Annotated in this window: 41 protein-coding genes and 2 pseudogenes; 28 read left to right on the top strand and 15 right to left on the bottom strand. The window is 71.8% G+C overall.

The window, feature by feature from the left end:
- The coding region (locus ACWDZ4_RS29495) for a methyltransferase domain-containing protein (protein ID WP_451511441.1) at window positions 1–966 on the bottom strand (966 nt) is incomplete at its 3' end.
- 347 nt (window positions 967–1,313) lie between these two features.
- Between ACWDZ4_RS29495 and ACWDZ4_RS29490 the strand changes: the two genes are divergently transcribed.
- Window positions 1,314–1,742 carry an STAS domain-containing protein gene (locus ACWDZ4_RS29490; RefSeq protein WP_451511440.1) on the top strand — a complete coding sequence of 143 codons (429 nt, stop codon included), beginning with the start codon at window positions 1,314–1,316 and terminating at the stop codon, window positions 1,740–1,742.
- A 213-nt stretch (window positions 1,743–1,955) separates the two neighbouring features.
- On the opposite strand, the gene ACWDZ4_RS29485 is transcribed toward ACWDZ4_RS29490, so the two are convergent.
- The gene (locus ACWDZ4_RS29485; RefSeq protein ID WP_451511439.1) at window positions 1,956–3,050 is read right to left on the bottom strand and encodes a hypothetical protein; all 1,095 of its coding nucleotides are present in this window, start codon (window positions 3,048–3,050) and stop codon (window positions 1,956–1,958) included.
- A 362-nt stretch (window positions 3,051–3,412) separates the two neighbouring features.
- Here ACWDZ4_RS29485 and ACWDZ4_RS29480 point away from each other — a divergent pair, with 362 nt between their 5' ends.
- The 6 genes from ACWDZ4_RS29480 to ACWDZ4_RS29455 all read left to right on the top strand — a co-directional run bounded on the left by ACWDZ4_RS29480 (window position 3,413) and on the right by ACWDZ4_RS29455 (window position 9,702).
- The gene (locus tag ACWDZ4_RS29480; protein WP_451511438.1) at window positions 3,413–4,318 is read left to right on the top strand and encodes an ABC transporter substrate-binding protein; all 906 of its coding nucleotides are present in this window, start codon (window positions 3,413–3,415) and stop codon (window positions 4,316–4,318) included.
- A 2-nt stretch (window positions 4,319–4,320) separates the two neighbouring features.
- Window positions 4,321–5,280 carry an amino acid ABC transporter permease gene (locus ACWDZ4_RS29475; RefSeq protein ID WP_451511437.1) on the top strand — a complete coding sequence of 320 codons (960 nt, stop codon included), beginning with the start codon at window positions 4,321–4,323 and terminating at the stop codon, window positions 5,278–5,280.
- 8 nt (window positions 5,281–5,288) lie between these two features.
- Window positions 5,289–6,041 carry an amino acid ABC transporter ATP-binding protein gene (locus tag ACWDZ4_RS29470; RefSeq protein ID WP_451511446.1) on the top strand — a complete coding sequence of 251 codons (753 nt, stop codon included), beginning with the start codon at window positions 5,289–5,291 and terminating at the stop codon, window positions 6,039–6,041.
- Window positions 6,038–7,237 (top strand): M20 family metallopeptidase, encoded by a 1,200-nt coding sequence (locus ACWDZ4_RS29465; RefSeq protein ID WP_451511436.1) that lies wholly within the window; start codon window positions 6,038–6,040, stop codon window positions 7,235–7,237. The genes ACWDZ4_RS29470 and ACWDZ4_RS29465 overlap by 4 nt, the downstream gene beginning before the upstream one ends.
- A gap of 167 nt (window positions 7,238–7,404) precedes the next feature.
- Window positions 7,405–8,694 carry a cyanophycinase gene (locus ACWDZ4_RS29460; protein WP_451511435.1) on the top strand — a complete coding sequence of 430 codons (1,290 nt, stop codon included), beginning with the start codon at window positions 7,405–7,407 and terminating at the stop codon, window positions 8,692–8,694.
- Between the two features lie 135 nt (window positions 8,695–8,829).
- A complete protein-coding gene (locus ACWDZ4_RS29455) occupies window positions 8,830–9,702 on the top strand; it encodes a MurR/RpiR family transcriptional regulator (RefSeq protein WP_451511434.1) in 873 nt (290 codons plus the stop codon).
- A gap of 95 nt (window positions 9,703–9,797) precedes the next feature.
- On the opposite strand, the gene ACWDZ4_RS29450 is transcribed toward ACWDZ4_RS29455, so the two are convergent.
- From ACWDZ4_RS29450 to ACWDZ4_RS29440, 3 genes and pseudogenes are all read right to left on the bottom strand, one after another.
- Window positions 9,798–10,151, bottom strand: a complete 354-nt coding sequence (locus ACWDZ4_RS29450; protein ID WP_451511447.1) for a hypothetical protein — start codon at window positions 10,149–10,151, stop codon at window positions 9,798–9,800.
- A 38-nt stretch (window positions 10,152–10,189) separates the two neighbouring features.
- Window positions 10,190–10,399, bottom strand: a pseudogene (locus tag ACWDZ4_RS29445) (aspartate racemase/maleate isomerase family protein); the annotation flags it as partial.
- Between the two features lie 180 nt (window positions 10,400–10,579).
- Window positions 10,580–10,921 (bottom strand): transposase, encoded by a 342-nt coding sequence (locus ACWDZ4_RS29440; RefSeq protein ID WP_451511433.1) that lies wholly within the window; start codon window positions 10,919–10,921, stop codon window positions 10,580–10,582.
- A gap of 850 nt (window positions 10,922–11,771) precedes the next feature.
- Here ACWDZ4_RS29440 and ACWDZ4_RS29435 point away from each other — a divergent pair.
- The 6 genes from ACWDZ4_RS29435 to ACWDZ4_RS29410 all read left to right on the top strand — a co-directional run bounded on the left by ACWDZ4_RS29435 (window position 11,772) and on the right by ACWDZ4_RS29410 (window position 16,216).
- Window positions 11,772–12,179: a YciI family protein gene (locus ACWDZ4_RS29435; RefSeq protein ID WP_451511432.1), complete on the top strand. Its 408-nt coding sequence runs from the start codon at window positions 11,772–11,774 to the stop codon at window positions 12,177–12,179.
- 8 nt (window positions 12,180–12,187) lie between these two features.
- Complete coding sequence (locus ACWDZ4_RS29430; RefSeq protein WP_451511445.1) at window positions 12,188–13,411, top strand: RNA polymerase sigma factor; 1,224 nt, start codon at window positions 12,188–12,190, stop codon at window positions 13,409–13,411.
- Between the two features lie 272 nt (window positions 13,412–13,683).
- Window positions 13,684–14,178 (top strand): FAD binding domain-containing protein, encoded by a 495-nt coding sequence (locus ACWDZ4_RS29425; RefSeq protein WP_451511431.1) that lies wholly within the window; start codon window positions 13,684–13,686, stop codon window positions 14,176–14,178.
- Complete coding sequence (locus ACWDZ4_RS29420) at window positions 14,175–14,645, top strand: hypothetical protein (protein ID WP_451511430.1); 471 nt, start codon at window positions 14,175–14,177, stop codon at window positions 14,643–14,645. Before ACWDZ4_RS29425 ends, ACWDZ4_RS29420 begins: the two co-directional genes overlap by 4 nt.
- Window positions 14,646–14,789: 144 nt before the next feature.
- A complete protein-coding gene (locus ACWDZ4_RS29415; protein WP_451511429.1) occupies window positions 14,790–15,293 on the top strand; it encodes a nucleoside deaminase in 504 nt (167 codons plus the stop codon).
- Between the two features lie 470 nt (window positions 15,294–15,763).
- Window positions 15,764–16,216, top strand: coding sequence for a protein kilB (locus ACWDZ4_RS29410; protein ID WP_451511428.1), 453 nt, complete (start codon window positions 15,764–15,766; stop codon window positions 16,214–16,216).
- Window positions 16,217–16,743: 527 nt separating this feature from the next.
- Here ACWDZ4_RS29410 and ACWDZ4_RS29405 read toward each other — a convergent pair.
- Together ACWDZ4_RS29405 and ACWDZ4_RS29400 are read right to left on the bottom strand one after the other, a co-directional pair.
- Window positions 16,744–17,928, bottom strand: coding sequence for a spore photoproduct lyase family protein (locus ACWDZ4_RS29405; protein ID WP_451511427.1), 1,185 nt, complete (start codon window positions 17,926–17,928; stop codon window positions 16,744–16,746).
- 104 nt (window positions 17,929–18,032) lie between these two features.
- Complete coding sequence (locus tag ACWDZ4_RS29400) at window positions 18,033–18,923, bottom strand: SDR family oxidoreductase (protein ID WP_451511426.1); 891 nt, start codon at window positions 18,921–18,923, stop codon at window positions 18,033–18,035.
- 237 nt (window positions 18,924–19,160) lie between these two features.
- Here ACWDZ4_RS29400 and ACWDZ4_RS29395 point away from each other — a divergent pair, with 237 nt between their 5' ends.
- The 7 genes from ACWDZ4_RS29395 (at window position 19,161) to ACWDZ4_RS29365 (ending at window position 28,396) form a co-directional block, all read left to right on the top strand.
- The gene (locus tag ACWDZ4_RS29395) at window positions 19,161–21,143 is read left to right on the top strand and encodes a hypothetical protein (RefSeq protein ID WP_451511425.1); all 1,983 of its coding nucleotides are present in this window, start codon (window positions 19,161–19,163) and stop codon (window positions 21,141–21,143) included.
- A 361-nt stretch (window positions 21,144–21,504) separates the two neighbouring features.
- Entirely contained in the window at window positions 21,505–22,329 is an 825-nt protein-coding gene (locus ACWDZ4_RS29390) for an SAM-dependent methyltransferase (protein ID WP_451511424.1), read from the top strand.
- 70 nt (window positions 22,330–22,399) lie between these two features.
- Window positions 22,400–23,386 (top strand): MerR family transcriptional regulator, encoded by a 987-nt coding sequence (locus tag ACWDZ4_RS29385; protein ID WP_451511423.1) that lies wholly within the window; start codon window positions 22,400–22,402, stop codon window positions 23,384–23,386.
- Between the two features lie 198 nt (window positions 23,387–23,584).
- On the top strand, window positions 23,585–24,847 hold the full coding sequence (locus tag ACWDZ4_RS29380) for a polyprenyl synthetase family protein (RefSeq protein WP_451511422.1): 1,263 nt from the start codon (window positions 23,585–23,587) through the stop codon (window positions 24,845–24,847).
- Window positions 24,847–26,379, top strand: a complete 1,533-nt coding sequence (locus tag ACWDZ4_RS29375) for a phytoene desaturase (protein WP_451511421.1) — start codon at window positions 24,847–24,849, stop codon at window positions 26,377–26,379. Before ACWDZ4_RS29380 ends, ACWDZ4_RS29375 begins: the two co-directional genes overlap by 1 nt.
- The gene (locus ACWDZ4_RS29370; protein ID WP_451511420.1) at window positions 26,376–27,371 is read left to right on the top strand and encodes a phytoene/squalene synthase family protein; all 996 of its coding nucleotides are present in this window, start codon (window positions 26,376–26,378) and stop codon (window positions 27,369–27,371) included. Before ACWDZ4_RS29375 ends, ACWDZ4_RS29370 begins: the two co-directional genes overlap by 4 nt.
- Complete coding sequence (locus tag ACWDZ4_RS29365; protein WP_451511419.1) at window positions 27,368–28,396, top strand: DUF5914 domain-containing protein; 1,029 nt, start codon at window positions 27,368–27,370, stop codon at window positions 28,394–28,396. The genes ACWDZ4_RS29370 and ACWDZ4_RS29365 overlap by 4 nt, the downstream gene beginning before the upstream one ends.
- Window positions 28,397–28,423: 27 nt before the next feature.
- On the opposite strand, the gene ACWDZ4_RS29360 is transcribed toward ACWDZ4_RS29365, so the two are convergent.
- The 4 genes from ACWDZ4_RS29360 to ACWDZ4_RS29345 form a co-directional block, all read right to left on the bottom strand.
- The gene (locus tag ACWDZ4_RS29360; RefSeq protein WP_451511418.1) at window positions 28,424–29,974 is read right to left on the bottom strand and encodes an FAD-dependent oxidoreductase; all 1,551 of its coding nucleotides are present in this window, start codon (window positions 29,972–29,974) and stop codon (window positions 28,424–28,426) included.
- Window positions 29,971–30,729 (bottom strand): class I SAM-dependent methyltransferase, encoded by a 759-nt coding sequence (locus ACWDZ4_RS29355; protein WP_451511417.1) that lies wholly within the window; start codon window positions 30,727–30,729, stop codon window positions 29,971–29,973. The genes ACWDZ4_RS29360 and ACWDZ4_RS29355 overlap by 4 nt, the downstream gene beginning before the upstream one ends.
- Window positions 30,730–30,781: 52 nt before the next feature.
- The gene (locus tag ACWDZ4_RS29350; RefSeq protein ID WP_451511416.1) at window positions 30,782–31,981 is read right to left on the bottom strand and encodes a lycopene cyclase family protein; all 1,200 of its coding nucleotides are present in this window, start codon (window positions 31,979–31,981) and stop codon (window positions 30,782–30,784) included.
- A gap of 91 nt (window positions 31,982–32,072) precedes the next feature.
- Window positions 32,073–32,717 carry an RNA polymerase sigma factor gene (locus tag ACWDZ4_RS29345; RefSeq protein WP_451511415.1) on the bottom strand — a complete coding sequence of 215 codons (645 nt, stop codon included), beginning with the start codon at window positions 32,715–32,717 and terminating at the stop codon, window positions 32,073–32,075.
- Between the two features lie 249 nt (window positions 32,718–32,966).
- Here ACWDZ4_RS29345 and ACWDZ4_RS29340 point away from each other — a divergent pair.
- Window positions 32,967–33,487: pseudogene (locus ACWDZ4_RS29340) on the top strand (substrate-binding domain-containing protein); the annotation flags it as partial.
- Window positions 33,488–33,640: 153 nt separating this feature from the next.
- On the opposite strand, the gene ACWDZ4_RS29335 reads toward ACWDZ4_RS29340, so the two are convergent.
- Window positions 33,641–34,714, bottom strand: a complete 1,074-nt coding sequence (locus ACWDZ4_RS29335) for a glycerophosphodiester phosphodiesterase (RefSeq protein ID WP_451511414.1) — start codon at window positions 34,712–34,714, stop codon at window positions 33,641–33,643.
- 262 nt (window positions 34,715–34,976) lie between these two features.
- Complete coding sequence (locus tag ACWDZ4_RS29330; RefSeq protein ID WP_451511444.1) at window positions 34,977–37,559, bottom strand: PA14 domain-containing protein; 2,583 nt, start codon at window positions 37,557–37,559, stop codon at window positions 34,977–34,979.
- Window positions 37,560–38,602: 1,043 nt separating this feature from the next.
- On the opposite strand from ACWDZ4_RS29330, the gene ACWDZ4_RS29325 reads away from it, so the two are divergent.
- A complete protein-coding gene (locus ACWDZ4_RS29325) occupies window positions 38,603–39,472 on the top strand; it encodes a carbohydrate-binding protein (protein WP_451511443.1) in 870 nt (289 codons plus the stop codon).
- On the opposite strand, the gene ACWDZ4_RS29320 is transcribed toward ACWDZ4_RS29325, so the two are convergent.
- A complete protein-coding gene (locus ACWDZ4_RS29320; protein ID WP_451511413.1) occupies window positions 39,459–41,054 on the bottom strand; it encodes a glycoside hydrolase family 53 protein in 1,596 nt (531 codons plus the stop codon). The genes ACWDZ4_RS29325 and ACWDZ4_RS29320 overlap by 14 nt on opposite strands.
- 86 nt (window positions 41,055–41,140) lie before the next feature.
- Window positions 41,141–43,162, bottom strand: coding sequence for a beta-galactosidase (locus ACWDZ4_RS29315; protein WP_451511412.1), 2,022 nt, complete (start codon window positions 43,160–43,162; stop codon window positions 41,141–41,143).
- Window positions 43,163–43,363: 201 nt separating this feature from the next.
- Between ACWDZ4_RS29315 and ACWDZ4_RS29310 the strand changes: the two genes are divergently transcribed.
- The 6 genes from ACWDZ4_RS29310 (at window position 43,364) to ACWDZ4_RS29285 (ending at window position 50,423) form a co-directional block, all read left to right on the top strand.
- Complete coding sequence (locus ACWDZ4_RS29310; protein ID WP_451511411.1) at window positions 43,364–44,686, top strand: ABC transporter substrate-binding protein; 1,323 nt, start codon at window positions 43,364–43,366, stop codon at window positions 44,684–44,686.
- A 191-nt stretch (window positions 44,687–44,877) separates the two neighbouring features.
- Window positions 44,878–45,723, top strand: coding sequence for a carbohydrate ABC transporter permease (locus tag ACWDZ4_RS29305; protein ID WP_451511442.1), 846 nt, complete (start codon window positions 44,878–44,880; stop codon window positions 45,721–45,723).
- Complete coding sequence (locus ACWDZ4_RS29300) at window positions 45,720–46,634, top strand: carbohydrate ABC transporter permease (RefSeq protein ID WP_451511410.1); 915 nt, start codon at window positions 45,720–45,722, stop codon at window positions 46,632–46,634. The genes ACWDZ4_RS29305 and ACWDZ4_RS29300 overlap by 4 nt, the downstream gene beginning before the upstream one ends.
- Complete coding sequence (locus tag ACWDZ4_RS29295; protein ID WP_451511409.1) at window positions 46,631–47,671, top strand: LacI family DNA-binding transcriptional regulator; 1,041 nt, start codon at window positions 46,631–46,633, stop codon at window positions 47,669–47,671. Before ACWDZ4_RS29300 ends, ACWDZ4_RS29295 begins: the two co-directional genes overlap by 4 nt.
- Window positions 47,672–47,828: 157 nt before the next feature.
- Window positions 47,829–49,082, top strand: a complete 1,254-nt coding sequence (locus tag ACWDZ4_RS29290; protein ID WP_451511408.1) for an MFS transporter — start codon at window positions 47,829–47,831, stop codon at window positions 49,080–49,082.
- Between the two features lie 264 nt (window positions 49,083–49,346).
- Window positions 49,347–50,423, top strand: a complete 1,077-nt coding sequence (locus ACWDZ4_RS29285; RefSeq protein ID WP_451511407.1) for a rhamnogalacturonan acetylesterase — start codon at window positions 49,347–49,349, stop codon at window positions 50,421–50,423.
- Window positions 50,424–50,530 lie beyond the last annotated feature (107 nt).

The following is a 50,530-nucleotide window of genomic DNA, read 5'->3' as shown; positions in this document are numbered from 1 at the left end:
CACTCCGCACCCGTCGGCAGCCGGGTCCAGCACTGGCTGCCGGTGCTGGACGGTACCGAACGCCTCGGCGTGATCCGCGTCGAAACCGATGCCGTACCGGACAAGGGGTGGATGGTGATGCGCGGGCAGAGGGCGGCGCGGTAGTTGCGCTGCCAGTGCTGGACCTGTTCGACCATCTCCTTCGCGGCCAGGTGGCCGTGGGGACCGTAGCCGTGGACCACGAACTCGTACAGGCCGTTTCCCTCGTCTCCGTCGGAGAGACGCTCGGTGGCCAGCCGCGCGGGGGAGGTACCGCGGACGATCGCGGCGCCGGGCCAGTGCTCGGGCGGCGGGTTCAGGACCCCGGACCGGCATGCGGCAGAAGCCGGGCAGGGCACCGGCCAGGTAGAGGGCGAGGGCGTCGAAGGGTTCCTGGCCACCGACGGTGACGTGGGTGTGCGCCACGGTCGGCTCGCGGACGAGGGCGGGGGCGAGCTGGTCGACGGGCAGCGGGGTGCCGTCCTCCCAGGAGAGGTGGACGCCGGTGCCGGCGACGGTGCGCCGGTTCGGGTTCCAGGCGCCGTCGCCCTGCATGGCGACGAAGCCGCAGACGATGAGCGGATCGTCGCTGTGCAGTGCCCCGTCGCTCTCGGTGAAGCCGATGGCCCAGTGGTACCCGTGCAGACGGAGCGGCGCGACGAGGCGTCCGCCCTCGGCGAGAGCGTCGATCCAGGGCAGGTCCCAGGTGTCGACGGTGACCAGGATGGCATCGAAGCCGCCATCCGGCACGGTGCCGGCGGGCAGGTGCTCGGCGTCCGCGGTAATCATCTGGACGTGGTCGTATTCGGTCTGGGCCAGGAAACGGGTGGCGCGGTCGGTGACGACCGGGTCGGTGTCCAGGGTGGTCACGCTGTCGGCCGGGCCGACGAGTTCGGCCATGAGGGCGGCGTTGTAACCACCGGAGCCGAGAAGCCGACGAGTCCGCACAATCTCGAAGGGGAAGTTGCGGGAATCCGAGGGACATCCGGGCAAATATCGCCTCAGGCCTGTGGGTTCGCAGCTGGATCACGAGCGTATCGGCGCGTCGGACACCTGCCAGAACTCCTCGGGCAGCCGGGCAAACCCGGCTCGCTCGGGTGGCGAATCGGTTTTCTGCTCCATACCCGGGTCCAACGACCCAGCGCCGCTGGTATGGCGGCGCGTGACCGTTCCGTCATGAACCGAGACCGTGACTGACCGGGTTGATGCCAGAGCCTCAGCGAGCCTCACACCCCTCCAGGGGAACGCCGCGCCATGATGGGAGCCTCCGAGGGCCCAGGCGCCCTGGGCGAAAGGTGAACGCACTGATCACCATGGACGTCCAGTACTGCGGCAGTTCGGTCCTGGCCGGTGTCAGCGGGGAACTCGACGACGACGCGGGCGCGGTGTTCCAGCGGGCGCTGGACGACGTCACCGGTGACGAGCGGGACCTCATCGTCGATCTGCACGGCGTGACATCCATGGACACCGGCGGCCTGCTCCACCTCCCGGCCCTGCACCGCGGCGCGGAGTGCCTGGGCCTGCGCGTCCTGGTCGTCGGCTGGCATCCCCAGCCCCAACGGCTCCTGGCCGACGTCGCCGGCATCCCCGGTCCCGGCTCGGCCACCGGGAAGCGGTGCGCGCTGGCGGGCTTCCGCCGGCTGATCGAGGACCGGGCGGAGAGTGCAGTCCAGCCTTCGTCCCAGATGACGTTCATGCCGTTGGTGTCACGGTGGGCCTGGTAGACGGTGTCGGCGGTGGTCAGGACTTTGATCCAGGAGTCGTTGCCCTGGTTTTGGACGGAGATGCTGCAGGCCCCGGACTGGCCCGGCCTGCGAGCGCGATGCCGTTGACCAGCGCGGCGCTGAAGGACTCTGTGTTGTTCGGGTTCAGACTGTCGATGTCGTTGCACGGGCCCGTGGCGCCGGTCGCACTCGTCGCTCCGGTGGCGCCCGGTGTCAGCAATTGGTGACGGGCGTTCCGTTGTACAGGTTGCTGTCGGCGACCCCGTTGGTGACGCTCTTGAGGTAGTAGCCGCAGGTGGGGCGGTTCCTGAAGTCGAAGGTCTGGCCGGAGGCCAGGCGCCAGATCTTGTAGTTGGAGAAGGTCAGGGGTAGCCCTGAGGCGGCCTTCTCGGGCTGGTGGTCACCCAGGACGATGTAGGCGTCGGATCCGGAGAGGGTGGCGAGGCCGTTCTTGTCGATGAAGAGGGAGCCGCCCTCCTCTACTCCTACGCCCCAGGCCTTGCTGCCGGTGGTGAGGCCGTCCTTGATGGCGCGGGCGATGAAGGCCATGGTGCGGCCCATGCGGTCGCGGGTGACGAAGTGGGAGTCGTTGATGGTGCCCGCGTAGTTCGGCCAGTTGAACATGCCGGTGGTGAAGGTCGCGTAGGAGTCGTACGGGTCGGCGAGAGCCTCCGCGGAGGTGATGCTGCCCTGGCAGGCGTCGTAGACGACGGCGCTGTTGATGTGGTGGCCGGCGCTGCCGCCGCCGGAGCCGCCGCCCTTGGTCACGACGGACTGCACGGATGCCCGCAGGGAGGTGTTCTTCCAGGCTGCGTACTTGCACTGGTCCCCGCCGGCGAAGTAGACGAACTCGGCGTTGCGTATGTCGGTGTTGACCTGTGCATTGTTGCCGTCGCTTGCCTTGGTGAGCGTCCACGTCGTGCAGGAGTTGACACTGCCCAGGCTCATGATGGCGTCGCACTCGGGGGTTCTGCTGCCGGAGCCCGGCGCGGAGGCGGCCAGGGCGACCACGTCGAGTGAGCCGGTTCCGCCGCGGATGGCGTCGACGGCCTTCTTCATGGTGGCCGCGATGACGCCGCCGGAGCCGTTCATGGTGAAGGCCGGCCCGGACCAGCTGGTGCGGCTGACGTCCGAGGAGCTGCCGAGGCGGATGCGGCTGGCTGCTGCGTCGGCCTGTTCGGCCTGGACGAACCCGCCGGCGATGACCGCCAAGGCGGCCGTGAGGCACGCGGCGATGCGATATGCGGGTCGGCGCTTCGCCGGGGAGGCGACGTTGAGCGCAGGGGTGTGGTGCAGGAAGGGACTCATGAGTCCTCCGTGTTGCAGAGAGGTCCCGCGCCGAAGACAGCGGGGCAGGCACTGAGACTGCAGGAACGGAAAGTACAGGCCAAGTTCGAGTAGCGGAAGATGTAACGCATGAGTTGTATGCCAGTAGGGCCAGCCTGAGCAGCTGGCAGCTGGAGGGCCTGCGATGTACCGCGTGGAGAGGAAACGAACCTCGTTACCTATATGAAACGCGCGTTACATCTAGCCAACTAACTGTGGTCCATGTAATTTCCTCGAATGTCAGACAGCGGCAACCGAAGTCGTCGCTGGCAGATCTTCCGAGAGGGCTACTTGTGATGCCAACCCCGTCTTTCCGCCGCATGTCCACGGCTTCGGTCCTGTCCATGGCGGTTCTCGTGACGGTCTCGGCCTGCGGCGACAACGCCTCTGACAGTGCTGCCAAACCGCCAGCGTCCACCACCATCGCGGGCGTAGTGATCACCAAGGACGCGGCGCTGCATGACACCCTGCCGCAGGAAGTCAAGAAGTCGGGCACGGTGCGGGTCGCGACGGATGTGCCGTACGCGCCCTTCGAGATGTTCGTGGCCGAGGGCAAACCGGAGCTGACCGGCCTCGACTACGACCTGGGCCAGGCCCTGGGCGCCAAGCTCGGCGTGAGGTTCGCCTTCACACCCCAGAAGTTCGACGGGATCGTGCCCGCGATCCAGGCGGGGAAATTCGAGGCGGCGATGTCGGCGATGACCGACAACAAGGAGAGGCAGGCGGTGGTCGACTTCGTCGACTACTCCGTCTCCGGCTCCGGGATCATGGTCGTCAAGGGCAACCCCGAGAAGATCACGAACCTGGACGACCTGTGCGGTAAGAAGGCTGCGGTCCAGGCCGCGACGAATCAGCTGGACCTCCTCAAGGAGCAGCAGGCCAAGTGCAAGGCCGCGGGCAAGGGGGAGATCGGCATCCAGACCTTCCCCAAGGACTCCGACGCGCAGCTCGCCCTGCGTTCGGACAAGGTCGTCGCCCAGGTGCAGACGAAGCCTGCCGCCGGGTGGACCGCCAAGACCGCCGACGGGGGCCATGCCTTCGAGGTCGTCGATGACCCGGCGGCGGAGGGAGGTTACGGCGCCTCGCCCAACGGAATCGCGGTGTCCAAGAAGCTGCCCCAGCTCACGGACGCGATCCAGAAGGCCTTGCAGGCCCTGATCGACGACGGGACCGTCGCCAAGATCTTCGACAAGTACGGCGTTGCCTCGATCGCCCTCAAGGAGGCCACCAAGAACGCGGCGGTGGACTAGAAATGACCACCACAGCTCCTGCGGACATCGACCGTCCGGCGCCCGAGCAGCTCACGATCGTGCCGCTGCGCCACTACGGGCGTTGGATCGCCGCCGTCGCGGCGGTCACCGCCCTGGTGGGCGTGGCGGGCTCGCTGGCGAAGAACGGCAATCTGCACTGGGAGATCATTGGCCACTTCCTCTTCGCCGATCTGATCTTCGACGGGCTCGTCACCACCCTCTGGCTCACCGTCGCGGCGATGGCCCTCGGGCTCGTACTCGGCACCCTGATCGCGGTGATGCGCCTGTCCACCAACCCGGTGCTGTACGGGATGTCCTCACTGTTCGTCTGGTTCTTCCGCGGCACCCCGCTGCTCGTGCAGATCATCTTCTGGGGATACGCCGCGGCCCTCTACGAGGACGTGCTGATCGGAATCCCGTTCACCGACATCACCTTCATCCAGGTGGAGACCAACTCCCTGCTCACCCCGGCCGTCGCCGCGCTCCTCGCCCTTGGACTCAACGAAGCCGCCTACGCCTCCGAGATCGTCCGTGCGGGCATCCAGTCCGTCGACATCGGCCAAACTGAGGCGGCCCACTCCCTCGGGATGCGGCCCGCCCTCACGATGCGGCGGATCGTACTGCCCCAGGCCATGAAGGTGATCATTCCGCCGATGGGCAACGAGACGATCAACATGCTGAAGATGACCGCCCTGGTGTCGATCATCTCGGCCCACGACCTCATGTCCAACATCCAGGACGTGTACGCGCAGAACTACCAGGTCATCCCGATGCTCGTGGTCGCCAGTATCTGGTACCTGGCGCTCGTCACGCTGCTCAGCATCCCGCAGTCCTGGCTGGAGCGCCGCTACGGCCGAGGCAGCGGGCACGGAGGCCGCATCTCGCCCCTGCGGAGGATGTTCACCGGAGCCGTGACACGGCCGGCTCACCGACCGACGAACGCCAAGGAGGCGGTCCTGTGAACCTCCCCATGGTGCACGCCCAGGGCGTGCGCAAGCACTTCGGGAAGCTCGAAGTCCTCAAGGGCATCGACCTGACCGTCGAACGCGGCCAGGTGTGCTGCCTGCTGGGCCCCTCCGGCTCGGGCAAATCCACCTTTCTGCGCTGCATCAACCACCTGGAGAAGATCGATGGCGGCACCCTCGCGGTTGAGGGAGACCTCGTCGGTTACCGCCGCCACGGCTCCAAACTGCACGAACTGCGCGAACGTGAAGTCGCCGAACGCCGCCGGGACATCGGCATGGTCTTCCAGCGCTTCCATCTCTTCCCGCACCTGAGCGCCCTCGGCAACGTCATGGAAGCGCCCGTCAAGGTCGCTTCCGTCTCCCGGGCCGAAGCCCTGGAAGACGCACAGAGATTGCTCGACCAGGTCGGTCTCGGCGACCGCGCGGGCCACTACCCCGCGCAGCTCTCCGGCGGACAGCAGCAACGTGTCGCCATCGCCCGGGCCCTGGCGATGAAACCCAAGCTGATGCTCTTCGACGAGCCCACCTCCGCGCTCGACCCCGAACTCGTCGGTGACGTCCTGGACGTCATGCGCCGGCTCGCGGCCGACGGCATGACCATGGTCGTAGTCACCCACGAGATCGGCTTCGCCCGCGAGGTCGGGGACACCGCCGTCTTCATGGACGACGGCATCGTCGTTGAGGCCGGCGACCCCCGGCAGGTGCTCGTCGAGCCCCGACAGGAACGCACCCGCGCCTTCCTGTCCAAAGTCCTGTGACCGCCCCCTCGCGGGAGCGGCTACGCACCGCCGCGCTGCTTCCGTACGCCGAAGCACGTCTGGGGGGCTACCTGGCGGACCTGGCCGAGCTGGTCGCCGTGGACTCCGGGTCGTACAGCCCCGACGGCGTGAACCGGATAGCGGACTGGACTCAGGACCGGCTGCTGTGTCTGGGGTTCGACGTGGAGCGCACCGCTCCCGTCCACGGGCACCGCGTCGGGGACGTACTGATCGCCCGCAAGCCGGGCAGTCTCCCGGTGGCCCATGGAGGCCGACGGATCCTACTCGTCGCGCACATGGACACGGTGTTCGAGGACGGCACGGCCGCCGAACGGCCCTTCAGGCTCGACGGAGACCTTGCGCGGGGGCCGGGTGTCAGCGACGACAAGGGCGGTCTGCTGGCCGGGCTCACCGCGCTGGAGATCCTCCATGAGGCCGGAGCCACCAGGTACGCCGAGCTCGTCTTCCTCGCCACCCCGGACGAGGAGATCGGCTCCCCTGCGAGCCGCCCCACCATAGAGGCGGCGGCGTGCGGGGCGCACTTCGCGCTTGCTCTGGAGTGCGCCCGCGAGAACGGCGACCTGGTCATCGCCCGCAAAGGCGTCGCCGACTTCCTGGTGACGGTCACCGGCCGTGCGGCCCATGCGGGCATCGAACCGGAGCGCGGCGCGAACGCCGCGCTGGCCGCCGCCCACCTGGTCATCGCCCTTCAGGCCCTGAACGGCCACTGGGACGATGTCACCGTCAACGTGGGCGTCGTACGGGCCGGGACCCGGGCGAACATCGTCTGCCCGGAGGCGGAGCTGCGTATCGAGGTGCGTTCGGCCACCGCTGCCGGTATCGGCGCGGCCAGGGCTGCCATCGAGACAGCCGTCGCGCGGACCGCCGTCCCCGGAACCACGGCCACCGTGGCCCAACTCGACCTGTGCCCCGCCATGGAGGACACCCCCGCCTCGCGCCGCATCCTCGACACGGCCCGGAAGATCGCCGCCAGCCTCGGGATACCGCTCGGCGGCGCGGCGACGGGCGGGGTGGGCGACGCCAATTTCATCTCGGGGATCGGTGTGCCGACCCTGGACGGCCTCGGGCCGGTCGGCGGCGCCGACCATACCCCCGAGGAGTGGCTGGACACCTCCACCGTCCCCACCCGTGTCACCCTGCTCGCCTCCCTCATCGCCGACCTCGGCGCCGGCTGACCACAGAACCTCCCGCACCGGTTTGACCGCGCCATTGCCCGGTGCGGGAGACCACCCCCGGCAGCCATGTCCACCACGCGATGGCTGCCGGCCAGTGCCGGGACCGCCGCCGGCCCCCGTCGGTGCGGTCCCGGCCACCAACCACCCCCATCCCCAGGAGGCACCACATGCGCGTCCCGACCGGAGCCCGCCGCACCGCGCTGGCGGGCGGCACCGCTCTCCTCCTTACTTTGGCCCTCGCACCGACTGCCGACGCCGACACCACCCGCTCTCCGGGCAACCGAGGCTCGCTCGTCCTCATCGGCGGGGGCCTGAAGCCGGACAACTCGCAGGTCTACGGAGAGATCATCCAGCGCGCCGGCGGCGCCACGGCCCGGATCGGCGTGATCACCGCTTCCTCGGTCCCTGCCAGTCAGGACCCCAATGCCGACGACCCCGCCATATGCAGCAACTCGGAATGCAACGGCACCTACTACGCTGGGCTGTTCGAGCAGCACGGCGCCGCAGACGCCCAGTGGATCCCGATCGACCTCGACCACGTCGCGAACGCCGACTCCGACGACGTCGTCCGTCAGGTCAACTCCATGACCGGCTTCTTCTTCGGCGGTGGTGACCAGTACCGCTACGTCACCACCCTGCTCCATGGCTCTGCCCACACCGACTCCAAGGTGCTCGCGGCGATCCGCGCCAAACTGGCCCTCGGTGCGGTCGTCTCCGGCTCCAGTGCCGGGGCGCAGATCGCGGCTGGAGCGGACATGGTGACCGGCGGAGACTCCTACGAAGGACTGCGCGACGGCACCAGTCCCGGCTACTTCGACGACCCGGCCCGGCTCGGCCACCTGCCTGCGGGCGGCTTCGGCTTCCTGCGCTCCGGACTGATCGACACCCACACCGGGGCCTACGGACGTGAAGGCCGCGCCCTGCGCCTGGCCGCGGACACCGGGCACGACCGCGTTTACGCCCTGGAAGAGAACACCGCACTCGTCGTGGAGGGCCCGGGCACACCGCACGAGCGCATACGTGTCCTGGGTCCCCAAGGCGTCGCCATCCTCGACCTGCGCCAAGCCCGAACCGGCAGAGGCGACTTCGGCTGGTCTCTCACCGGAGCCGGCTACAACTACCTCACCGACGGCGACCGCTACGACCCGAACCGCTGGCGGATCCTGCCCGCCGCAGGCAAGCGGCCCATCATCCCCACCTCCACCTCGCCCGTCCCCGCCAACACCGACGTCTTCCACTCCGCCGCCAACCCGGCGGGCGTCCCCTACTCCTTCCTGAACACCGCACGCGCACTCGCGGCCGTCGGCACGCAGCGCACCGCGAAGGCGACCACCTTCGAGAGCGGGCCGCGGTTCGCCGTGACCCTCAGCAAGCAGCCCGGATTCGCCGCGTGGACCAGTGACGGTTCCACGGCGCGAACGGTGACCGGGCTGCGGATAGCCGTCGCACCGGAGTGACTCTGCCCTGACGACCCCGGGCGACCGAGGCCGGCCGGACACCGGGGGCCCGGCCGGCCTCACTCACCGGTGATCGACAGTAGGCTCGACCGGTCACCATGCTCCGTCCCGAACCACCCGAAGGGAGACCCTGCGATGGCTTCCGGCACACTCGCCGACGAGATCCGCCTCAAGCTGGGCGACGTCAGCCCCGCCGAACGCAAGGTCGCCCGCGTGCTCCTCGCCGGCTACCCCGCCTCGGGTTTCGAGACCATCGCCGTCCTCGCGGAACGCGCCGCCGTCAGTGCCCCGACAGTCCTCCGCTTCGTCAACCGGCTCGGATACCGTGGCTTCCCCGACTTTCAGGCCGCGCTGCGCGAGGAACTCGACGAGCGCAATGCCTCTCCTCTCTCCCTCTACGAAGCGACCGACTACGGCCGCGCCACGACGGGAGAGGACGGGGACGGCGACCTCCTCCAGCGCGGCAGCAACGTCTTCAGCGTGGCGGTCTCCCAGACGCTGGCCGAACTACCCCCACACGACCTCCAGCACGCGGTGCGTTTGCTGTCCGACGGCAAACGCCGCATCACCCTGGCAGGAGGCCGCTTCACCAACCTCTTCGCCCAGTACCTCGGCCTGCACCTCATGCAACTGCGCGACGACGTCAGATTCCTGCCCGACCGCGACGTCGAACGCACCGCTGTGTTCGCGGCCCTCCACCGACGTGACGTCTTCGTCGTGTTCGACTACCGCCGCTACGAGGAGGACAAGGTGGCCATGGCCGAGCTCGTCCAGGAACATGGTGGCAAGGTAGTCCTCTTCACCGACACCTGGCTCTCGCCGGCGGCCACGCACGCGGAGGTGGTCCTGCCCAGCCAGGTCGCCGCGCCGTCCCCCTACGACAGCCTGGTCCCCACCCTCGCCGTCATCGAGACGGTCATCGCCGGCGTCATCACCGCCCTCGGCGAAGACGCCCACCAGCGCATGCGGCGCGGTGAGGAGACCGCCCGCCGCATGGGCCTGTACTGACCCTGAGTGAAGACGGAGCCGACCTCATGACCACGAAGGCCCCGGCGGCCTTCACAAATCCACGTCGAACCACCACGTTGCCGCCATGCACCCCTTCAACGTCGCTCAACACTCCAGGCACGGCGCTGCAAACTTCGGCGGCCGGCTGTTTCCACCCCCGACGTAGGACTTCTGTCACCGGACGAGGCAGCGCCACGCATGTGACAACGGTCCCTCAGCAGGCTCCCGGCGCCCGTGTCGCGGTCGTCGAAACCGTGCTCGCGCAGGGCGTGCCACAGTGTCGACGCATTGATGGCGACGACCGGTTTGCCGAGCTCGGATTCGAGGGCGTCGGCCTGGGAGACGAAGGAGAGGTCCGTCCCGACCTGCACGATCGCCTCGACGGAGGGGTCGTCCAGTTCGTTGACCATTTCCAGGATGCGGTGGGGCCCGCCCCGGGCGATGTCCATGGCGGTCGGACAGCGCAGCCCCGCTGTCGCGGCACGTCGAATCCGGCCTCCGTGAAGAACCGGCTCACCTCGCGGTCGGCGACGGGCTGGTACGGAGAGAAGACCGCTGTGCGCCGGCATCCCAGCGCACGCAGCGCGGCCCGGCAGGAGCTCGCGCCGGTGGTGACCGGCAGCCCGGTGCGCTCGCGTAGGCGGCGCTCGAAAGCGGCGTTGCCCGCGACTCCGCCCCAGAACGTCTCCGCGGACATCCCCGATGGAGTAGCCCACGATCCTGTTGCTGAAGACGTCCTTGACCGCGCAGAGGTACAGCTTTCCTTCCCCGGTGGCGTCGGGTACCGGCTTTTCGAGCCAGCGGTAGTAGGGCTGTTTGGCGAGCTTGAGGACCCGGCACGTGACCGTGACGGGAACTCCGTCTGTGGCCGGCTCTTTCACAAGCGGGTAGATCCTTTTCCCGGCAGGCTCGCCTGGGACAGGCAGGCCGCGGCCCGGCGCAGAACCTCGTTCTCCTGCTCCAGCAGCTTGATCCGCCGACGCGCGTCCCGCAGTTCCGCGCTCTCATGGCTGGACGTGCCGGGTTTCGTCCCGTCGTCGATGTCGGCCCGGCGCATCCACTTCCACAGCGTCATCGCATGGACCTCGAAGCCGGCGGTCACCTGCTCGACCGTCACACCCGAGTCGCGATTCCTCGCGACCCGCACGACGTCCTGGCGGAACTCTTCCGGATAGGGCTCGGGCCCAGCGAAATCCTTCTCACCTGCCCTGCAGGGCAAGCCAGTTCAGATGTCACCCGATCGTGCATCTGACCCAAGTCTTGAAGAAACCACCCATTCCGCGGATGAGTTTGGCGCCCAACGTGCAGGTCTCCTGTTCCATGCTGGGGGTTTGCTGGCCTCGTGCCCCCGAGCGTGGCTCTGACCTGCGGCCGCGCCGAACTAGGGCACGTTGATGAGCATTCTCAACGGTATCTCCTATCAGGATCATCAGGTAGGGAGCTGAGTAACGTCTTTGCAGGCCGGATACTGTTTCGCGAGTTGTTGATCTTGGCGGTGCGCGGTGCCCGCCGGCGGCTTCCGGCAGGGTCTCGGTATCGGGGCGGCCGTGGTGGGGGCACATGCATTCGTTCCTCTCGGCTGCGCGTCCATGCCCGCCCGATCGAATCGATCGGGTCAGGCCCCTCGACGGCACACGGGTTCGGGACGGCGCCGGGTCCGCCTGCGCCATCACACCCGCACCCGCACCGGCGTCGGACTCGGCGTCCAGCGCCACCGGACCCTGCCCACCGCCAACGTCGGGATCGCGGATGAGGCCGAGGGCGTGCATGCCCTCCACGCCGAACGATCCGTCGGTCCGAGCACCCCACGACACGCCATGGCCCCACATACAGTGGCGCACACGAGGCGTTTCCTTGATTCGGCCGCTTGGTCGCCGACGATCCCGGAAGGTCTCGCTCCGTCTCGTCCTCGCGCCACGCCGTGGACCCGGACACCACGAGAGGGCTCACCCGGGCCCCACCACGAGAGCCAAAAAAAATCGGACGGCGATGTCGAGAACCCGGGACCGGCTCCGTCCCCGTAGTGAACGCGACCACAACGGGTCGCACCAGCACCGAGGAGAACCACCATGGCCAAGTACTTGCTGCTCAAGCACTACCGCGGCGCTCCGGCCGCGGTCAACGACGCGCCCATGGACCAGTGGGCCCCGGAAGAGATCTCGGCCCACGTCCAGTACATGCAGGACTTCGCGGCCCGGCTCGAGGCAACCGGCGAGTTCGTCGACGGTCAGGCGCTCGCGCCCGAGGGGGCGTGGGTCCGGTACGACGGCGAGGGGCGCCCGCCGGTCACCGACGGCCCCTTCGCCGAGACCAAGGACCTCATCGCCGGCTGGATGGTGATCGACGTCGACAGCTACGAGCGCGCCATCCAACTGGCCGGGGGGCTGTCGGCCGCCCCCGGGGCGGGCGGGAAGCCGATCCACGAGTGGCTCGAGGTGCGCCCCTTCCTGGCCGCGCCGCCCACCGTCACGGAGTGACCTCATCGATGAACGAGAGCCTGCTCCGGAGCCTCACGCCGAGCGTGCTCGCCATCCTCGTCCGCCGCGGAGCCGACTTCGCGGCGGCCGAGGACGCCGTGCAGGACGCGCTGGTCGAGGCGGTCCGCGTCTGGCCGGCCGACCCTCCACGCGACCCGAAGGGCTGGCTGGTCACCGTGGCCTGGCGCCGGTTCCTCGACGCGACCCGGGCGGACGCCGCCCGCCGCCGGCGTGAGGACCTCGTCGACGAGCAGCCGGCGCCCGGGCCCGCGCCCGCGGTGGACGACACGCTCCAGCTCTACTTCCTGTGCGCCCACCCGTCGCTGACGCCGTCGTCCGCTGTCGCGCTCACACTGCGCGCCGTCGGCGGGCTGACCACCCGTCAGGTCGCCCAGGCCTACCTGGTGCCCGAGGCGACCATGGCGCAGCGCATCAGCCGGGCCAAGCGCACCGTCTCCGGCATCGGGATCTCCCCTGCTGGAGCGAGACCGAGAGCTCGGGGAAGGTTCGACCAGCCCGGCGACGTCGCCACCGTGCTGCGCGTCCTCTACCTGGTCTTCAACGAGGGCTACTCCGGCGACGTCGACCTCGCCGCCGAGGCCATCCGGCTCACCCGGCAGCTCGCGGCCGCGATCGACCACCCCGAAGTGGCGGGGCTGCTCGCCCTCATGCTGCTCCACCACGCCCGGCGCGCCGCCCGGACCGCGCCCGACGGCAGTCTGGTGCCGCTCGCCGAGCAGGACCGCGGCCGGTGGGACACGGAGTCGATCGCCGAGGGCGTCGAGATCCTGCAGGCGGCCCTCGCCCGCGACCGCCTGGGCGAATTCCAGGCCCAGGCCGCCATCGCGGCACTCCACGCCGACGCGCCCACCGCCGAGGAGACCGACTGGGTGCAGATCGTCGAGTGGTACGACGAGCTCGCGCGCCTGACCGACAGTCCGGTCGTCCGGCTCAACCGCGCGGTGGCCGTCGGCGAGGCCGACGGACCGCGCGCCGGCCTGGCGGCGCTCGCGGCGCTGGACGACTCTTCCCCGAGCTCTCGGCTTCCCTCGAGCGGGGGATGCGCCATCCCCCGCCACGCCGCGGTGGCGGCGTACCTCCACGAGCGCGACGGCGACCTGGCGACGGCGGCACGGCTGTACGCCGAGGCGGCCCGGAAGGCACCCAACCTCGCCGAGCGCGACCACCTGACGCGCCAGGCCGCCCGGCTCAACGCCCGCCGGGGCCGCTGACGGGTCGCGCTCGGACTCTCCCGCCGCACTTGGCGCGGCCCGGTGGCCACCAGAGCGGTCGCCTCGAAGTGAGCAGGCGGGCCGAGACCGACGGTGTGAAGCGTTGCCGACGGGGAAGCTCAGCCTGCCCTCCCCGGTACGCCGTCCTGACGTCACGGCGGCAGGTCCGACTGCGGCCCCAGGATCAACTCCCATGCCAGGAAGTGAGGTTCGACGCGGGGCCGGCTCTTGTAGAAGTCTACGAAGAGCCGGTCTCAGCCTGCGGAGTTTTCATGCCTTCCACCCCTAACCGACTTCGCTCGGTTGGCTGTGTACTCCTCACACAAGGTGCAACGAAGCAAGGGATGAGTGCCGTGGACTTACTCCGTCCCGCCACATGGGCGGAAGCGCTGGACGCAAAGGTCCAGCATCCGGGCGCGACGCCGATCGGGGGCGGTACCGACGTGATGGCCGAGATCGGCACGGTCGACCGTCAACCGGCCACTTTGCCCGGCCTCACCGGAGTCGGGGAACTCGCCGAAGGGCCCGGGGCCGACGGACGGTCGCGGACCGGTGCAGGTCTACCCCGCCCCCGGACCATTGATGAACTCGGCGCTCGACTTCCCGGACCGGCTGTCGCGTCCAGGACCGTGGGCTCGCCACAGATCAGCGGCCGGGGCACCCTCGGCGGCCACCTGGCTGCGGCGCCCCCGCGGGCGAGGGGCGCCCACCGCTGGTCTCCTCCGACGCGGAGATCGAGGGTCCCCCCCTTCGCGGCAGTCGCATGACCCCGGTCGGCGAGTTCTCCACCGGCGTCAAGCGCAACGTATTCGCCGAGGACGAGCTGATCGCCGCGGTGCACGTGTCGCCCGCGAAGGGGCCGCAGCAGTCCGCCAAGGCCGACACCGTCGGTGGCGGACCGGTGGCGATGGTGCACCCCGTGGCGGCCGAGGCCGGGCAGGGCCTGGTCGAGGTCGTGCGGGTGACGGAGGAGATCAAGGTCGAGGACGGTCGGATCTGCAATCCGTCGCTCACCGACTACCCGGTACCGGCGATTATGGACATGCCGCCGATGACGGTGGATGTGATCGAAAGGGGTGACCCGAACGCGCCGTCCGGTGGGCGTGGTGTCGGCGAACCGCCCACCACTTCCGCCACCCCGGCGGTCGTGGACGCCGTCCGCGACGCGACGGGTCCGGACCTGACCCACACCCCGGTCGCACCGGAGCACATCGTCTGCGCCCAGCCGCGATGATCTCCCGCGGGTGTCGCCGACCGCGCTGATCTCAGCGCTGATCCGAAGGCGGCATCCGCGGGGCGCCACTTGCTGCCCCGGGTGCGGTGCCCCGCACGGGCAGAGCACCCGGGGAGTCTCCGCCCTCTCGAAAAAGGAGTGACCATGACTGCGAACATCCAAGAAACGAGTCTCCAGGAGCTCAAGCGCGCCTGGCTGGAAGAGGCGATCAGGTTGGCCACCCACAGCGTGACGAACGGCGGCGGTCCGTTCGGCGCACTGGTCGTCAAGGACGGCGAGGTCGTCGCGACCGGGAACAACCAGGTCACCGCGGCCCTGGACCCGACGGCGCACGCCGAGGTGAGTGCGATGCGTGCCGCCTGCAAGAAACTGGACACCTTCTCGCTCGGGGGCTGTGTCCTGATCACCTCGTGCGAGCCGTGTCCGATGTGCCTCTCCTCCGCGCTGTGGGCGCGAGTCGACCGGATCGTCTACGCCGCCGACCGGCACGATGCCGCGGTGGCCGGTTTCGACGACCGCAAGTTCTACGACCTGTTCGAAAAGAAGCCCGCGTCGATGTGGCCCACGCCGGTCGAGCAGCTGGACCTGCCGAACCGTACGGCGCCGTTCGACGCGTGGCTGGCCAAAACCGACCGCATCGACTACTGAGAACCCGGTTCACCGCGCGCTGGCATCGAGTGAACCGAACCCATCGGATCACTGAGCCTTTTCCGGCCTGCTGGTGGTGACCGCAGGCTGGAGCGTACTTCCCGACGACGAAGCTCCTGGTGGACGGGTTCTCGACCGAGACCACCCCTGTCCGCCAGGACCTTCGCGTGCCCGTCCGCCCGCCGAGCGCCCCTGGCCCCGGCCCACTTGCGATGCGGTGACACCTGCGCCCGGCTCGCCGCGGGAGGGAGAGCCCGGATCGGCAACCGGACGTCCCGGCAGGACGTCCCACCAGGAACGCCGGAAGCTGACTGGGATCACGTCTGCCGGGTGGTGCGCCCGGCGGGCATTCTTGTCCGAAGCCGGTCCGCCCCGGCGTGCCGCTCCGGCCACTGCACCGGAACACGAGGTCGAAGGGGAGCGGCTGACTGCGACCCGCCCCGTCACTGCTGTCCAAGGAGAACTTCGCGATGTGGCCCAGCATCATTGCCGTGGTCGGCACACTGCTTGGGGGCACGCTCACCGGGCTGCTTCAGATCAAGAGTGCGCGGATCGCCCAGAGTGCTGCCCGTGCCGACCAGAGGGCGGAAGCCCTGCGCAGGGCACTGGGCGAATTGGTGGCCGCCCTGGGCGACCACCGGCGGGCCATGTGGCATCGCGAAGTCCTGCGCCTGGACGGCGCGAGCGAGGAAGCCGTCGAAGCGGCCCGCACGGCCTCCCGCACCACGCGCTCAGCCATAACCGGCCCACTGGTCACGGTATCCGTCCTTGAACAATCCCTTGCTGAGCCGGCTCGTCGGGCTGCCCTGGCCGCGTTCAGCCTGCGCGACGCCACTGACCACCCCGACCTGGCCTCCCGCCGCGAGGCCGCCATCGCGGCGACCGACGAACTGGTCGCCGCCGCCGGCCGGGCCATGGCCTGACTTCCCGGAGGTCCGGGTGACGCGGCCCGGGCACCCCATCGATCAGGCAGCCCCTGACATTCGTTCAAGGCCGGACCAAGTGGGGAGGCGGAGCCCTCCGAGGGAACTCCGGACAGAGCCACCTTCGGAGAGCCTCATCAGACCTGGCCGTTCGTCCGCTCCCCGACCGCTGCGCAGCACTGGCCGATCGTTTCGGGCCGAGATTCGAAGTGGTCTCCAGCGGAGGGTGCGGCGGGCGAGCCGGAGCCGGGTCCGGAACCGGGTGGGGCGGCGCGGCGGACGATCCTGTGTGTACTCCCGCGGGCCCGGACGAGGCGGCGGTACGGGGCGAAGCCGCAGCCGCGGTCGGGGAACAGCCGCCGCCAGGCCGTCACCCCGCTGCAGCCGGTGCGTCCGGCCGGCCCAGCAGCCCGGCACACCCCTTCGCACAGCACGTGGACGATCCCGCGAAGGGCCTGCTGCCCCTCCCGCGCGTCACCGGGAAGCGGCCCTCCGCACCGTCGTACCCGCCCTCCGTCCGTGCCCCGTCAGAAGGCGTAGCGGATCGTCAGCCACGGAGCGTGGGTGTCCACCAGGCCGCGCACGGCCTCCACCGTCGCAGCCTTGACAGCGTTGCGGTACCGCACGTTCCAGCTGCCGTTCTCGGACCGCTTGGCCTGCTGGAGGTCGGGGCGCCAGATGGCGTCCTCGGCGCGCGGATGCCAGGCCAGGTTGACCTCGTGCAGGTCCCGGTTGTGCGTCAGCATGATCACTTCCGCCGCCGCCTGCTCCTTCACCCTCCGCGGCAGGACGTCGTCCATGTGCCGGAGCAGCTCCGCCCAGGACCGCTCCCAGCCGGGCCTGATGACGACGGGGGAGAGATTGAAGTGGACCTCGTAGCCGGCGTCGAGGAAGTCCGCCGCCGCGGCGATGCGGTGCTCGACCGGGCTGGTGCGGATGTCCAGCAGCCGTGAGTCGTCCGGCGGCATCACGGAGAACCGGACCCGTGTCCGGCCGCGGGGTTCGAGCAGCAGCAGATCGGGGTTGACGAACTTGGTCGCGAACGATGCCTTGGCGGTGGGCCACCGGGCGAAGGCGTTCACCAGATCGGCGGTGTTCTCGCTGATCAGCGCGTCGACCGAGCAGTCGTTGTTCTCCCCGATGTCGTAGACCCACGCGCTCGCGTCGCACTGGTTCGGCTCGCTCTTGGGGCCCTGGCCGGCGACATGGCGTGCCAGACGGGCGACGATGCGGTCGATGTTCGTGAAGACGGTGATCGGATTGGCGTAGCCCTTGCGTCGCGGAACGTAGCAGTACGCGCACGCCATGGCGCATCCATTGGCGGCCCCGGGGGCGATCCAGTCCGCCGACCGGCCGTTGGGCCGTACGGTCAGGGTCTTCTTCTCGCCCAGCACCAGGACCGTGCTCTTGATCCGCACCCAGCGCTCGGCGTTCCCCTTGTTGCCGTGCAGCTCCGGAATGCGCCAGTGGGAGTCGGTGGAGACGACCCCGGCGTCGGGGAACCTCGCGAGGATCTGCCGGCCCCGCGGCGAGGACGCCGCCCCGGGCTCGGCGTGGATCTCCCGTACCGACAGCATGCGGCGGGCCTGCTCCGAGTCGCGGAACAGCGGCCCGGTGGACCTTCGGGGCTTCGGGCCGGTCCGGATCTCGTCGAGGCCGAACAACCCGTCGTGGTCGTCGTCCGGCATGCCGGACGGCTGGGAGGTGTGCATGCCTGCTCCGGAGTCTGTCGCGTCGTACACCACCGTACGGGAGGACCCGCCCGGCACGCGGCGCCGCGTGCCGCCGCCCGTACGAACGGCCCGGCCGGCACCGCTCAGCCGCCCGTCCGCCGGCGGCCGTCCAGGTCCGCACTGCCGCCGGCGCCCAGCAGCCCCGTCGCCGCGAACGCGGTGCTCCGCTGGAGCCGGGGAAGTTCCCGCTTCGAGAGCAGTGTCACCACCGGGGGCATGGCGGCCCGGACCACCTGCGTCGCGCGGAGCCACGCGGGCGCGTACACGGCCGCGCTCCGCCGCTCAATGGCCCGCGCCATGCGCGCGGCCACCGTTTCGACCGGGTAGACCTTCCGCGCGGGCCTCGGCATGTGGGCCCGCAGCTCCCGCAGCACCGGATGCTGGTCGACGTCACGGATCATGTCGGTGTCGGTCCAGTTCAGGTACGCGATGCCCACCCCGACGCCCTCGTGGGCGAGCTCGGCGCGCAGCGAATGGGCGAAGGACTCCACGCCGGCCTTGGAGGCGCAGTAGGCGCTCATCATGGGCGCCGCCCCGATCGAGGCCAGCGAGGCGATCTGCAGGTAGTAGCCGTGTGTCGCCCGCAGGCCGGGCAGGAAGGCACGTGCCGTGATCGCGCTGCCGATCAGATTCACCTCGATCACGCGCCGCCACAGCGCGGGGTCGGACTCCGCGAAGGGACCGCCCTCGGCCACTCCCGCGTTCGCGACCACGACCGACACGGGCCCGAGGCGGTCGCGGACCTCGGCGGCGACCCGCGCCATCGTGTCCTCCTCGGTGACATCGGCCTCCCAGCACAGGGCCCGCCCGGAGATGGTGTCCCGCACCTGGGCCAGTGCCGGCTCCTCCCGGCCGAGGAGGGCCACCGTGGCGCCGCGCCGGGCCAGCTCCCGCGCGGTCGCCGCCCCGAGGCCCCGGGCGGCACCGGTCACGACGGCGACACGGCCTTGCAGAGGACGTACTGCGCCCGTCACATGGACCTCCTGGAGAGGGAGCGGGCCCCGGTGGTACTCCGCGCCACCGGACCCGGCAAGGGGTTCTTTCACCATAGGCACCAGCGCCGGGGGCCGCAGCGCCACCGGGCAGCCACCCCCGCAGGACGTCCGGCCGGCGCGCTTCGGCGCGCGTCGTACTGACTGCCGAGGTGACCGCAGCGGTCGTTCTTCGTTGACCGGGAAAGCCACAGCCCGCGTTCGACAAGCCGAGGCCCCATGCGGAAACAGCCAGCCCCTTCGCCGACCCCCATATCCGGACGGCGCCCGCGCGTCGACGAGGCGGAGGCGATCCTCGTCGAGCACTACGGACACCTCGTACGCCTCGTCCACCTCGTCCTTCCGGCAGACCTCGGCCGTCACCGACGGGTGGTCACGGCCCATTCCGTGGTCCAGCGCACGCTCCCACGGACGCCGGGCACCCGCGGAAACGTATCGTCCGCGCAGCCGCCGGCGGACGCTGCCGCCTACAGCTGGATACGTGACCGCGTCCTGAAGACCGCGCTCGGCTTCGAAAGGCCGCCATGGGCGCCTCTGCGGCAGTGGTGGCAGCGGTCCGCCAGGTTGCCGCTGATACTGGGGGTACGGGTGTTCCCCAGTGCGGGCGGGGCCGACGAACTGGCCCTGTCCCAGGCGCTGTCGGGGATTCCGGCGGCGGCCCGCGCCGCTCTGGCACTGCATGTGCTCGAAGCCCTGGCCGAGGACGAGATCGTCCCGGTGCTCTCGGCAGCGGGCGTCGCGGACCCCCGCGCGGCGCTGCGGACCGCGCTGAGCGTGCCGAACGTGCAGGACGGCTCGGCGGCCGCGCTCCTGCGGACCGGCGAGTTCGACCCCGGCCTGGTCCAGCTGCACCCGACGGACCTGCTGCGCCGCCGCAACCGCGCACGCCTCACGGCCGCCGTCCTGACCGCCGCGGCACTGGCCGCGGCAGCGACCCTCACGGTCGGGGAGGGGGCGCCGGCTCCCGGCGCTGTCGCGAACGGCCCCACGGACCGCGGCGCACCGCTCCCGGCCCTGGACCCCGCGAAGCTGCGGACCGCCTCCGCCGAGGGCTGGGCCGACACCGCACGCGTCGACTTCTCCGCGTGGCCGGCCCGGGGCGCACGGGCCGGGGACCGCGCGTTGCTGCACCGCGCGCTGCGCGCCTGGGGCTCCCCCGGCGAGGCCGTCCGCGTGACGGCGACCGAGGACACCACCACGGCGCCGCCGATCCGCCCGCCCCAGCTGCTGTACGCGGGTGACGTGAACGGCGAGGCCGTCGTCCTCCTGCACGACGGACAGCGGCTCGTACGCTACGCCGAGCCCGCCACGGACGGCAGCGCCGAGGCGCGCGAGGACACGGCCGCCCTGGACTTCGCCCGGACCGACAACGCGGGCGTGACGACCGCCGCCGCCGTCGTCATCGGCCGCACCACGGGCGGCGCCCGGTACCTCATGGCCCCCTGGATCGCCGAAACCGGCACCCGCGACCTGCTGCGCCCCGGAGCGCCGACCCGCCGTCTGCCGGCCGTGGACGGGGTCACCGCCGTAGTGCCCTCCCCGGCCACCGGCGGGGCGTGCGCCTCCTGGCCGGTTCTCAGCCTCCGCTCCTCCGAGCGGATCGTGGAGAAGCACGCGTTCCTCCTCACGGACCTCGGCGACCTGACGCCGGTGCACCTCACCCACACTCCGCCGCCCGGCTCCGGCGCCCCCGCGCGCCAGCCGCGCGAGGCGACGGGCCGGGAGGCGCTGGTGAGCTGGGCGCGAAGCGCCTGCACGCTCACCGCGATGCGCGGCAAGGGAGCGCGGGCCGTGAACGACTGGGTCTACGCCCGCCAGTCGCTGCCGGGCGGCGGCCGTGCGGCCTGGGTGTGCACCCGCATGGAGGCGTGGCGGGGGGCGGGACGCGTCCAGGTGCGGTTCCAGCCGCCCGCAGCCGGCCCGGCGGCCCCCGCAACCGTGGTGGCCGAGCAAGGCGACACCGCGGCGTGCAGCCGCTTCGGGCAGCACGTGGTCGCCGCTGCGCAGTGGCGTTCCCCGCAGGGCCGGTGGTTCGTCCTGGCCGCCGGCAGCCGTTCGGTGAGCCGCATCAGCCTCTCGGGCGGAGTCGACGCGAGCAGCGCGGGCCCGACCATCGCCGTACCCGCCGCCGAGGGCGCACAGGTGGAAGTCACCGCCTTCCACGCGGACGGGAGCGAACTGTCGCCGCTGCGCGGGCGGTGACGGCGGCCCGCGGGCACGGCGCGACGGCGGTCCCCTCGCGCCGCGTCCGCCGAGGGGATCATTCCGTGGCTCCCCGCACGGAGTCGCCCGCACGGGTGGCGGTGCGGTCGCTGCCCCTGCCCCTGACGCGGCCGGTCCGTTGGACAGGCGAGCCGCGTCATCGGGTGTACGCACCGGAGCCGGGCCGGTACGTGCCGGCTCTGCCCGTACGGCGGTCCCGCTCGCGCCCGGGCGGGAGCCGGGACGCCCGGTCGCACGGACGGCTTGCCGTTCTGGGAACAACTCGCCTCTGCTGGGAACAACTCGCCTCGGTAGGCTGCGTGTTGACCTTGAAATGAGCTTGTTTCCCAAAGGGGGCCCCGTGGCCGAGCAGCCGACACCTTCCGATGTGTCCCAGCAGAGCGACAGGATCAACACCGCGCAGCCGCACACGGCCCGGATCTGGAACTACTGGCTGGGCGGCAAGGACCATTACGCGGTCGACCAGGAGGCCGGTGACCAGATCCGCAAGCTGCACCCGGGCATCGGCGACTACGCCCGGGCGGACCGGCTGTTCCTCGGGCGTGCGGTGCGCCACCTGGCCGCCGACCGCGGGATCCGGCAGTTCCTCGACATCGGTACCGGTCTGCCGACGGCCGACAACACCCACGAGGTCGCCCAGCGGTCGGTGCCGGAGTCCCGCATCGTCTACGTCGACAACGACCCGCTGGTGCTCGCCCACGCGCGTGCCCTGCTCACCAGCACACCGGAGGGGCGGACCGACTACCTCGACGAGGACCTGCGCAACGTCGACGTCATCCTGGAACACGCGGCGAAGACACTGGACTTCAGTGAGCCGGTCGCGCTCATGCTGCTCGGCGTGGTCATCTTCCTCGAGGACGACACGGAGGCGTACGGCATCGTCGGCCGCCTGATGGACGCACTGCCGTCCGGGAGCCACCTGGTCCTCTCCCACACGGTCACGGACCCGGCGATGCCCGATGTGGACGCCGCGGTGGCGTTCTGGAACGAGCACGGCACCCCGAAGCTCACCCAGCGCACCCCCGACCAGGTGGCCCGGTTCTTCGACGGCCTGGAGCTCCTCGACCCCGGTGTGGTGTCGTGCAGCCGCTGGCGTCCTGAGGCGGACGCCACCGGCATGCCGGACGAGGTGGCCATGTTCGGCGGGGTCGCACGCAAGCCCTGAGGCATCGCCGGTGTCCACGGCTCCGCCCGTCGGGCGAGGGTGCGGTGATGGTGCGTCGTACCCTGAAGCCGTGACACCCGATCCGGATCCCGCGGTCGCCGAGGGCGGTGGTGCCGGAGCGGCTCTGAGCACAGGTGCGGTCGCCCGCAGGCTCGGTGTCGCTCCCACCACCCTCCGCACCTGGGAGCACCGTTACTCGATCGGTCCCGCGACGCGTCAGGACGGCAAGCACCGCCGGTGGACGCCGCAGGACATCGCCCGCCTCGAAGAGATGTGCCGCCTCACCTCGCAAGGCGTCCCTCCCGCCGAGGCCGCTCGCGCGGCCCTGCGCCCGCTGCCCGGCGGAGGCGGCCGGCCGCCCGCCCGCCCGGCTCCGCGCGCCGTTCTGTCGCCCGGGGGCCGCGACGCCCTTCCGCTCGGGGACGTGAGGCAGGAGTGCCGCGGCCTCGCCCGTGCGGCCGTACGCCTCGACGCGCCCGCCGTCGAGGAGTTGCTCGACGCCGCGCTCGCCGAACACGGCCTGGCCGGGGCCTGGGAAGAGGTGTTCGCTCCCACGCTCCACGCGGTGGGGCGCAAGTGGGCCTCTTCCGGCGAGCGTTACGTCGAGGTCGAGCACCTGCTGTCCTGGCAGATCTCGTCGGCCGTCCGCCGCCTGCGAACGGTCCGCGGGCCGGCGGGCATCGCCCCCGCGCTGCTCGCCTGCGTACCGGGCGAGCAGCACACCCTCCCCCTGGAGGCGCTCACGGCCGCTCTGGGGCAGCGGGGCCTGCCCGCGAGAATGTTCGGCGCGGCCCTTCCCGCCGAGGCCCTCCACGCGGCGGTACGCCGAATCGGCCCGTCGGTGGTGGTGCTGTGGGCGCAGTCCCGTTCGACCGCCGACCGCGCGCCGGTCCAGCTCGTCTCGGGGGTGGAATGGGGTCTGCGAGGCGCCAGGGCAAATCCGGCTCTGCTGCTCGCCGGCCCCGGATGGACGACGACGCCGCACGTACCGGGCACCGGGCGGCTGCACGGCCTGCGGTCCGGGACCGAGACCGTCGAGTCCTTGCTCGTCGGGTGACACGGGAATCCGCACCGCCGAACGGCTGTTCGCCTCCCGTGTGGGTCACACATTCTCCCGTGTGTCATTGAAAAGCCGGATCGTCCACATGTGATCGAGTGGATGCCGACTGCCGGCCGTACGAAACGGTGGTGGCGCATCCGAACGGCCTGTCTTCCCAGAAGGACGAGTAACACCCGTCGATCCCCGCGGAGGACCATGATGCATCCGAGCAGCTCCACCGGGCCGGTCTCGACCACGCGCGGGCCGGACCCGGGCCACGGCTCTTGCGCCGACACCGACAGGGACGTGCCCGCCGCGGTGGGCCAGGTGCTCGAGGGACTGCTCCGGGAACGGATCGCGCGGGCACGGACACTCGACGAGACCTTCGCCCGGGACATCGGGGAACGCGTCGCCGACTTCACGCTCCACGGGGGCGGACGCACGCGGTCCCAGTTCTTGTGGTGGTCGATGCGTGCGTGCGGGGGCGCGGAACGGGAGAGGCCCGCAGCGCTCCGCGTGGCGGCGGCGCTCGAACTGATCCAGACCTGTGCCCTTGTCCTGGACGATGTGATGGACGGGTCGTCCAGGCGCCGCGGCCGCCCCGCCTTCCACACGCGGCTGGAGGCGCAGTACCCCACATCCCGGGCGGCCCCGCCGGGCGCCGTCTCCTTCGCCGCCTCCGCCGCCGTCCTCGGTGGCGACCTCGCACTGGTGTGGGCCGACGACATCATCGCCGACACCGCCTACGGCCACGGCGTCCGGCCGCGGGTGCTGAGCCTGTGGCGCGCGCTGCGTATGGAGATGGTCGCGGGGCAGTACCTGGATCTGCGAGGGCAAGGGCGAGGGCAGGGCCAGGAGCAGGAGGCCGGTTTCCGGTCGGTCGCCAGGGCGGTGCGCACCGCCTGTCTCAAGTCCGCGCTGTACTCGGTCGAACGGCCGCTCGCGCTCGGAGCCGCTCTCGCGGGAGCCGACGACAGGACCACGAGGGCTCTGTGCTCCGCCGGCCGCAACGCGGGCATCGCCTTCCAGCTGCGCGACGACATCGAGGGAGTGTTCGGCGACCCCCGCACGACCGGAAAGCCGTCGGGCGACGACATGAGGGCCGGCAGACTCACCTGTCTGGCTGCCGTCGCACGCGCGACGGCAGCCTCGCGAGGCGATACGGACTCCCTGGCCGTGCTCGACAACGCGCTGGGCAACCCGACCCTGAGCCAGGCCGCTCTGGAGGAGGTACGGCAGGTCCTCGTCTCCACGGGGGCGCGCAGCGCCGTGGAGACGAGGATCGAGAAGCTGCTGGCGGTCGGCTCCCGCCGGCTGGCCGCGGCAGCCCTGTCGTCGCCCGCGTCGGCCCGCCTGGCCCGGCTGCTGAACGCCGTGGCCGCGCCCCGGACCGGCGTGACCCCTGCGCACACCGGACCCGTACAGGACGGCATACCGGCTCTGCTGCTGACGGCCGGAGTCGCGGAAGGAGACCGGTGATGCGCACCGTCAAGGGACGGACCGACCACGTCGTGGTGGTCGGAGCCGGGCTCGCCGGTCTGTCCGCCGCGCTGCACCTGCTCGGCGCGGGCCGCCGGGTCACCGTCGTCGAGCGCGACACACAGCCCGGTGGACGGGCCGGCCGGGTGGACAGGGGAGGCTACCGGTTCGACACGGGCCCGACCGTGCTGACCATGCCGGAGCTCGTCGAGGACGCGTTCGCCGCCGTCGGCCGGAAACTCACCGACCGGCTGGAACTCGTCGCCCTGCACCCCGCCTACCGGGCGCAGTTCGCCGACGGCAGCGCCCTGGACGTGCACACCGACGCCGAGGCCATGGAGGCGGAGATCGAGAGCTTCGCGGGAGCGCGCGACGCCCTCGGGTACCGCCGCCTGCGCGGCTGGCTGCAGGAGCTGTACCACGCCCAGATGCGGCGCTTCATCGACACGAACTTCGATTCGCCGTTCCAGCTCCTGCACCCCGACCTCGCCCGTCTCGCGGTGCTGGGCGGCTTCGGCCGTCTCGACCCCCGGATCGGCCGCTTCATCACCGACGAGAGGCTGCGGAGGGTCTTCTCCTTCCAGGCCCTGTACGCCGGAGTCCCGCCCGCCCGCGCCCTCGCCGCGTACGCGGTCATCGCCTACATGGACACGGTCGCGGGCGTCTACTTCCCCATGGGAGGCATGCACGCCCTTCCGCGCGCCATGGCCGATACCGCCGCCGACGCCGGCGCCACCTTCCGGTACGGCCAGCACGTGACCCGGCTGGAACGCAGGGGAGAGAGAGTCACGGCCGTCATCACCGACCGGCTGCGCATTCCCTGCGACGCGGTCGTGCTGACACCGGACCTGCCCGTCACCTACCGCCTGCTGGGCCGCAGCCCGAAGCGCCCCCTTGGCCTGCGGCACTCCCCGTCCGCCGTCGTCCTGCACGTCGGCACCGACCGCACCTGGCCGCAGCTGGCCCACCACACGCTCTCGTTCGGAGCGAAATGGAATGAAACCTTCCATGAGCTGACCGGCAGCGGGCGGCTGATGAGCGACCCGTCCCTGCTCATCACCCGGCCGACCGCCACCGACCCGCTGCTCGCCCCGGCCGGACGGCACGTGCACTACATCCTGGCGCCCTGCCCCAACACGGACATCGGCCCGAGCCGCGAGCAGTGGCACGACCTCGCTCCCCCTTACCGCCTGAGCGTGCTCGCCGAACTGGAACGCCGCGGACTGACCGGCCTCGCCGGGGCCATCGAGGAGGAGTGCCTGATCACCCCCGCCGACTGGGCCGGACAGGGACACGCGGCCGGTACGCCGTTCTCGGCGGCCCACACCTTCGCCCAGACAGGCCCCTTCCGCCCCCGCAACCTGGTCCGCGGAACGGCGAACGCCGTCATCGCGGGATGCGGAACGACCCCGGGCGTCGGCGTGCCCACCGTCCTCATCTCCGGGAAGCTCGCGGCCGCCCGCATCACCGGAGCCCCGGGGCCCGCCCGGTCCCGCGCCCACCACCGGAACCCCGTGGGCGGCGCCTCGTGACGCGCCGGGAACTGGCGGCCGCGGGCATCACCGAGCCCCGCCTGCGCGCCGCCTACACGCACTGCCGCGCCCTCAACGCCCGGCACGGCAAGACCTACTTCCTCGCCACCCGCCTGCTGCCCGTCGAGCGGCGGCCGGCCGTCCACGCCCTGTACGGCTTCGCCCGCTGGGCCGACGACATCGTCGACGACCTGGGCACCCGGGCGTCCGCCGCCGAGCGCGGCGCCCGGCTGACCGCCCTGGCGGCGCGCCTGCGGGACGGGCTGCGAACGGGCCGCAGCCCCGAACCCGTCGTACACGCCCTCGCCGACACCGCGGCCCGGTACGGCATCGACCCCCGGCACTTCGACGATTTCCTCGCCTCCATGCGCTGCGACCTCGTCGTGACGGACTATCCGACGATGGACGATCTGAACCGGTACATGCACGGATCGGCCGCCGTGATCGGCCTGCAGATGCTGCCGGTGCTCGGCACCGTCGTGCCGCGCGCCGAGGCCGCACCGCACGCGGCAGCCCTCGGAGTGGCGTTCCAGCTGACGAACTTCCTGCGGGACGTCGGCGAGGACCTCGACCGCGGGCGGGTCTACCTGCCCGCGGATCTGCTGGCCGCGCACGGAGTCGACCGCGAGCTGCTGCTCTGGAGCCGGGCGGCCGGCCGGAGCGACCCCCGGATCGTCGAAGCGCTCAAGGCCGCGGCGCACGTGACCAAGGGCGTGTACCGCAAGGCCGCACCCGGACTGCCCATGCTCGACCCCGTCTCCCGCCCCTGCATCCGGACCGCCTTCGCCCTGTACGGCGGCATCCTCGACGCCGTCGCCGACGACGGGTACGCGTGCGTCCACCGGCGCGCGGTGGTCCCGCCCCTGCGGAGGGCGGTGGTCGCTCTCGACGGTCTGAGCCGGCTGGCCGTGGCCAGGAGCAGGGCGTCGCGCACGAGAGCCGGGCGCCCCGCCGGCCCGGCCGCCACGCCCGTGGAGGAGCAGCTCGCATGACGTCCCCGTCACCCGCCGGCCGCCGCCGCTTCCCGCTCCGTTTCCGCCGTACGCCGACCCCGTGGGACAAGCAGTGTCCGACCTGGCGCGAGGCCCGCCCCGCCGTGATCGACGCCGCGCTCAAGCGTGCTCTCGCCCGTCCGTCCGGGAACTGGTACGTACTCGCGGCCGCCCGCGAGATCACGTCGAAGGGCTCGTTCGGGCGCACCGTCGCCGGCGTGGAGGTCGTCGCCTGGCGCGACGCGCAGGGGCGGCCGGTCGCGGGTCCCGGAGCGTGTCCGCACCTCGGCGCGCCACTGGGCCGCAGCCCCGTCCGCTGCGGCACCCTCGTCTGCCACTGGCACGGGCTGGCCCTGGACGGCAGGGCGTACGCGGGCTGGGAGCCGTTCCCCGCGTACGACGACGGTGTCCTGGTGTGGGTGCGGCTGGACGAGGCGGGCGGGGAGCCGCCGCTGGAGCAGCCCGTCGTACCGGCGCGTCCGCGTTCGCGGTCCGCCGTGGCCGCCGTGTACACCGGGACCGGTGTGTGCGAGCCGCAGGACATCGTGGCGAACAGGCTGGACCCCTGGCACGGTGCGTGGTTCCACCCGTACTCGTTCGTCGACCTCGGGGTCGTCAGTGCCCCGGGCGGTGAAACGGGCGGTGAAACGGGCGAGGACGACGACGCGTTCGCCGTGCGGGTGTCCTTCAGACTCGCGAGCCGCGTCGTCGTCCCCGTGACGGCCGTCTTCACCGCGCCCGAACCTCGCACCGTCGTCATGCACATCACCGAGGGGGAGGGCGCGGGGTCGGTCGTCGAGACACATGCCACCCCGCTGGAGCCGGACCTCCACGGCCGGCCGCGCACCGCGGTGATCGAAGCGGTGGTCGCCGCGTCCGACCGGCCCGGGTTCGCCGCGGCCCGCGCGCTGACTCCCGTACTGCGGCCGCTGATGCGCGCCGCCGCCGGACGGCTGTGGCGCGACGACCTCGCCTACGCCCAGCGCCGGTGGCAGCTCCGCAGCGCCGGCCGGTTCCCGGGCTGACGCCGCGCTCCTGCGCCGGCGGGGCCGTCAGCGCGTGCCGAGCCGCCCGAGCGCCCGCAGGACGGACGAGCGGCCCCGGTCCGGCACGGTCCACAGGGCGTGCCCCCGGATCCGCCACCGTGCGAGCAGGGCGTTCGCCGCGAGGAAGCCGCTGGTCGCGGCACGCTCCATCAACGCCACCGGCAGTTCCGTACGCACCAGGTCGCCGGCCACCATGACGGACGGGTCGGGCGTACGGACCGCCGGGCGTCCGCGGTAGCCGCCGACAGGGAACAGCGGGCAGTCGCTCCGCCACTCGTGCCGCTCGTCCACCACCTTCGCGTCGCGGGTCTCCGGGTACACCCGGTGCAGCTGCCGCAGCATCCGGTCCTGGACCGCTTCCCGGTCACCGGCCCGCGCCACGGCGTAGGCGTGCAGCTCGACGACGGAGCCGCCGGTGCGCAGGGTCCACCGGTGGGCCTCGCCCTCCCAGCGCTCCAGCACGCTGACGTTGTCGAGGTCGCCGTACCCGCTCGTGCCGAGGAAACCGGGCCGGTCCGCGGCGACCGGCCGGTCCAGCCACAGCCGCGACACCAGGAACGGCGGCGCGGTGCGAAGGGCCGCGATCCCGGTGCGCCAGGCGGGGTCGCCCAGCGACGGCGAGGCGGCCACCACCTGCCGCAGCCCCGGCGTGTCCAGGGCCAGTACGACGGCGTCGTGGCGGGCGGTGCGCCCTGAGGCGGTCACCTCCAGCGCACCGCCGTCGACCGGCCGCACGGTCTCCACCGGCGTCCCGGTGCGGATGCGGGCGCCCAGGCTGTCGATGTGGCCGGCCAGCGGTTCCCACAGCGCCTGCGGGAACGGCTCGCGCGGTACGTCGAACAGCAGGCCCTCGCTCGACCCCAGGAAGTAGATGTGGAACATCAGGGCCAGCTCGGCCGCGGACAGGTCGCGGGGATCGGCGAAGAAACTGCGGGAGAACACCTCGAACGCGAGATGGTGCGCGGCCTGCGGGAACCGGATCTCCGCGAGGAAGTCCGCCGCGCTGACGCCGTCGAGCCGCTCGTACACGTCGGGCACCCGGACGTCCAGCAGCGGCAGCGCGGCCCGCGGACTCATGCGCAGCAGGTCCGCCCATCCGAACGACGGGCTGCGGGCGACGAATCCGAGCGCGCTGAGCGGGGGAGTGCGCGGCACCTTCGCGAAGCTGTCGTACATGCCGCCGCTGTGGCGCAGCGGGTAGTCGGGAAGGCCCGTCAGGGTGTGCAGCCCGGGGTCGGCGCGGCGCAGCAGCGCCCGCAGGTTGTAGTACTGCCGGAAGAAGGCGTGGAAACCACGGCTCATCGTCGCCGTCGAGCCGTCGGTCAGTTCGACGGGCCAGCCGGCCAGCCGTCCCCCGAGTCCGCTGTCGCGTTCGTACAGGGTGACGCCGACGCCCCGTTCGGCCAGAGCGGTCGCGGCGGCGAGGCCCGCGATGCCGCCGCCGACGACCGCGACCCGGGGCGCGGGCTCCGGGGCGTGTGCACGGCCGGGGCGGGCCGGCAGCACCCGCGCCTTGGGGTCGCGGCCGTGCCGCAGCGGGCTCCTGGCGCGCCTCACGCGTCCTCCTTCGTCGTGCCGGGCCTTGTCGTGCCGGGCCTTGTCGTGCCGGGTACGTGCGCCACGAAGGTGTGCGTGATCCCGGTCTGCCATCCCGGCAGGGGGAGAGCCCGCACTCCGGCCAAGCCGGACCTGCGCAGTCTGGCCGCGAACGCGTCCGCGGTGTCGAACGCGACGACGCTGCGCCACAGATGGTCGTACAGCGCGGTGTCTCCATGGCGCCGGCCGAGCGGCATCACCAGCGCCTTGCACACCGCCGTCCACACCGCGCGGTCCACCGGGCGGCCGCTGAGCGTGTACTCGTGGACGGCGACGCGCCCGCCCGGCGCGAGAGCGGAGCGGACTGCTGCCAGGACCTGGTCCGGATCGTCGACATTGCGGAACAGGTACGCCGCGAACACAGCGTCGAACGGCCCGTGGACACCTGCCGCCTCCAGCAGTTCCACGGGGCTGTGCACGAAGGAGACACCGGGCGGCCAGGGCTTGGCCCGGGCCCGCTCCAGCATCCCCGCGGAGGCGTCCACGGCCGTGATCTCGGCGAGGGGAGCGGCCCGGAGCAGTGCGGCGGTGGAGGCACCGGTGCCGCAGCCGAGGTCGAGCAGGCGCAGACCTCTGCCGGCGGCCGGGAGACCGAGCCTGCGGGCCGAGCGGCGCAGATGGCGGTGGTAGCCCGGGCTGGCCGAGGTCATCCGGTCGTACGTCCGCGCGGCGTGGTCGAAGGCGGCGGACAGATCGGCGTCGCGCAGGAGGGACATGCGGTCCTTTCGTGGGGAAGGCGGTTCGCCGGGACGGGCTGTTGACGACGTGTCATGGCGTGGGCGTGCGTCTGGGCAGGCGCGGGACTTCGAGGACGGTACGGAGCATGGGGCGCACGGGCGTGTGCAGGCCGATGCGGACGTCCTCCCACCAGTGGGTGCGGCCGTCGAGGAAACGCAGCAGCCGTTCCGTCGGGACCTCGCGGAACAGGCGTGTGAAGAACGACGCGCCGTCCACGCGCCCGGTGTCCAGCGCCCTCAGCAGGACGGAGTCCAGTGCTCTGGACCGCACCGGGTGGGGGGCGGGGACGAGCGGCGTGCGCCCCTTCAGCAGCGCCTCGGCGATGGCCCCCGTCTGGCGTTGCGTCGCGGAGAAGGTGTAGCCGGTGGAGGGCCGGGTCGCTCCTCCCGCCGCGCCGATGGGGAAGACGCACCGCCCCGTCCTGCGGGGGAAAACGGCGTCGGTCATGGGGATCACCCCCTGCTCCGTGGCGGTGACGCGCAGATCGCCGAGGCCGAGCACGTCCCTCGTGTAGTGGCGCAGGGCGCGTTCGTAGGCGTCCTCGGTGAGAACCCGCCGGGAGAACTCCGTGTACTCCACCAGCGCTTCGTGGGCACTGAACGGCAGGACGTAGCCGAAGGAGAGCCCATGGCCGGGCTGCGGGGTGCGAAAGTCCATGAGTTCCACGACCGAGGGGTCGAACACCGGACGGCCGGTCCTCACGAACCACCCCCGGAAGTGCTGGAGCAGGGTGGTACGCGCCGGATACGGCTCGCGGGGCGGACGGGAGTCGAAAGCCCAGCGCGCCTGGATCCGCACCTCGCGGCCCGCCGCGTCGCGCCCGCGCACCTCGGCGCCGCCGGCAACGTCGTGGACCGTCTCGACGGCGGCCTCGAACCGGCGGTGCCCGGCGCGGCGCAGGCGCTCGGACAGCAGCCGCTCGAAGCTCTCCGAGGTGAGCATCTTGTACTGGAGCGGGGACGGTTCGCCCAGCACCCGGACCCCGTCGGGCCCCGTCACCCGCAACCGGTCCCAGCGGGCGGACAAGGCGTCGTCGTACTCCCCGCCGGACTCCTCCCAGAAGCACCACGTACGCCGGGGCGGCCGGAGCGGTCCCGGCGGGGCGTCCACGACGGCGACCGACAACGGCCGCCGCGCGGAAGGCACCCCGCTCAGTCTGTGCGCCAGCGACAGGCCGGCCGCGCCGGCGCCGATCACGACGACATCGGCGTACCACACCGTGTCTCCCACACCGTGCCTCCCTCCCCGAAGCGCCCGCGGATCCGCGCCGTCCACCGATCGGGTACCGATGTTTCCGCAGGAGACCCGGCGGTGGATGCACTCACCGGGCGCGTGTCGTACCCGAATCCGGTTCCATGGACCGGCGCAGGGAACGCAGCGCCCGGCGGATATGGCTCTTCACCGTTCCCAGGGGCAGGCCCGTGCGGTCCGCGATCTGCGCCTGTGTGAGGTCGCCGTAGAAAGCAAGACCCACCACGCGTCGCTGAGCCGACGGGAGCCGTTCCAGCTTCCGCGCGACGAGAACACGGTCGAGCGCTTCGTCCGCGCCGCCGCGGGTGCCGGGCGCGGGAGACTGCTCGTACCGCGTGGAGGCCGCCGCCACCAGCTCCGCCCGTCGCGCCCGGGCGGCGAGAGCGTCCGCGATCTTGTGGCGCGTGATGCCCACCAGCCAGCCCGCCAGGCCGCCCTGCCCGGGGCGGTAGCCGTGGCGGCCGCGCCAGGCGGCGAGAAAGACCTGCTGGGTGACGTCTTCGGCTTCGTGGTCGTCGCCGAGGGCCCGGCGGGCCAGTGTGTGCACGAGCGATCCCCAGCAGCGGTACACCGCTTCCACGCACCGCTCGTCGCCCGCGACGAAGCCGGTGGCGAGCAGCTCGTCGTCACGCCTCTCTTCGGCGCACCGCTCGGCGTGCGGCGTCCGCGCGAGCACGGCGGAACGCGTGGTGGTCCCGGGGCCGAACTGCGGCATGGCCGGCTCCTCATCCCTTGATGAGCCCGCGCCGTTCGGGCGCGATGACACCCCGAGCGTTGTCCTTGGCCCCAGGGGACGCAACTTGCATCGTTAGTGCGTCGTATTTTCCTGGTGCTGTCCCGCCGTCCCGCCGCGCGGACAGGCGCGAGCGGCGGGCGTCCGCCGGGGGTGCCTGTGTCTGAGCGGTTACTTCGGCCGGGGACCGGTGCGGGCCGTCACGTCGGACACCTTCCAGCGCTGGTCGGAGCCGGCGGAACCCGCACCGCCGTGCGCCGTCTGCTCGACCTCGGTCACCGTACGGTCTGGCACCTCGCGGGTCCCGAGGAGTCCTACGCGGCGCAGCGCCGCACCGACGCCCGGCGCGCCGAACTCACCGGGGCGGGCCGCATCCCGCCGCCCCTGGTGAGGGGCGACTGGTCGGCGGAGTCCGGCTACCGGGCCGGCCTGGAACTCGCTTCCCGGCACGACTGCACGGCGGTGTTCGCCGCCAACGACCGGATGGCACTGGGGCTCCTGCGGGCCCTGCACGAGCGGGGCCGGAAAGTGCCGGAGGACGTCAGCGTCATCGGTTTCGACGACATCCCCGGGGCAGGCTCCTTCCTGCCTCCCCTGACCACCGTTCACCAGGGCTTCGCCGAAGTGGGGCGGTGCTGCGTCGAGGGCGTCCTGCGGCAGATGCGTCACGACACGACAGAACACGGCACCACGCTCGTCCCACGCTCGTCCCCACGCGGCTCGTGGTGCGCGACAGCACCGCCCCGCCGCCCCCGCGCCGGCCCGGCAGGCACCGCCCCGGGGCTGCCCGTCCGCGTACCGGGAGAGCGGCGCGGTCCCGCCGTGGAGGCACGCGCAGCCGCTCCCCGGCCGGCGGGACCCTGTCCGCGAGGACGCCCGGCACCGCCTCTTTTGGCCGAGGCCCTCTACGCGGCCGCGCCGGATCCGGAGGGCGCGCGGTATGCCTTCGGGAGCTTGAAGCCGTGGTCGCTCATGACGGTGCGCAGCCGGTCGGGGTAGTCGGTGATCATGCCGTCCACTCCGTCGCCGATCAGCTTGTTCATGGTGGCCGTGTCGTTGACCGTCCACGGGATCACCTTCATCCCGGCCGCGTGCGCCCTGGCCACCATGGCCTTGGTCACGTACGGCTCGTAGCCGGGGTCGTCGACCGTGCCGCCCTGGGGGGCGCCGTGCACCGGGGAGAGGGCGTCCGCGCCGAACGACGTGGCCGCGGCGACGAGATCGCCGTCGAAGTCGTCGATGTCCAGGCCGCCCAGCCAGGGCGACCTGCCCTCCATGCCGGCCTGCAGGAACTGCTGCCCGTTGGTCAGCGCCACGATCGGCAGCCGCGGCTCGACCTGACGCATCCGCATCAGCGCGCCCCAGTCGAAGCTCTGGACGGTCACCCGGCCGAGCACCCCGGCCCGGCGCACCTCGTCCGCCACGACCCGGACGAACTGCTCGCGGGGCGCGGTCTCGTGCGGAGCGCCGGCCTCGACCTTGGTCTCGACGTTCATCATGACCTTGCGGGCCCGGTACCGCTCGACGAGGCCGAAGACCTCGGAGAGCAGCGGCATCTTCGCACCGGGGCTGGGACGCTGTCCGGGGTACTGGGGAAGGGTCTGCGTCCCGCAGTCCAACGTCCGCACCTGGGCGAAGGTGAGACCGGCGATGTACTTGCCGACGTACGGGTACTGCGGGTCCCCCGCGTACGCCGGGCCCGTGTCACGGCACTTGGCCGCGGCGATCCGCCGGTCGTGGGTCACGACGGCCTTGCCGTCCCTGGTGATCTGCACGTCGAGTTCCAGCGTGCCGACCCCCGTTTCGAGCGCGTTCGAGAACGAGGCGAGGGTGCTCTCGACGACGAGCCCGAGTCCTCCGCGGTGAGCCTGCAGGTCGAACGCGTGACGCCGGCCCTGCGGGCTGCTGTCGGCGGCCGCCGCCGGGCCGGCCGGAGCCGCCGCGCAGACGGCCGAGAGGCCCACGAGGGCGGATGCCACGAGCCTGCGCCGAGCGGAGCGACCGGGACGGGCCGTCGGGAGAGGGAACACCATGTCGTGCCTTTCACGAGCGGCTGGGAGCTCATTCCTGGTACAGCTTTCAGCGGGACCGTGGTCCGGAGGGCGGCTGCCGGGCGTCCTTCCGGTGGCGGCCCGATGACGATCGCGCCCTGTCCCCGGTGCCGGTGCCGGTCGGCGGTACGCGGCAGTGTCCCTCGCCCCCCGGAGAGGGACGAGGGACACTGCCGTCACCCGTGGGGGGTCAGGAGGCGGAGCAGGACAGGCTGCCTTCGGAGGCGCCCTCGACGAGGGCGTCATGGGCTGCCCTGAGCCGCTGGACGTCCGGCTTGACCACCTTGCGGTCGTAGGTGAGCAGGCCGTTCAGCTCGCCCTCCAGATCGGTGATCTGGGTGTAGACGGTGCCGTTGCTTCCCCGGCAGGCGGCCAGCTGTCCGACCTCCTCGAGCCGGCTCAGGTACTGGTCGGTGTACGTGTCCCGCCCGACACCGACATAGGTGTGCCGGACGGGCCAGGCGTGTCCGGGAATCGCCAGACCGAGGCCGCCGTACTCACCGCTGACCAGCGCCCGCTCGCCGTCGGGGGCGGGCAGTTGCGCACCGGGGTAGCCGTGGGCGTCGGAGATGTCGCCGTTGCCGCCGTCCACCGCCCCGCAGCAGTTGTGCCCGCTCATGTTGTTGACGAGCCGGGTCGGGTCGAGCGCCTTGGCGTAGTCCGCGATCCGTGCCTGGTCGTACTGGCCCCAGCCCTCGTTGAAGGTGACCCACATGATCACCGACGGGTGGCTGTCGTGCTGCTGGATCATCTCCTTCAGCTCGCTCTCGAACTGCTTGCGCGCGGCCGCGTCCGGGTTCCGGTCCGAGCGCATGGACGGCATGTCCTGCCAGACCAGGAGCCCGAGCCGGTCCGCGTGGTAGAACCAGCGGTCGGGCTCGACCTTGATGTGCTTGCGCACGGAGTTGTAGCCGAGCTCCTTGTGCATCTCCAGGTCGTACGCGAGCGCCTCGTCGGTCGGCGCCGTGTGCAGCCCGTCCGGCCAGAAGCCCTGGTCGAGCGTGGCCATGGAGAACACCGGCTCGCCGTTGAGCACGGTGCGCCGCTTGCCGTCGACGGTCTCGACCGCGATGCTGCGCATGCCGAAGTAGCTGCCGGTGCGGTCCGCCGAAGCGCCCTTGCCGACCGTCACCTTGAGCTGGTAGAGGTGCGGGTCGTCGGGAGACCACAGGTGCGGGTCGGGCACGGGTACGGAGAGCGCCGAGCCGGTGGTGCCGGTGGCCCTGCCGATCTCCCGCTCGCCGTCGTACGCGACGGCGGTCACCGGCAGGCCGTCGCGTACGCCGCGCACCTGGACGGCGACCTTCTCACCCGCCACGTCGGGGGTCGTCCTGACGTCCGTGGCGTGGTCGGCGGCCACGGGCTCCATCCACACCGTCTGCCAGATGCCGGACGACGGGGTGTACCAGATGCCCTCGGGGCTCAGGCGCTGCTTGCCCACCGGCGGGTTCTCGCCGTCCGGGGAGTCGGTCGGGTCGTACACGCCGACGACCAGTTCCTGCGGCCCGCCGCGCTTCAGGGCGTCGGTGACATCGGCGGTGAACCGGTCGTAACCGCCCTTGTGACCGGTGACCTTCCTGCCGTTGACGTAGACCTCGGCCTGCCAGTCCACGGCGTCGAAGTTCAGGTTCAGCCGCTTGCCGTCACCGACCTTCCAGCCCTTGGGGACGGTGAAGGTGCGCTTGTACCACATGCGCTCCTCGTGCCGCTCGACGCCGGACAGCTGTGACTCGACCGGGTAGGGGACCAGGATCTTCTCGTCGAGGTCCTTGCCGAACGGCGGCCGTTCGCCCTCGCGCGCCCCGGCGAACTGCCATTCGCCGTTCAGGTTCTTCCATGCCTTGCGGGTCAGCCGGGGGCGCGGGTACTCGGGAAGGGCGTTGTCCGGCCCGACCTCGTCGGCCCACTTGGTCCGCAGCTGGTACTCGGACCCGTTCGGGCCGGAGGTCCAGAAGTCGTCGACCGCCTCGCCGTCCGCGGTGTTCAGCCCGCCCTCGCCGTCGTAGCGGACGTCGGCGACCCCGCCCTGCCCGACGACCGGTTCGTCGAGCGTGACCAGGAGCTTCTTCGAGTCGTCCGGGTCCAGCCGCGCCGTGTCCAGCGGCCACTCGGCACCGCCGATGACGGCTTCGAAGTGTTCCGGGAGTCCGGCCGGGGGAGTTGCCAGTGCCTCGGGGAACTCCAGGCTCAGGGTCCGCCCGGACGCCTGGACGGCCACGGCGGACGGCCCGTTGTACTCCATGCCCTCGGGCAGGGTGAAGGCGGACCGGGGCACCGCGGTCTTCTCGCCACCGGGCGGCGTCCAGCGCAGGTGGAGGCTGGAGCCGCCGTGGTGCTCGAAGAACTCGACCTTGATGTCGTACGCCCGGCCGGCCTCCAGGGCGACCGGTGCGGAGTTCTGCTCCCGGTCCCAGTCGTCGACCCAGTGGTCGATGACCGGCCGGCCGTCGATCCAGAGCCGGAACCCGTTGTCGCCGGTCATCGAGAAGACGTGGTCGCCGGTCTTCTCCGGGGTGATCCTCCCGGTCCAGCGGACCGTGGCGTGGTCGGACCGGCCGGTGCGCGCCTGGAGCCGTTCCTCGAGCGTGTTGAAGGCGAGGTCCGGGTCGACGGTGGTGGCCTTCAGCTCGTCGAAGTCGAAGGCCCCCGGCGCGGACTGGGTGTAGTAGTCACCCCTCAGGCCGTGCGCCGCGCCGGGCTCCTCGGCGGCCGAGGCGCTGGCGCCGGGTACGACGGCGGTACCGGCGAGGGCGAGGGCCGCGAGGGCGACCAGTAACGACGCCGGCCGGGTGTGGGCGCGGGGGAGCGCGCTCGTACGGGGGAAACGCAACAGAACCTCCCGGTAGGACTTACGTATGTACCTGGGGCGTTGAGGTCTCGTCGGGGTGGCGCCCGCGCCCGGTGGCGTCCGGGCGGCACGCGCCGCGGCCCACTGGCCGGCGGGCCGGACCCGCCAGGCCGGCCCGCCGCCGGAGAAGTCCGTCCGCGGCCGCGCCCGAAGCCGCAGCGCGGTGGTGGACACCGGGGCGAAGGCCACCCGGTCGGACCGGTCCGCCGCCGTGCCGTACGCCGCGGCGGCCTCCACCGGCCGCCGGTCGCCGGCGGCGTCCCGGTACAGCGGCTGCCAGGGCTCCGGGACGCGGCAGCGCCCGGCGCCGGCGTCGTCGAACCAGTACACGGACACCTCGTCCGGGCGGATCGCGTCGGCGAACTCGTACGGGACCCGCTCGGTGGTCCCCGTGCGGTCCCACCAGGTGAAGCGCGGGACGGAGCGGTCGCCCGGACCGGACGGCCGCGTGGTGGTGTCGAGGACCAGCGCCTGGGGGCTGCCCACCCCGCCGAAGGACGCCGTGCACGCGATCCACTCGTGGGCGCTCGGCCCCGAACCGGCCGGGCAGGCCCGTCATGCCGTTCAGCGTGGCGCCACCGGTGGCGGCCGGCGTGCTGGTGAGGAACCTTCGACGTTCCATGTCCCGAAGTCCTTCCGAAGTGAGGTTTCGGCACGGTGCGGGGTGTGCGGGGAGGGCGGCTCCGCGGGGAGGGTCGGACGGGCGTCGTCGGGCACCCGGGACGGACGCGCGGGGACGGCCCGGGGAGGGATTCCGGCGTGCGGTGCTGCCGTTGTACTACGTTGGAAATCCTGGCGCCGTGCAGCATGAGAGCACGGGTGCGGAGCCCTGTCCACCCCGCTTTCGCAACGTCCCTGGCCGGAGCGGAAGAAGCGGTTTCGGCGGCCGGGGACGGATGCGGGATTCGGTGCGTTCGCGGTCTTGCCTCGGGACCACTCGGCCCGTATAACGTTGTAAATTCCATGCGATTGCATACGGCGGGAGAGGGCGGAGGGGAGGGAGAGGCGCGCCGGAACATCCCGCCCGCACCCCGTCCGCGCCTCGCCCGCGTTCCGTCCCCTCCGTCGTCCGCGCGCTCTGCACCGACCAGGGCGCGCCGGGCAGCGCCCCGCTGACCGGCGAGCGCACCCTCACCCTGCGGCCCGAGCAGCGGCAGGCGGAGCACGCCGTCGGGCTGAACGGCCCCCAGGCCGTCACCGCCTCCTCGGCCACCGGCGGAGAGCGGCTGGGCGACATCCAGAACGGAGAGCGGGCGCAGCTGTTCCCGGTCAGCCCGTCGGGGGTCACGGGCCTGGAGGCGCGGGTCTCCTCGGGCGGCCGGGGAGGCGGCGTCTCCCTCCGGCCGAACTCCCCGACCGGATCCGAGATCCCCGGGGTCCATGCCGCCCCCACCGGCAGCTGGGACACGTACACCGAGGTCAGCGCCGCCGTCAGCCCACCGGACAGCGCGGTGCACGATCTGTACGCCGTCTTCACCGGCCCGGCCGGCGGAGCCCTGCTCGACCTGGACGCGGCCACCTTCACCGGCCCGGTGTCGGCAGGGCGCGGGGTCCCGCACGGGCCCCGTCAGGAACCCGCAGTCCGGCAAGTGCCTGGACACCAGCCAGAGCCGGAGCGGGACCGCCGACGGGACGCAGACGCAGCTCCGGACCCGCAACGGCAGCGGTGCCCGGAAGCGGACGCTGCCCCAGCCGGTCACCACGCGGTCACGTGTCCGTGCCGGTACGGACGGCTCCCGGCACCGGCCGCGTCATGCCGGTCGGTGCCGGGAGGCAGTGGGGTTCCCGGCCTCCGGGGAGGGCGGAGTCACCGGGGCGTCGCGCTCAGCGGTGCTTGAACCAGTCGGCGGCCGGCAGTGCGCGGTCGTCGTAGCCGAACAGCGCCTGGTTCTCCCAGCCGTTGCCGGACGCCGGGTCCGTCGGGTCCCAGCCGTTGCCGGACACCGCGGTCCAGGGCGCTTCCCAGTAGAAGACGCCCAGACCGCGGCCGTTCGGGACGGCCTCGACCACGCTGGTGATGTCCGCCAGCCAGGCGGCCTGCCCGGCGGGTGTGGCCGGGTAGCCGGGGATCAGCTCGCTCTCCTGGTCGATGATGTCGGTGTGGGTGTCCTTGCTTCCCAGGCGGAACGGGTAGGCGGTCTCCGCGACGAACACCGGCTTGCCGAAGCGCGCCGCGCTGTTGTCCAGCGTCGTCTGGAGCTCCGCGAGGGTGCCGTGCCAGTAGCCGTAGAAGGAGAGCCCGATGACGTCGAAGCGCACGCCCTGGGCGACGGCGTTGTCGAACCACCACCGCGTACCGGCCCAGTCGCCGCCCTTGGCCAGGTGCAGGGCGACGGCCGTCGTGGGTGACACGGCCTTGGCCGCGTCGTGGCCCGCGTTGAGCAGCCCGGCGAGTTGCGGCCAGTGGGAGGTGGCACCGTCCGGCCAGAGCATCCCGCCGTTGATCTCGTTGCCGATCTGCACCATGTCCGGTGTCGTGCCCTGGGCCTTGAGCGCGCTCATCACGTCGTGCGTATGGGCGCGCACGTCGGCCTTGAGCTGCTCGTAGCTGTGACCGGCCCATGCCGCCGGCCTGCTCTGGGCTCCGGGATCGGCCCAGGTGTCCGAGTAGTGGAAGTCGACCAGGAGCTTCATGCCCTGTGCCTTGACACGCTTGGCCATCGCGAGGACGCGGGGCTTGTTGTTCCAGCCGTCGGCGGGGTTCACCCACACCTTCAGCCGGGCGTAGTTCATGCCGTGGGACTTCAGGATCGCGAGCCCGTCACCGGCGGCGCCGCCGGAGCTGCGGTAGACCCCGCCGAGGGCTTCGCTCTTGGGGAGGGAGGAGACGTCCGCACCCCTGGCGGGAACGCCGGTCCGCCCCGGGGCGAAGGTGATGTCGTCGACGTTGATCCAATTGCCCGCCCGGGCATCGGAGTTGATGCTGATGGTGCACTGGCCGCCGGTCACGGTGACGGACGTGACGATCCGCACCCACGAGCTGGTGGAGACGGGCAGTGCGGTGCGCTGCTCGGCCGAGCCGCAGTTGCGCAGGGCGAGGTGGGCGGAGTTCTGGCCGCCGCTGGAGCGGACCCAGGCGGTGAGCGTCCAGGGGCCGTCGGCGATGCCGGAGAGGTACTGGTAGGTCTCCACCTTGTAGGCGGAGGGCGACCAGTGACTGAGCCGGTGACCGCCGGAACGGCCGCCGGCCTCGGTGTAGGAGGCGGCGTGCTGGTTCGCCGCGGAGTAGGTGGACCAGTCCGCCGGGGTGGGCGTGGCGGCGGAGCCGGCCTCGAAACCTCCGTTGCCGAGCGAGGACGCGGCCTGCGCGGTGGTGGAGGGAAGACCGGCCAGGGCCAGGCCGGCGAACAGGGGCAGGAGCAGGGCTCGTACCGCCCGGCGCGTGGTGCGAGATCTTGGCCGGAGCCTGAGTGGGAACACCGTTGTCCCTTCGGCGGAGGATGGGGATGGGGATGGGGATGGGGGTGATGGGGACGAGCTCGCGGATGGCCGATGGCGGGGGAGCGTCACGCCTCAAGGGCGACGACACGGACGGCGCCGGCCGGCGCCGTGAGCGTGCCCGCGACGCGCTCACCGGTCAGCAGGTCGGTGCCGGGGGAGTCCAGTGCCACCTTCGCGTCCGCTGTCGTGTGGTTGATGACGAAGACGTACGTACCGCTCTCGCCGGAGCGGCGGACGACCTCCACGTCGCGCGGCAGCCCGGTGCGCGGAGCGATCCCCGCGTCCTCGCCGGCACGCTCGAGCACGGAGTCCAGGTGAGTGCCGGACAGCCGGCTGGAGAGGTACCAGGCCGTGCCTTCGCCCAGGCGGTTGCGGGTCACGGCGGGCCGGCCGGCCGGGATGCCGTCGGCGTACGTCCACAGGGTCTCGGCCCCACGCGGCACGACGACCTCGGACCACACGTCGCCCGTCAGCTCCGGGCCGTCGGCGCCGGTCAGCCGTACCGTCTCGCCCGCCAGCAGCGGTGAGAACTCCTCCACGGTCAGGCCCAGTACGTCCCGCAGCGCGCCCGGGTACGCGCCGGGGTGCACGGCGTCGTGCTCGTCGACGATGCCGGAGAAGTACGACACGACGAGCGTGCCGCCGTTCTCGACGTACGCGCGGAGGTTGCGGCCGGCCGCCTCGGTCGTGAGGTAGAGCGCGGGGACCACGACCAGCGGGTAGCCGCTCAGGTCGGACTCGGGGTGGGCGAAGTCGACGGTCAGGTGACGGTCGTACAGCGCCTCGTAGAACGTGTCGGCGCGCTCGCGGGCGTCGTGGTCCTCGCTGGGGCGCCATTCGAGCTGCTGGGCCCACCAGGACTGCCAGTCCCACAGCACGGCGACGTCCGCGACCGTCCGGGTGGCGCGCAGGGGTTCCAGCGACTCGACCGCGCGGCCGAGTCCGACGACCTCGCGCCACACCCGGGAGTCGGTACCGGCGTGCGGAACCATCGCCGAGTGGAACTTCTCCGCCCCGCGCCGCGACTGACGCCACTGGAAGAACATCGCGCCCTCGGAGCCGCGGGCCACGTGGGCGAGCGAGTTGCGCGCCATCTGGCCGGGGGCCTTGGCGGGGTTGCGCGGCTGCCAGTTGACGCCGGAGGTCGCGTGTTCGAGCAGCAGCCAGGGGGCCCCGCCGGCCACCGAGCGGGTGATGTCTGCCGTCATGGCGAGGTTGACGTGGGTGCGGCGTCCGTCGGTGATCAGGTAGTGGTCGTTGGTGACGATGTCGACCTCCCGCCCCCAGGCCCAGTAGTCGATCGAGTCGCACTGGCTGAGCGCGGTCATGAAGTTCGTGGTGACGGGCACGCCCGGCGCCAGCCGGTGCAGGATGTCCCGTTCGGCCACGAAGTTCTCGCGCAGGGTCGCGTCGGCGAAGCGGCGGTAGTCGAGCTGCTGGGCCGGATTGCCGGTGGTGGGCGTGGTGCGCGGCGGGTCGATCTCCTCGAAGCCGCGGTAGCGCTGGCCCCAGAAGGCCGTTCCCCAGGCCCCGTTGACCGCGTCGACGGTGCCGTACCGCGCGCACAGCCACTGCCGGAAGCGGGCGCCGCACGTGTCGCAGTAGCAGGCCGAGACCGGGACGCCGTACTCGTTGTGCACGTGCCACAGGGCGAGCGCCGGGTGGCCGGCGTAACGCCGGGCCAGTTCGGTCGTGATCCGGGCCGCGGCCTGCCGGTACGCCGGTGAGCTGTGGCAGATCGCGCCGCGCGAGCCGAACGCCAGACGCCGTCCGTCCGGGTCGACGGGCAGGGCGTCGGGATGGGCGCGGTAGAACCAGGCGGGCGGCGCGACCGTGGGGGTGCCCAGGTCGGCGCGGATGCCGTTCGCGTCGAGCAGGTCCAGCACCCGGTCGAGCCAGCCGAAGTCGTACGCTCCCGGGTCCGGCTCCAGCAGCGCCCAGGAGAAGATCCCGACGCTCACCAGGGTGACGCCGGCTTCGCGCATCAGCCGTACGTCCTCGTGCCAGACGGATTCCGGCCACTGCTCCGGGTTGTAGTCACCGCCGAAAGCGAGTCGGGTCAGGCCCCTGGGCGTGGTCTCCGGCATCGATGTCCCCCTGCGAGGTAACGGTTCGTCTGGTGATGGACTGGGAACGTACACAGAATTCTTCGTGCTCGTCCAGTAGTAAAAACGATGCATCGAATCCATTGACAAGTATCGAGCCTGTTTCTCTACTGTGAACGTTCACAGAACAGTGCTGCGCCGCCCGCATCCGTCTCGGGCGCCGTCCGGCCCAGGGAGAAGCTCATGTCGTACGCCTCGTATCGCCGCTTTTTGGCCATGTCGGCCGCCGTCGCGCTGGGAGGTTCGGTTCTTGCCGGCTGCGGTTCGCCGGACGACAGTGACGCCGGCGCGCGGTCCGGTCCGGTGGAGCTGACCTACTGGGCCTGGGCGCCCGGGATCGACAAGGTCGCGGACCTGTGGAACAAGGGGCCGGGCAAGAAGGAACAGATCACCGTCACGGTCAAGAAGCAGGCGGCCGGCGACGACCTGGTGACCAAGATCGTCACCGCCGCCAAGGCGAAGCAGGCCCCTGACCTGGTGCAGGCCGAATACCAGGCCCTGCCGACCCTCGTCAGCAACGACGTGCTCGCCGACATCTCTGGCGAGGCCGACGGCGCGCGCGGCGCCTTCGCCCCCGGAGTCTGGCAGCAGGTCACCCTCGGTTCGGACGCGGTCTACGCCATACCGCAGGACTCCGGGCCGATGATGTTCTACTACCGCGAGGACCTGTTCGAGAAGTACGGCCTGAAGGTCCCCGCCACCTGGGACGAATTCGCCGAGACCGCCCGCGCGTTGAAGAGGAAGGCCCCGGACAAGGACCTCACCACCTTCTCCGCCAACGACTCCGGCCTCTTCGCCGGTCTTGCCCAGCAGGCCGGCGCCCGGTGGTGGACGACCGAGGGCGACAAGTGGAAGGTCGGCATCGACGACGCCGCCACCAGGAAGGTCGCCGACTTCTGGGGCGGCCTGGTCGCGGAGGACGCCATCGACAACCAGCCGATGTACACCCCGGCCTGGAACAAGGCGCTCAACACCGGACGGCAGATCGGCTGGGTCAGTGCCGTCTGGGCCCCGGGCACCCTCACCACCGCCGCCCCCGACACCAAGGGCAAGTGGGCCGTGGCGCCGCTGCCGCAGTGGTCCGCGTCGAAGCCCGCGACCGGCAGCTGGGGAGGCTCCACCACCGCCGTCACCAACGACAGCGAGCACAAGGCGGCCGCCGCCGCGTTCGCCACCTGGCTGAACACCGACCCGAAGGCGCTCGAGGCCCTGGTCGAGGAGAGCGGCATCTACCCGGCGGCCACCGCCGCCCAGAGCGGCGGCGCGCTCGCCGAGGCCCCCGACTACTTCTCCAACCAGCCCGACTTCTACACCGAAGCGGCCGCGATCGCGAAGACCGCGGCCCCCGCGGCCTGGGGCCCGAACGTCAACGTCGCCTACACCACCTTCAAGGACGCCTTCGGCCGGGCCGCCAAGAACAAGTCGGGCTTCGGCGCGGCGCTCACCGCGGTGCAGGACAAGACCGTCGCGGACCTGAAGAAGAGCGGCTTCGGAGTCGCGCAGTGAGCCACCCGACGCCCCGCACGGCTCCGCCACCACCGTCATCCCCTTCGTCCCCACCGCCCCCGTCACCTCCGCCTTCCCCGTCACCCCCGCCGCGCCGGGTCCACCCGCCGGCCGGGCGGCGGCCACACCACCGGGCAGGAGGGCCGGGGCCGGCCCCCTACGCCTTCCTCGCCCCCGCCGCCGTCCTCTTCCTGCTCTTCTTCGCCCTGCCCATCGGCTACGCCGGCTACCTCAGCCTGCGCAAGGTCGAGATCGAAGGGCTGGGCCTGGGCCGGGGCGCACGCCAGGAGGTGTGGGCCGGACTCGCGAACTACACCGACGCGCTGACCGATTCCGAACTGCTGGACGGTGCGCTCCGGGTCCTCGGGTACGGCGCGATCGTCGTCCCCGTGATGCTGGGCCTGGCCCTCGTCCTCGCCCTGCTGCTCGACACGGACCGGATACGGCTCGCCTCCTTCTCCCGGCTCGCGATCTTCCTTCCGTACGCGATCCCGGGCGTGGTCGCGGCCCTGCTGTGGGGATTCCTCTACCTCCCCGACGTCAGCCCCTTCGCGTACCTCCTGGAGCAGGTGGGGCTGTCCCAGCCCGACCTGCTCGACGGCGCACCGCTGTACGGGGCGCTCGCCAACATCGCCGTCTGGGGCGGCACCGGCTTCAACATGATCGTCATCTACACCTCGCTGCGCGCCATCCCCGTCGAGGTGTACGAGGCCGCCAGGCTCGACGGCTGTACGCCGCTGCAGATCGCACTGCGCATCAAGATCCCGATGGTGGCGCCCTCGCTGGTGCTCACCTTCTTCTTCTCGATCATCGCGACCCTGCAGGTGTTCGCCGAGCCGACCACGCTGAAACCGCTCACCAACTCCGTTTCCACCACCTGGAGTCCGCTGATGAAGGTCTACCAGGACGCGTTCGTCAAGGGGGACATCCACGCGGCGGCCGCCGAGGCGGTGCTGATCGCCGCGGCGACGCTCCTGCTCTCGTTCGGGTTCCTGCGCCTGGCGAACTCCCGTACCAAGCAGGGGGCATCCCAGTGACCGCAGCAACCGTACGCAGGAGCGCGCCCGCCGCCGGCTCCACGCCGGGCACGGCCCAGGGGCCGCCCCGCCGCCCGCGCCGCAGCCGCGCCGGACTCCTGCCCAGCGCCGCCCTGCTGCTGGGAGCCGCGTACTGCCTGCTGCCCGTGATCTGGGTGGTCGTCGCCGCGACCAAGGGCTCCGACGAGCTGTTCTCCACCTTCACCTTCCTGCCGGGCACCGGTCTCGCGGACAACCTGGGCGACCTGACCGCGTACCGCGACGGTGTCTTCTGGCAGTGGATGCTCAACTCCGGCTTCTACGCGGGCTGCGGCGCGCTGCTGTCCACGGCGGTGTCGGCCGTGTCCGGCTACGCGCTCGCGATGTACCGGTTCCGCGGCCGCGAGGCGCTGTTCAACGTTCTGCTCGCCGGCGTCCTGATGCCTCCCGTGATCCTCGCCGTACCGCAGTACCTGCTGCTGGCCAAGGTCGAGCTGACCGATTCCTACCTCTCGGTCCTGCTGCCGCTGGTCCTGTCCCCGTACGGCGTCTACCTCGCGCGGATCTACGCCGCCGCCGCGGTGCCCGCCGATGTCGTCGAGGCCGCGCGGATGGACGGCGCGGGGGAGTGGCGGATCTTCACCCGCATCGGGCTGCCGATGATGGTGCCCGGCCTGGTGACGGTGTTCCTCTTCCAGTTCACCGCGATCTGGAACAACTTCCTGCTGCCATACATCATGCTCGGCGACGACGAGAAGTTCCCGATCACGCTGGGGCTCTTCACCCTCCTCTCCCAGGGATCGAACCAGCCGTCCCTCTACACCCTGGTGATCACCGGCGCCCTGCTCGCCGTTGTCCCGCTGATCGCCCTGTTCCTGGTCGTCCAGCGCTTCTGGAGCCTGGACCTGCTGTCCGGAGCCGTAAAGTCGTGACCATGAACACCAACGGGGGCCGGCGCAGGGCGGCCAAGCCGCCGACGATCCACGACGTCGCCCGCGAGGCCGGCGTCTCACGTGGGACGGTCTCCCGCGTCCTCAACGGCGGGCATTACGTCAGCCCCGCCGCCCGCGAGTCGGTCGAGGCCGCGATCAGCAGGACGGGCTACGTCGTCAACCGGCACGCCCGGTCGCTCATCACCGGCCGCTCCGACTCGGTCGCCTTCCTGCTCACCGAACCGCAGGAGCGGTTCTTCGAGGACCCCAACTTCAATGTGCTGCTGAGGGCTTGCACGCAGTCCCTCGCGGACCACGACATCCCCCTGCTGCTGATGATCGCCGGCACCGAGGCGGAACGCCGCCGTATAACGCGCTACATCACCGCAGGTCACGTCGACGGGGTCCTCCTCGTCTCCAGCCACACCGGAGACCCGGCCGCCGACCAGCTGCGGGACGCGGGCGTGCCCCTCGTCGCCTGCGGAAAGCCCATCGGCCATGCGGGGAAGGTCAGTTACGTCGCGGCCGACGACCGCGACGGCGCCCAGGACATGGTGCGCCACCTGTACGCCTCCGGGCGTCGGCGCATCGCCACGATCACCGGCCCGCTGGACACACCCGGCGGCATCGACCGGCTCGCCGGCTACCGGCAGGCGCTGGCGGAAGCGGGCCTGGAGGCCGACGAACGGCTCGTCGCCACGGGGGACTACAGCCGGGTGAGCGGGGAGCACGCGGCCGAGCGGCTGCTGGCGGCCGTACCGGACATGGACGCCCTGTTCGTCGCCTCCGACCTCATGGCACAGGGAGCCCTCACGGCACTGAAGCGGGCGAACCGCCGGGTGCCCGAGGACATCGCGGTCGGCGGCTTCGACGACTCGCCCGCCGCGCTCGCCACCACTCCGGAACTCACCACCATCCGCCAGCCCTGGGACCGTATCGCGTCCGAGATGGTCCGCCTCCTGCTCGCGCAGATCAGCGGCGCGGACACCTCGGCGGTGATCCTGCCGACGGAACTGGTGAGCCGGGGCACGGTGTGACGACCCGCCCTCGTTGACGGGCGGGCGCCGGGCTGTCCCCGCCCGGCGCCCGGAGGCCATGCCTCCGTACTCCCTGCGCCGCGCACCTGCGCGTCGACCCGCACGGCACAACCATGTCCTCCGCCCGCGCGAGCGCGGGCCGGCCAGTGGAGCCCACATGAGCGATGACACCCTGAAACAACACCTCGCCGGAACTCCCACCGGAATTCCCGCCGAAACCCCAGCCGAAACCCCGGCCGAAGCCCCCGCGACACGGATCTTCACCGGTCCGGCCGTGGTGGCCTCCTGTATCGGCTTCGTCCTGATCGGCGCCCTCCAGGCCCTCTACGGGCCCGCCATTCCGGCCCTGCGCGAGAAGTTCGGCCTCTCCCCGTCGGGAGCGGGGCTCGCGCTGAGCGCCCACTTCGTCGGCGGGGTCGTCGGTGTGCTGCTGTTCGACCAGTTGTACGGACGGGTGGGCAACCGCCCCGTCATCGGCGCCTCGTACCTGCTCATGGCCGTCGGAGCGGCCGGTTTCGCGCTCGCGCCGAGCTGGCCGGTCGCCCTGCTCGCCGCGTTACTGGCCGGCTTCGGGTTCGGTGGCATCGACTACGGGCTCAACCAGCTGTTCGCGGTCGGGTTCGGCGAACGCTCCACCGCGATGCTGAACATCCTCAACGCGCACTTCGGCGTGGGCGCCATCCTCGGCCCCGCGCTGATAGCCGCCGTGGGAGCGGCGCACTACGGAGCTGTCTTCCTCGGTTTCGCGCTGGTGACCCTGCCGCTGATGCTGTGCCTGGGCGGGATACGCCGGACGGCCGCGCGGGCGGCGGGCGGCGGAGCCGACCCCTCGGGAACACGCCCGCAGGCGCGCGGCAGAAGCCTCGGCACGGTGCTGGCGGTGTTCGTCACCCTCTATGTCCTGCACGTGGCCATCGAAGCGGGCGTCGGCGGCTGGGAACCCACCCACCTGGAGACGGTCGGCTACAGCGCGGGGGCCGCCGCCACCGCCACCTCCGTGTACTGGCTGATGATGACCGTCGGCCGGTTCCTGGTGGCACCGGTCGCCCTGCGCTTCTCCGCGCAGTCCATCATCGCCGTTTCCTGCGCGGGAATGACGGGATGCCTGTTGCTGGCGGGAGTACCGGGGCTGGCGCCGTACGCGTACGCGGGTGTCGGGCTGTTCATCGCCCCGATCTTCCCCACCGGCCTGCCGTGGCTCAGCAGGGCCGCGCCCCGCGCCCGCCGCGCCGGAGCCCTGGTGATCGCCGCGTCCATGGTGGGCGGGGTCGCCGCCGGGCCCGTCCTGGGCAGGGCCATCGAACTGTCCGGCGTCCGCGCCGTACCGCTGCTGCTGTGCGCCCTCTCCGCCGCGTGCCTGGCCGCGACCGTCTGGCTGATCCGGGCCACCCGCCCCGCCGAGGACCACTGATCGTGCGGGGAAGCGGGTGGTGGGTGCGCGAGGGGTTGACCCGGCGGTGCGTCTGTTGGGAACCTTCCCTCGCTCAGCAAGCGCTTTCTGTCCCTTGGCGCCCCCTTGGACCCTCTCTTCGTGAAAGGGCTCCGCAGGCAAGGAATGAATCGTTTCACAACATCGGCGGAGGCGCGTATGCCCACAAGGCGTGACCCGGACGGAGACGGGAACTCATGACGGCGCCCGGCGACAGGCACCCCGCACCCTCTTGGAGGAGCTCGTATGACGCGTACGACGCGTAGGAAACGCACCGCCGTGCTGGCCGCGCTGACGGCCGCCGCCGGCTGCCTGACCGCCGTGCCGGCCGGTGCCGCGCCCGGACAGGAAGCCGGGCACGGGCACGGAAGCGGTCTCGAACACTGCACCGGCACCGGACCCGTGGTGTGCCACTTCGACGTCGCGCCGGGAACGTACGACGTCGCGGTCACCCTCGGCGGGACACCGGCGGGCAGCACCTCCGTGGTCGCCGAGACCCGCCGCACCCTGTTCGCCGAGACCGTCACCGCGCCGGGGCAGCGTGCCCGCCGTGCCTTCACGGTGAACGTCCGTACCCCGGAGGGCGAGCCCACCGGCCCCGCCGGGACGCCCGGCCTCACCCTCACCTTCGCCGGAGCCGCTCCCGCTCCGGCCGCGGTCCGCGTCACCCCCGCGCCGCACACCCGCCGGATACTGCTGGTCGGGGACTCGACGGTGTGCGACCAGCCGGGGGAGCCGTACTCCGGCTGGGGCCAGCAGCTGCCGCAGTACCTGAAGCGCGGTGCGGCCGTCGCCAACTACGGCGACTCCGGCGAGAGCAGTGCGAGCTACCTGGAGAACCCCGCGCTCTTCCCGGCCGTCCGACCGCTCGTCCGGCGCGGCGACCTGGTGCTCATCCAGCTCGCCCACAACGACAAGCAGACCGGCGCGGCGGCCTACCGCGCCCATCTCACCGCGCTCGTCGACGGAGTGCGTGCGCGTGGAGGCCGTCCCGTCCTCGTGACGCCCATCGTCCGCCGCTGGTTCAACGCCGACGCCACCCTGAACAACGACACCGCCCTGCTGGTCAACGGCCTCGGCGTGAACCACCCGGCGGAGATACGCGCCCTGTCGGCGGAGCTGGGGACCCCGCTGGTCGATCTCACGGCCCTCACCAAGAGCCGGGTGGAGGAGCTCGGCCCCGAGGCGTCCAAGGCCCTCTACCTGACGGCGGAGAAGCGCGACAACACGCATACCTCGGTGCGTGGCGCGACCGAGTACGCGCGCCTGGTCCTCGACGCCCTGCGCGAGCAGCGGCTGGTACCGGAGCGGCTCGTTCGCTGAGCGGCGAAGCCGAGGGGGAGGCGGGGGGGGGCGGGCGGGGGGGGCGCCCCCCCCCCCCCGGGGGGGGGCCCCGGGGGGGGGGCACCGCGGGACACAACCCACAAAAC

The organism is Streptomyces sp. NPDC003016 (assembly GCF_053591455.1).
Note: the sequence above shows the minus strand (reverse complement) of the source record. Positions and strands in the feature narration are given on the sequence as shown.

Bases quoted from the DNA above. Each gene is read 5' to 3' on its own strand.
- ACWDZ4_RS29485 (WP_451511439.1), bottom strand. From the start codon at position 3,050: ATGAGTCCCTTCCTGCACCACACCCCTGCGCTCAACGTCGCCTCCCCG.
- ACWDZ4_RS29480 (WP_451511438.1), top strand. From the start codon at position 3,413: ATGGCGGTTCTCGTGACGGTCTCGGCCTGCGGCGACAACGCCTCTGAC.
- ACWDZ4_RS29475 (WP_451511437.1), top strand. From the start codon at position 4,321: ATGACCACCACAGCTCCTGCGGACATCGACCGTCCGGCGCCCGAGCAG.
- ACWDZ4_RS29470 (WP_451511446.1), top strand. From the start codon at position 5,289: ATGGTGCACGCCCAGGGCGTGCGCAAGCACTTCGGGAAGCTCGAAGTC.
- ACWDZ4_RS29460 (WP_451511435.1), top strand. From the start codon at position 7,405: ATGCGCGTCCCGACCGGAGCCCGCCGCACCGCGCTGGCGGGCGGCACC.
- ACWDZ4_RS29455 (WP_451511434.1), top strand. From the start codon at position 8,830: ATGGCTTCCGGCACACTCGCCGACGAGATCCGCCTCAAGCTGGGCGAC.
- ACWDZ4_RS29450 (WP_451511447.1), bottom strand. From the start codon at position 10,151: ATGGACATCGCCCGGGGCGGGCCCCACCGCATCCTGGAAATGGTCAAC.
- ACWDZ4_RS29435 (WP_451511432.1), top strand. From the start codon at position 11,772: ATGGCCAAGTACTTGCTGCTCAAGCACTACCGCGGCGCTCCGGCCGCG.
- ACWDZ4_RS29430 (WP_451511445.1), top strand. From the start codon at position 12,188: ATGAACGAGAGCCTGCTCCGGAGCCTCACGCCGAGCGTGCTCGCCATC.
- ACWDZ4_RS29425 (WP_451511431.1), top strand. From the start codon at position 13,684: ATGCCTTCCACCCCTAACCGACTTCGCTCGGTTGGCTGTGTACTCCTC.
- ACWDZ4_RS29420 (WP_451511430.1), top strand. From the start codon at position 14,175: ATGACCCCGGTCGGCGAGTTCTCCACCGGCGTCAAGCGCAACGTATTC.
- ACWDZ4_RS29415 (WP_451511429.1), top strand. From the start codon at position 14,790: ATGACTGCGAACATCCAAGAAACGAGTCTCCAGGAGCTCAAGCGCGCC.
- ACWDZ4_RS29410 (WP_451511428.1), top strand. From the start codon at position 15,764: ATGTGGCCCAGCATCATTGCCGTGGTCGGCACACTGCTTGGGGGCACG.
- ACWDZ4_RS29405 (WP_451511427.1), bottom strand. From the start codon at position 17,928: ATGCACACCTCCCAGCCGTCCGGCATGCCGGACGACGACCACGACGGG.
- ACWDZ4_RS29395 (WP_451511425.1), top strand. From the start codon at position 19,161: ATGCGGAAACAGCCAGCCCCTTCGCCGACCCCCATATCCGGACGGCGC.
- ACWDZ4_RS29380 (WP_451511422.1), top strand. From the start codon at position 23,585: ATGATGCATCCGAGCAGCTCCACCGGGCCGGTCTCGACCACGCGCGGG.
- ACWDZ4_RS29375 (WP_451511421.1), top strand. From the start codon at position 24,847: ATGCGCACCGTCAAGGGACGGACCGACCACGTCGTGGTGGTCGGAGCC.
- ACWDZ4_RS29365 (WP_451511419.1), top strand. From the start codon at position 27,368: ATGACGTCCCCGTCACCCGCCGGCCGCCGCCGCTTCCCGCTCCGTTTC.
- ACWDZ4_RS29355 (WP_451511417.1), bottom strand. From the start codon at position 30,729: ATGTCCCTCCTGCGCGACGCCGATCTGTCCGCCGCCTTCGACCACGCC.
- ACWDZ4_RS29345 (WP_451511415.1), bottom strand. From the start codon at position 32,717: ATGCCGCAGTTCGGCCCCGGGACCACCACGCGTTCCGCCGTGCTCGCG.
- ACWDZ4_RS29315 (WP_451511412.1), bottom strand. From the start codon at position 43,162: ATGCCGGAGACCACGCCCAGGGGCCTGACCCGACTCGCTTTCGGCGGT.
- ACWDZ4_RS29310 (WP_451511411.1), top strand. From the start codon at position 43,364: ATGTCGTACGCCTCGTATCGCCGCTTTTTGGCCATGTCGGCCGCCGTC.
- ACWDZ4_RS29290 (WP_451511408.1), top strand. From the start codon at position 47,829: ATGAGCGATGACACCCTGAAACAACACCTCGCCGGAACTCCCACCGGA.
- ACWDZ4_RS29285 (WP_451511407.1), top strand. From the start codon at position 49,347: ATGACGCGTACGACGCGTAGGAAACGCACCGCCGTGCTGGCCGCGCTG.